This window comes from Halomarina oriensis, assembly GCF_009791395.1.
Taxonomy (GTDB): Archaea; Halobacteriota; Halobacteria; order Halobacteriales; family Haloarculaceae; genus Halomarina; species Halomarina oriensis.
In genome coordinates this window covers 1-50,271 of the sequence record NZ_WSZK01000036.1, presented here as the reverse complement: position 1 = coordinate 50,271, position 50,271 = coordinate 1, and the positions used below count along the sequence as shown (strand labels likewise).

Genomic DNA, 50,271 nt, shown 5'->3' with positions numbered 1-50,271 from the left:
ATGGCTCGATGGCCACGTGGTCGACGAGCCGCGTCTCCTCGGGCGCGTCGGGGTCCGCACCGGCATCCAGCAGGTCCGTGACGCCGACGGGCCGCGAGAAGTGTTCGTGGTCGGTCTCGGGGTCGTACCAGCGGATGCCCGACTCTTGCTTGGCCGCCCGCCGAGTACGAGCGGAGATGGCGAGGTTGCTCATTCGCCATCACCCACGGGGTCGATAGCCAGGAGGCGGCCGAGTCGCGTCGTCCGCGACGTCTTCGAGACGACGTTCCGAAGCGTCGGGCAGGCAAACACGGTGTGTCCCTCGTCGGTTTCGAGGTGCAGCGTGTACTGGTCGTCGTCGGCGGTGTCGCTGTGTACACAGTCGACGACCGTGCCGGTGACGGTCTGGTCGGTGCCGGTCCGACGCGAACGGTAGGTGACGCGGGCGCGAACCTCCTGGGCAGCCGCCTCAACGGCGACCGGCCGCGACGGGATTCGCAGCGGAGCGATACTGTCTTGGGTCGTGGTTGTCTTTGTCGTCATGCGCAGCGTGCGAGCGCAGGTCGTGTGCCATAACACACGGCCACTTTCTGTGACACCCTGCTGCTCAGTTACGTCTATGAGTCGGGGGTACTTGTAACTTTGCTCCGCATAGTGCTAAACAACTTGGCCAAGCTTTATGCTAACCAAACTGCTATCGCTATGTGTATGGCAGTAGTCACCACCGGTGACGTGAATGAGCATCACGAGCCATCCGATTCCGAGGAAAAGGCACTGGAAGTTCTCAAAGAAGGCCGCGGGACTGGAAACCCGTGGGGGCGTGTCTCGCCGCTACTCGTGCGCGAGCGTGCCGATGTGAAAAAGAGCACTGCCGAGTATGCGCTTCGACAGCTTCGGACTGCAGGCTGGGTAACCCAACCCGTCGAAGGAATGTATGAGTTTGTCGGTGACCCCCGAGAGGTCTGTGATGAGTAACGCCACGAGTCACGTCGGTCCGATAATCTTCGGGCACCCGGTCGCGCGTGCGCAACTCGAAACCCACGGCGAGGTCGTCACGTTCCGGACGGCCGACCGGACGACCGGCGCGACGTGGTGGCGCGAGACGCGCACCGGGCCGAAGCGTGGTGACTGCACGGTCGAGTGTCTCGGGGCGCTCGACGAGTCGTTTCCGCTGGACCAACTCCCTAATGAGTATGTCGAACTATCCGGGTTCGACTCCGCGGCGGCATGGGACGACGCCATCACGGACGTGAACGGCAGCCGGACCGACGGTTACCTCTACCGGGTGACCGAGCGATGAGTGAGCACTCGTCGCAGGGCGTGTATCAGACTGGACAGCTGACGCTCGACGTTGCGAGAGTGACCCGGCGACCACTCCCCGGCGGTCTCGAAGATCTGTCCGACCACCGCCGCGAGTGTTACCACTGTCACAACAGCGCCGAGATGCGCCACCACCTGCACTGTACGGAGTGCGGCGCGGAGACGTTTTCCCCGGCCGTTCAGGACGCTCCTCGGTGTGAATGTGGCGGACTGCGTGAGTGCGTGCGGTGGACTCGTCGACCCGCAGGACGAGACGAGAGCGGCAAGTGGCGACAGACGTACCACCACCCCGAGACGGGGGAGACGATGACCCCTGACGAACTCCGCGAGGCGGGCTACACATGAGCGACCGTGCGAGACCCTCCAGATAGCGTAGCGAGTCAAACACTCACACGGACGTGAGAAAACCATAATGTACCGGTAGCCCAACAGGATACTATCGGAGCGAGGGACACGCCCTCGCCGGCGGTCACACGGCCGCCGACAGACCCCTTCAGATATGCCCCACGACACAGCAGCCAGCGGATCAGTCAGTGCATCGCTTTTCGAGTCGGCCGTCCCGACAGCCAGCGTCGAGACGGACGCCGAGGACGCCGAATCACCGACCGAACAGACCACGCTGCGGCCCTACTGTGGGACGTCACTCGTCGCCATCCCGCAGGACTTCGACGTCGAGGCGTGGCAGGCCGGTGACGTGCCCCACCCGTTCGACTGGGCGATTCGTGACCGCATCACGACCGTCCTGACCGCGGGGAAGGTGACGTCGGGCCGCCGACTCCACCTGCTCGCCGAGGAGTGTGACTGCGCCGAGTCGCGTGCGCGACAGCGTGAGACATGGCAGGTGACGCTCACCAACGACGCGACCGACGACCGGCCGACGTGGACCGACGACGAGTCAGCCGACGAGGACGAGGATGGCCCGACCGCAGCCTGCGAAGTATCGCCTACACGCGGGTGGATGGACAAGCCACCGGGTGTGTTCCCGCCAGGCTACGACCCGTGGTGTAGCAAGTGCGTCCGGCGGGTGTTGCCCGCGGAGTACCAGCCCGCACTGGCGGCGCTCCGGACCGCTCGTCGTGGTGACCAGACGGACCTCGAACTCCTGCGCGCCCCGGAGGGCCGGCGATGAGCAAGTACGCCGTCCCAGAGGGCCACTGGGACGAGGACACCGGGGACGACGCAGGCGATGACGAGCCGGTCTACGTCGATACGCATTTCCTGACTATCAACGACGAGCGCGACAGTATCGAGCGCTACAACGGCCTGCAGTACGATTTCGTGCTCGAAGACGGCGTTATCGTCGGGATTCACCAGAGCCACTACTGCCCCGGACCGGGCCACACCGACCCGATGGGCTACGTGGCGTGGGGCGAGTTGCCCCGGACAGTTCGACTCACCGCACTCGACGCGCTCCACGAGCGCTCTCCACGCCACTGCGTCGACGTCGAGGCGTGTGCGGAGGCGGCCGGAGGTGAGTGGTGATGCCCGTCGCCGACCCTGCTGGTGACACGCCGACCGACCCACCGGACGTCGACCACTCGCTGTTCGATATCGACGTCGAGGCGGCCGGCGAGGTCGCACTCACTGACGAGCGTGAGCGCCTCGAACTTCGCTACCAGACCGAGGTACTCTCGACCAGTGAGGACGAGGCGCTCCGGGCGGCCATCGACTATCTCGACGCGTTGCTAGAGGACGTCCCGGACCTCTCACACCGGCTGTGTGATAGTTGCTCGAACGTCAGACACTCGAACCTGCCCGCGAGCGACGGCGCAGCGCTCTGTCGTGTCTGTGCGACCACGAGGGGTGAGGAGGCGTGAGCGTCCGCATCGCCGAGGAGGACCTGCTCGACGACATCCGTCGCGTTGCTGAGGAGGTAGGCGAGACGCCGAGGATACTCGACTACCGCGAACACGGCAATCATTCGACTGCGACCTTCGGGTCCCGTTTCGGGTCGTGGAACGAGGCCGTCGAGGCCGCTGGACTGACGCCGAACCGACTCGACGCCCCTCGGCTCTCGAACGCAGATATCGCCCGCTCGGTGCGGGCGTGTGCGAACGCCATCGGCCACCCACCACGGTGTCGTGACCTCGGCGGAGAGTGGGTCGGTCGTCGAACCGTCCAACGGCGCTTCGGGTCGCTTGACGCTGGATTGCAGGCCGCCGGGCTCGACCCCGAACAGAAGCCGACCGAAGCGGGCGGGCCACGTGCCACCGGCCCGGACCACCACAGGTACATCCCCAACGAGGAACTACTCGCCGATCTCCGCGCTGGCTACGAGTTTCTCGGCTACCCGCCGCGGTCGAACGACGTCGATGCGTTCGGCGAGTATTCGAGTGCCGTCTACACGCGGCGCTTCGGCAGTTGGGGCGAGGCACTCGATGCGGCCGGGATTCCACGCCCACCACACCTGCAAGACGGGGGTGAAGAGGCGTGAGCGCCCCACCAGCGTTTCTCTCGTGGCACGTCGTCGCACCGGCCACAGAGGGCGGTCGCTACGACCAGCGCGCACCACCGGACGCCATCAGCCCCGAGGCTGCGCTAGCAGCCTCCCGACGCGCCCCCGAGCACATCCGCACGCACGAACTGTTCAGACTTGGCGGGAAGCAATCCGACGAGGTTCGGGTGACCGATGTCGGGGGTGGGAGCGTCATCGTCTTTCTCATCATGGATTGGAGCGTCGTGACGTGTCTGGAGGTTGGGATGCTCAACGACGCCGACCTCCGCGAGGACTGCTACGCTATCGCCCGCGGTGAGTCGCGGTGAACGTCCCCAACCGCCGTGACTGGTCGTTCCGCCGCGTCTGCCAACACGGCCATCGGGGCTGTTTCATCACCGACGCCGAGGGCTGGGTCTGCCCAGTTCCCGAGTGTACGCCCTATCGCATCGTCGACTGTATCGACTGTGCGCTCGTCTGGGAGGGCGAGCGCCCCAGCGGGGTGGTCGCGTGAACGCCCCCCGACTGGTCGACGCGCTGGCCCTCGCGGTCGGCACGCTCGCCGTCATCGCTGGCTGGTCGCTCGGCTGGACGGAATACGTCATGGTGGGTAGCCTGCTCGTCGGGGCCGTCCTCGGGAGGCTGAGTGCATGAGCACCGACGCGACCGTGGCCGACCCGCTGATGATGACGCCCCAGCAGATGCTCGCTCACGCGACCGGCGAGGACCGCCACGCGCTTGCCCGCCTCGATGCGACGGCGCGAGTACTCGCGGGCGAACACGAACTACGGGCCGGGCGGGCGGTGATGACTGCCCAGACGATACCCGACCACTCGGTGACGACGTTCCACACTATCGACGGGTGTGGCAATCTGGGTGTCGCCCCGACACGTCGACGACGTCCTGACCTCCCGGCCAAGGCGAACGAGTGTCGGGACTGCCTCGCCACTCGCTATGGGCGGGCCGTGCCCGACGCGCCGTTTCGACAGCGCTTCGAGACGATTGCGGTCGCGTCGGTCAAGTCCACCGCCGGGAATCTCGCGTGTCTCCCCACCGGTGAGGCGACGGCCGGACCGACCGACAGTCGCTGTCACCGCGAGCACGACTACCGCGCGAAGGCAGTCGCCGCGAACCCGCCGTGGGCCATTCGCTGGTGTCCGGACTGCGCACTCGACTGGTGGTGTGAGAGCCTGGGTGATGGCCAGTGACGTCCGTCCCGTGGCTCGTCGCCTGCATCTGTGGGGCCGCGTGGGCAGGCTTCACCGCCGTGTCGACCCACCAGGTTCTGCTCGACGCAGAGATGCCCCTCTCGGTGAAACGTCGGTCCGGGCTGGCGTACATCCTCGCCGCCTATCGCTACCGTCTCTCCGTCGGGCAGGTACTCTACAGCACGCTCCTCGTCATCGGCGGTGGCCTGGTCGTGTTCGCACTCGCGTATCTGGTCACTGTCGGGGCTATCGAGGTGGTCGGATGACAGGCCTCGTCGAGACGTTGTTCCTCGGCCTGTGGCTCGCCGCCGGCCTCATGGCTGCCCTTTCTATCGCTGCACTCTGTTACGGCGAGTACCGAACCGTCAGCGAAGACGGCTGGCGAGCGATTGGCCGCTGGACGTACGGTGTCGGTCGGGAAATCGCGCGTGACATCATCGACGAACTGCTCCCAGCCATCGTGTTGTGGGTCGCCCTCGTCGTGCTGGCGTTGCTACTCGGCATCTTCGCAACGGGTGTCATGGCGGTGGTCGGATGGTAGTCGTCTCCGAGACCCAGTGTCGGCAGATGCGTGAGCGCCACGTCGACGGGCGACCTGTTACGATATCGGTGGCGAGTTCGGCCTGGCCGCCTCGACGGTCCGCTATCACGTCGCCGACGAGTGCAAACACGCGCTGCCTCACCCCGAGGGCGACGCCTCGGTTCCGACACAGAACTGCTCGTTCTGTGGTGAGACAATCAAGCGCTATCGAGAGCACCTGCCCTGCGATGGCGTCGAGGCTCCCGAGGGATTCCAATGAGCATCCGTGACATCTTCCGCGCGTTCGACGCACAGTGGACAGCCGCGAATCGCCACATGATGGCCGAGGGGCACTCGGTCTCGGCGTACACCGTCCTCGACAGCTACGAACGAGCGACCGCAGGGCCGCTCGTCCGACTGGCCCGCTGGCTAGGCGTGGGTGGTCGGTGATGGCCTACGATTTCGAGGTCGAGTGCCCGTGTGGCCGGACGCTTCGACGCCGCGTCGATACCGGCGCGAGTGGCGGGGCGTACATCGGCTGTCCGGCCTGTGGCCACATCACGTGGGCGTGGTCGACCGGGCCACACGAAGGCCACTGGTGGCGCGGGAAGCGCGTCCCGATGGGGGAGTGGTCCGAGTGACCGACCTATCTGATTTCGGTGGGGGTCGGCCCGTCGAGAGTCACACCACCGGTAGCGAAGAGACACGGACCGACCGCGCTCGCGGTCGCCGGCGAACCTACCGGCAGGGCCACGGCCGGTGTCGCGCTATCTCGAAGGCCAAAGGCTGTCGCTGTGGTGGGGCGATCCACGAGGCCGGCGCGTCGCTGTGTCACTACCACGCCGAGAGTTTCCAGCCCGTCACGCTCGACGACCACCCCGGCTTGCTCGCGCGCTGGTGTGGCTTGCGGGCGACGACCTGGGACGAACTCCCTGCTGTCGTCCGGGCTGTGTTGCCCGAAGACGGCGAGGTGGCTCCGTGACATCGTACGCCCGCTGCGAGTGGATGCGTCGGAAGTACCCTGCAGTCACCGACGACTGCACCGCCGAAGAGGCAGCCGACGTCCGCTCGTTTCTCACGTTTCTCGTCTGTGAGGTGGGCGGAACGCCCGACCGGCGCGCTGGCCTCGACCTCGACGATATCTGCTCTGCGCTGGGTGTGACGAAGTCACGCGGGAAGTGGCTCGTCCGGTTCGCGCACGTCGCACCGTGTGACCCCGTCCACGTCGAACCGACCAACCGCGAGGGCTGCATCGCCGAGGTCTACGTCGATGGATGACCGGTCCGTGGGGCCGCCGTGTCACTCAGTGGACGCGTGGTCTCCATGGCCCGTGCGTGAAACGCGGTCCGCGTGACAGCCGTGTTCACTGGGTGTTCCCGAGTCCGCGTGTTCACCGAGACACTCGTGTTCATCGACACCCGTAGCGCCACCGACACACTCACGGTGTCCGCGTCCACCACGGCACACGATGCAGACGATTGCACTCGCCGGTCAGAAAGGTGGCATTGGAAAAACCACCGTCGCTATCAACATCGCCGGAGCGCTCAACGAACGCGGCGTCGACGTCCTGCTCGTCGACCTCGACCCACAGGGTAACGCCACTGAGGGATTAGGACACAACGAAGCGTACACTGCCGACGGGTCGACGCTGTTCGACGTCCTCGTCGACGGCACCCCACTCGACGATGTCCTCGTCGAACACGACGAACTGACGCTCGCCCCAGCGCATATCGATATGCTGGTCGTCGAAAAGGAACTCACGCTGGCAAAGCGGGCGTACGAGCGCGTCGAACGTGCTCTGGAGGACCACGCCGAGACGGCCCGCCACGACGTCGCTATTCTCGACTGCCCACCCTCGCTCGGTATCCTCTCCGACTCGGCACTGTTGGCCGCCGACGACCTCGTGATTCCCGCGCTCGCCGAATCGACGTCGAAACGCGCTATCGAACTGCTGTTCGACTACCAAATCGACGATATCGAAGAACAGTACGGCCGCGTCGCCGAGACGCGGGCGGTCGTGGCCAACCGCATCGACACCGACGGGGAAGCCGAGGCCATGGTCGAGTGGCTCCACGACGCCTTCGAGCCTGCCGTGCCGGTCTTCGAGATACGGAAGCGAGTGGCTATCAAGCGCGCCTGGAGTGCGGGCGGCTCGATATTCGCCAAAGAACCCGAGTGTGACATGACTGGCGTGTTCGACAGACTTGCCACCGAGGTCTGTGAGGTGGCCCGATGAGCGACGACGAGCGCTCCCGAAAGGTTCGGGACCGCTTCAACGCGAGCGACGACGCGGACGGCGACGATGAGGAGGAACACGCAGGCCACGAGGACCCCGATGAACACGAAGAACACGGAGAAGGCGCGGACCGCGAGTCACTCGACGACGAACCCACCAAGCGCGTCCCGATGCACCTGCCGTTGTCGTTGCGCCGCAGGCTCGAACGCGACTTTCGCATCACTGCGATTGGTTTTGACGACGCCAACCCAGAGGAACGCAACTTGGAGAAGAACCGAGATTTCTACCCGCTGGTCGTCGAACTCGGTCTGGATGCCATCGCCGACCTCGACGACCCGGTCGAAGTGTTAGAGCGTCGGCGCGGAGACTGACCGACCGATAGTCAGGCATGTGAGACAGTGGCGGTGGGATTAAGCACCCTCGGCTCAATTCCTCGTTAACAACTGAACTACCCCCTTCATCCTCGATGTTCGCTAGCCACCCCTACACGACGGGTGGCGTGCCGATCACCGGCAAGGTTTCGCCGGTACTGGTACGTCGCGCGTTTCTGACTGTCTGCTCACACGACCAGACGCGTCGCTCGTCGGTGCTGGTATCACGTCGACGACGACCGGCTGGTGACCACAGTTGGTCACCAGCAAAGTCGTCAGAACTGCCCAAGGGGTCACGACCCCCTACGGGTCTTACACTGAATCCTACCCCTTCAGATAGGAACATACATCCACGCCACAAGGGCGCGCCACCCGGTGCCGATCAGAGCCAAGGGTGGAACCCAGCGGGATGTGAGCACAAAGGCTCGTCTCAGGCTGGGGTGTATGCGTGCTGAGTTTCGCCGTCGGTTCTAAACAGTCTTGCGGTGGCGTACGCAGATATGGTGACCCCGACCGACGAGCGAGCCCGGCGGCTGACGGGTGTCTGACGCCTAGGCAGTTTTATGCCACGACGACACAAAGCCGGGGCTACGAACCAGTAACCCGCCCCAGAAAGGGAAGCCGTAGAACACCTTCTCCTACCGGGGCGGGCCACATAAAGCTACGCGTCGCGTTAGCCGCCGCGCTGACGCTCGCGTGTCGCCCGTCAGACACCGCCGCTGACAGTCGAGACTCACCGGCTGTGGGTGTCAGAAGACGGCCGAGTGCTACCACACTCGGGCGTCAGAGTGGACGAGGCGGCCGCGCCCCCGGCCACGATGGTCGGACTGGCGGTTTCCAGAGTGCTTCACGCAATCCAGACCACGGACGACTCGGACGCACAGGCCACGACCACACGGTGGCAGTCATGACGCCGCGCGTGGCGTCCACCTTCTCCGATGAGTTTGAGACACATAGCGATATCGCCCGCCAGCCGGCGTGGGGGCCGCTGCCATGACCCGCGTGACGTTCGTCGGCTGCCGAGAGTGCCGGTGGACGTGGCTCGTCGAGGACCTCCGCGAGAAGCGCTCGCTGACGTGCGGGCGGTGTGGCGAACATCATACACCCCGGACCATCCGAAAGTTCGGCGAGGTCGAGGAGACCGAAGCGGCCGCCCGCGACGCGCTCGTCCAGAAACGCGCGAACAAGCTCATCGGTGACCGTGACGGGCAGTGGAAGGCGTATCGTTCCTACGGGCTCGCGGGCGAGCAGCGCCGGGAGGTCGACGCGAAGCTCCAGACCTCCGACCGAACCTGGTCTGTCTCCCGCGACCCGGACATGGACCGCGCGGCCGAGATTTACCTCGACCGGCGCGCCCGCGAACTCGACGGCCTCGTCCGGGCGTCGATGGAGCGGGCGACCGAGCGCCCCGACACCGAAGCCACTCCCGTCGACCGTGCCCCCGACGCCGGGCTGACGGTCGGTGCTGACCCGACGGTCGCTCCCGACGTCTACCTGCCCGCGCCCCCGCTCGCCCCGACCGACTGCTGGCGAGCGCTCTACGGAGAGGGCACGCTTCGGAGCGCACTCGTCTCGCACGCGGGCGACCTGCTCGTCACCCGTGAGTCGCCAGCACAGGCCGCCACGGACCTGACCGACGCCGGCGTCTCCGCGCTCGACGGGCAGTACGCCGATTTCCTCCTCGACCTCTGTGGGCGGGGAGAGACCCGAGCGCTCGCCGAGACGCTCCACCACGAGTGGGACCAGGGCAACCCCGCCGGTCTGGCGCTCACCCGCCAGGCGCTTCACGACGGCCCGCTCGCCGCGCTCGCGCACCGCGCCCACCTGCGCGGCCCCCCGACGGTCGAACTCGCCATTCCCAACGCGTGGCACGACGCCAGCGCCCAACAGCGCGAGCGCTTCGCCGCGTTCCTCGCCGGGCTCGCACAGGGCTGTGACCTGCGACTGGTCTGCTCGGGGCTGCGTGCCCGCGCGCTGCGTCGAGAGTTCGGTGCCCTGTTCAGAGAGCGACTCGGGGCCGACGGCGTTGGCTACGCCGAAAACCTGGGCCGGGGACTGGACGACGCCGACCACGAGCGCTTCGAGGCCGCACTCGATTCCGTCACCCCCGACTCGGTCGCCCACCGCGTCATCGAGACGCTCGCCGGTTTCGAGTTCGGCGAGGCCGCATACGCCACGCTTCGGGGCTGTGAGGCCCTGTCGAACAACCCCGACACCTTCCGCACGCAGGTCAAGACCGCGAAGGACCTCGGCCTCGTCGAGACCCACCCCGGCCCGGAATATCACGCTTCGCTCACCAACATCGGGTGGGCGCTCGTCGACGAACTGGAAACTGGCTCGGCCGCTTCAGAACAGCAAACGCTCACGACAGCCCTCGAAACGGCCGAATTAAAGGGGGGGGTCGGGCAGCGTTGGGTCCACCCCAAACAACCACACAAAGACCGTGTCCCCCCGGACAGACTCGGGAGAGGCCGCCCCCGCCGATGGGGTGGGGTCGGCTGGGGCTGGGTGGTCGGCGGAGGGGGCGGCCGTCCGCTGTCTGTCGTTGGCCCGCCACCACGCCACCGCAGGAGCGGTCGAGGCGGGCGAACTCGGGCTGTTCGACGAGCCTGCACCGGAGCGTGGCGATAACTGGGAGCGCCACGTCTCCGCACCGGAGGGGATGGACGAGGTCGCGGTGTCGGTGGAGGTCTCACCGCTCATGGTCTACACAGCGGTGCGCCTTTGCGGTGCGTTGGCCGCTGACCAGGTCCTCGACCGGATTCTCACCGACGAGCGACTGCGTGAGAACGACGATTCGCTCGGGGCGTTGCTGGACGGCAACCGGTGGGTGCTTCAACACGGGCCACAGGTCGGGTGGTTACCGACGGACTGTGAGGCGTCGGAGTTCCGCCGTCGGATTCGGCAGGCTCGTGATGGCCTGTTGGTCCGGTCTGGCGATATCAACGATGGCGAAATCGACTGGGAGGTGGCGAGTGAGGTTCTTCGAGAGGCCCACGGCCTGTTGGGGACGCTCACACACGTCTTCGACCTGCTCGACGTCTCGGTGACGCGGGAGTTGACGTGTTCGGCACTGGCGAACAACGGCCAGCGGGAGACGGATATCGTGGCGCGACACCTGGCGGAGTTCATCGCCACGCAGACGGCTATCTCCTCGCGGATTGGTTGTCAGTCGGCGTTTCGGTGTCTCTACGAGCCGCGCTCGGCAAAACAGGCGCGGAGTCTGGGTGCGCCGACGGTCGACCCGGTCGACCCCTCGGGGACGGTCATCGGGTCGTGGATCGTCCGGGGCCAGGGCGTCAAGGCGTTTCGCCCGGCGCTCACTCGTCTTCATACGCACCTTGACGACCGCCTGCAAGAAGACGCCGAGTCGTTCGAGCCGTTCTTGTGTCGGCAGCGTATCGTCACCGACGCGACGCCGGCGCTGCGCCGGACGGCCGAGCGAGTGTTGTCGGCCAAGCGGATGGCGTCGACCCGCCAGACGGTGGCGTTGGCACGTCTGTTCGCCCCGTCGCCGTGGGCGCTGGCTGAGGGGTTGTGGCGACTGCAAGGCCAGGACGCTGGCGAGGAGCGTGCGCCGTATCTCGACGAACTTCGGTGGGCGTTTGGGCAGGCCGACGAGCGAGTCTTCTTGGCCGGTCTCCCGTTCGACGTGACGCCGACGGTCCGGGCTATCGTCGCGGCGTTGCTTCGCGGCGGCCCGGCCTCGACTCAACGGGAACTCGCCGAGCGAGCGGGCGTCACCACCCAGAGCGTCCGGAACAACCGCGAGACGTTGGTGGCGCTTCAGCGGCTTGGACTCCTGACCACTGACGATGGGTGGCGAGTCCGGTTGCCGACGCGTGAGGAGCGCCACGAGTACGCCGTGGGCTGTCGCCCGCAGTATCTCGTCGGTGACTGGACGGCCCACGACCACGTTCCGTCGCTGGCGGCGTGTCTGCACGACGTTCTCGGTGACTGTGGAGTCGACCGCCGTCCGTTAGAGGACTGTTGGGCGGCGCTCTCTGTCGGGTCGCCACCTCCCGAGCGCCTGCTCGACCACTGGCCGTGGCTCGGGCCGTATCTTCGAGTGCTTGGTGTGTTGCTCGACGAGACGGCATCGTGGGTTCCCGAGCCGCGTTGGGAAACGACGGTCACGTACGGTGTGGCTCCGGATGCCCAACAGGCGACGCTGGCGATGGCCGCGGCCGATTGAGCCCCGACCCCTACTCAAGAGTGGGTAGGTGAGAGTGTGGGTATGGCGCAAGGAAGAGACACAACAGACCACGAACTTCTTCAGCACCGGCGCGACCGACACGGGGGCGAGATGGCCCGATGACGAGGACCCGATACCGACTGGTCTGTCGGCAGGGCTGTGAGATAACGGCCGACACGACCGACGACGGCCTGTTCCCGCGCCACGTCGCGGAAAGGCGGGCCGGCTTCCACGAGGGGAGTCGCGGCCACGACGTCGCGGTGGAGATCGCCGACGAAACCAACGAGTACCGCTGTCCCGTCTGCCACACGAAGTGTACTGGCGAGGACGAGCGCGACGCACACGCGAAGACAGAGCCGGGCGTCAGCCCCAGCTCGTTCGTGAGGGTGTGACCATGTCCGATAACTTTGCGCAGAGGCTCAATCGCCGCGAGGAAATCGACGTCCGGGTTGACGGCAAGGAACTACTCGTCTACAACTGGGTCAACGTGATTCAGCCCACCGAGGTCCGCGGACACAACCCGGTCGTGGCGACAGCCGGCGCAGACATCTACGCCGGAGACAGCACGATGAAGCCCGACGCGGTCACCCACTGGGTCGCCAAGGAACTCGACGACGAGTTACGAATCGACCCGGCCGACCACGGCATCGAAGTCATCGACGTCACGGACGACGAGGTGACGGTACTATGACCGGTACTGAATCCTCGCAGGGCGTCTTACAAGAGCTTCGAGAATCACCCGGTGAGAAGTGCATCCACGTTGCGACTGGGTGGGGGCCGGTGTTCCTCCGCCGCGACCAGAACCACGGCCATCACTGGACGAAGACCGTGCGGTTCCTCAACGGCGATTGGTGCGAATCGCGCGTCTACTCGGATGAGCGTCAGGAGTTGCTCAGTCACGAACACTCCGTGCTACCGATGAGCGACTATCCGAGGGGTGACGATGAGTAGCAACGAACGACAGTCCACGAAACGGTATCACGCGGAGATCGAGTGCGAGGTCTGTCACGCGTCGGTCCCGTTCGTCGTCGAGGAGCTGAGTGAGAGCACCGAAGCCGACTGCCCCGAGTGCGGGACGCACTACTACGAACTCTACATATGACCGCGAGAGACACCGAGAGGCTATGGCGATGTCCGAGCTGCCACCACGAGAACAAACGCCACCACGCACAGACGGAGCGGCCGTTCTGCGACAACTGTGACGGCCTCGGCGTTCTCGTTGAGATGAAACCCATCGGCAAAGGTGCCGAGAAGTTCTACGACGAAGACGGATTCTCGGTGAATCCATGACTGGTGATACGTTCGCTCCGAAGGTAGTGCGAGACGAGGGTACGCCGAGTCTCGGCGACGTCTACCAGCAACAGTACCGGCCGGGAGACTGGGGAGCCCCCCGAACTATCCCAGAGCACGACCCGAGTTGCCCGAACTGTGGGGAGCCGTTCGACAGCGACGAGTGGCACGAGCGCCACCTCAGCAGCGGGCCAGCACTCGGTGAGAGCTGGCACTACACGTGCCCGCGTTGCAACAACGAGACGCTGGAGTGTGGAATATGAATGGTGCTGAAGACACCGAAACCACCTCACGGACGCCAGAGGAGTACGTCGCACTCGGCGAGGGCGTCGTGACGACGGAGATCGGTGGGGAGTTCTGTCCGATGGACGTCGAGGGCGACTTTGAGTACAAGCCGGGTGTGCTCTCGCCGGTCATGCGCTATACCTTCGGGGATACGTGGGGTGAGAAAGCCATCGAGTTCGTCTACGACGGTGAGGTACGCGAAACCTACGCGCTCTTGAACAACGCACCTATCGAACTCTGGCCCGACTACGAGGACGTCCCGGTGGGGATGCGGTATAACTACCAGTTCATCGACCACCTGGCTGACTGCGATATCGTGCGCGTTGTCGCGTGGGACGCCGAGCGATACCCGACCGAGGAGAACGTGTTCTTTCCATGACGAGCGAGACGCTCCAGCGGACGGTCATCACGCTCGACTGTCCGAAGTGCGAGGACGTCGACGTTCGGTCCGTCGTCGAACACCCGCCGGGCTCACCACAGTCTGTTGCGGTCCACGCGGCGACGAAGACGCTCGCAACCGAACACACCGACGAGACGGGCCACGTCCCGGCGGTCACCAAGCGTGGCCGCCGCACGAACTGAGACGATGGCCATCGACGCCGCAACCCTTGAGTATCCACCAGTGAGTCACCGCCGTGACCCGCCGTATCGCTCGGCGGTCGCCCCCGAGACGGACGCCAGCGAGTCGGGGCCGGCTCACATCGTCTGTGTCTACCGCTCCACCACGGACGGGCGCGCCCAGCGTCGGGCGATTCTCGACCCTGGCACGGACGACGAAGATGTCCAACAGCCACTCATCGACACCGCCTTCGCGCGGGTGCGGCCGCTGTGAGCCCGCGACGGTGTCGGGCCATCCGAAAGTTCGACGGCCGGCAGTGCCCCCACGACGTCGCGGTGTGGGCTGACGACCTGTGCGCGTTGTGTTTTCATCGAGTGACCGTCCGGACAATTGACGACGTAACGCCGGTCCGCGACCGCTCGTGAACCCCTACTCAAGAGCAGGCCAAGGCGTGGTCTACCTGTGCAATCTCCCCAATCGACTACGGCAACACAACTACTCGACGCCGAAGACGTCGTTCGTCGTCTTCCGAGCATCGAGCGTATCGAGAACGATGCGATTCGCGCCGAGACGATTGCCCTCACTGCGCGCGCTCCGGCGTACTTCTGGCGCGTGCCGGCCTCGACGAGTGGGTATCACCACCCACAGTGTCGCGGAGAACACGGCCTCTGGATTCACACGCTGATGCTCGGGACGGCCCTCGAACGCCTCGCCCCGACGTACGTGGGTCAAGAGCGCCTCACCGGCTACGACATCGACTGTGCACGAGCGGCCGTCATCCTCCACGACCAGCGCAAGAACGGGTCACCCGAGACCCCACAGGCGGGGGCGACGGACGACCACGACCTACGGATGGCGCGGGTCATCCGGCGAGAGTCGACGCTCCCCCGTCGCGTCGCGCGGGCCGTCGAGACGCACATGGGTGCTTGGTACGCGGGGCCACGGCCGCTGTCGGACCTCGAAGACCTCGTGCATACGGCGGACATGATGGCTTCGACCGAGACGATTACCTGTGCCGTCGACGGGCCGTTACCCGAGGAACTCGCCGGTCGTGACCTGCAGGTGGTCGAGTAATGGTGGGATGGACGGTCCTCACCCTTCGCGGCCGCCCGGCGTCGGCGTACGAATTCACCCGCGAGGACTCTCACGACGCGTGGGACGCGACGGCTGACCTCGCCGCGACGGTCGCCGTCGACGAGGGGATTCGGGCGTGGACGACAGACTCGAATCACGTCTACGCTCGGCTCGCCTCGGACACCGGCTGGCAGGCGGCGGAGACGAAACTGAAGACATACGCTCCGATGCTCCGGGACGCGGTCGTCCTGCGGGCGAACAACACGACCGACACGGGGATGGCGCGGTACTACCCAACCCCGGAGTTCTACACCGACGAGTTTCACGAGACTCAGGACGACGGCCACTACGTCGGGCAACTCGCCCTCGCAGTCATCAACGCCCGCCACACCATTCTCGCTCGGGACCCGTTTCACGACCACCTCGGCCGACACGATGACTCCTACCGGGCGGATGGCAACCCGCTGCAGAAGCGCTCGCTCGAAGACAACGCGACGCTCGATAGCCGGTGATTCGGCCCCTACTCAAGAGCGACCCAGCGCGACCACTGGGTGTGAATCGCCTTCGACACACGCTGTTTGCGGGGTCGCAGTGACGTTCGACCCCGTCCGTGACCGTCGCGCCGTTCAGTGTCGCCACTGTGGGGCGACGCTCGTCTCGACGCCGACGCTCTCGACGGTCGTCTTCGAGTTGCCGTATCACGGCCCGGCTCACCGCGCCCCGGTCTGTCCGGTCGGGACGCTCGACACGCCCGTTCCCGTCGCGTGCAGCCCGCGCTGTCTCGTGACGTGGCAACACACGCAGGCTCCCTCAACCCACGCATGACTACTGACCTACTCAGACAACTCGTCTTCGGGGGCGGAATCGTCCTCGTTGCCGTCGTCGGGTACGCACTCGTCTATGGCTTGCTCCTCGCCATCACTATCCTCGTCGTCTGGCTCGTGCTATCGATGGCGGGAGTCGTCCCGTTTCCGGTGGTGCTGTAGTGCCCCGGAACACCAAGGGCACGCGTCGGGAGCGCGAACTCGTCACCCTGCTCGACGCGCTGGGGATGGCGTTGATGCGCGCGCCGGCGAGCGGGTCGAGCACCGACCGGCCCCTTCCGGACGTCCTCGCGGGCAACGGCGGTGTCTTCGTCGCAATCGAGGCGAAGGCCTCCGCCGGCCAGCCCATCTATCTCGACGAGGAAGAGGTCGAGGCGCTCGAATACTTCGCCGAGAACTTCGGCGCGCGGGCGCTGGTGGGCGTGCGCTTCGATGCGAAACACGGCGACCCCAACTATGGGACCGACGATTCGGGCTGGCGCTTTCTCGCGCCCGAGACGCTGTATCGGACCGACGGCGGGAACTACCGCGTGAAGAAAGAGACCGCCTACGCCGAGGGCATGACGCTCGCCGAGATTGCGAGTGGGGTGGTGGCGTGAGCGAGATGCTATTTTTCGGTGAAGTCCGTCGCGCCGACGTGATACCGCTGCTCACTCGGTTCGGTAAGCCCTCGGTGTGTGACTGTGTGGCCCACCGATTGTTGAGGCACAGAGGCGCGGAGTTCCAGCCGACCGACCTGCGATGGTTGCAGTCGCTACTCGACATGGAAGCGCGCGACCACGGTGGGTACGGTCACCTTCGCCGCGAGCAAGGCAGCGAGACTGAAGAGTACGACGCCGGCGACCGCATCACGACGTACGAGCGTAACGTCTACCGGTGTCTGAACTGTGGCGAAGACGTCGACGGCCCGTGGCACGAACGCGAAAGCGAAATTGCGTGGGGTGACGGCAGTGCCTGACCGTCTCATCGACTCGCTTCGTCGGTGGTGGGCCGGCCAGCGGACGCCGTCGGTCACGCTACAGTGTCCGCACAGCCCCGACGACGTGCTGGTGGCGACCGCGCTGACCACGCCCGTCGAGTATTGTGTCCTCGACCGCGAGCGCGTCGTCGCCGCCTATCCCTGCCGCCACTGCTCGCGCGAACACGCCTACCTGTGGACTGGCGCGGAAGCACGACACGTCGGTGATGGCTCGCCGGCCGCGCTGGATGCTGACGCTCTTCGGGTTGAAGCATGAACGTCGGACAATACTGTCGTGTGCTCCGATACGTGATGTCTCTACACGGCCTACGAGTAGCTACCAATGCCTGATGACTCTCCTGAGTACGAACACCCGGAGGTAGAGGCACGCGACCTTGACCTCGACGACATGATACAGCCACCGACGTCGGTCCGGTGGCTTCCGGAATGGGATATGGAGGGTGAACACCCACCCGGTGAGAATACGCACATCGAAGACGACACGCTCTACTGGCATCGTGACGGGTTCAACGTCGCCCTTCGCAACCGCGAACCGACGCTGTGGGAGGCCGACGTGACGCTCCCGGACGAAGCGGGGGAGTACTTTCCCCGCAAAGAAGACATTCAGGCTCGTCCCGACCCGGAGTACGGCTACGTCGAGACGGTCGAGCTGGCCGCAGAGGGCTACGCAACCGAGGCCGTCACACTCGTCTTCAAGGAGAACTACATGCCGGTCTACGAGATTAACAAGTGGGTTCGTGGCGTCCGTGAACAGGCGGCTGAAATGAAAGCCACTGTCGACCAGTTCAACACCCAGTGATGGAGCCTGCCACCCACGCGGAGTGGACCGTCTCGGACCGCGTGTGGGTGACGACCATGTCCGTCCTCGCTGAACGGGAGTATCCGTTTCGTGCCCGTCTCATCCGCGAGCGGGCCGGCCTCGACGCGGCGCAGGACCGCACTATACGCCGTCGGTTGCACGTCATGGCCGACGCAGGGTGGCTTGACCACACCGAGGGATCGAAGTGGTGGTATCCCGGTCCCCACGCGGAGGCCCGCTTCCACACCGACCACTGACCCTCTACTCAAGAGGAGACCACAGCGAGACGTGCGTATGAGACGCCACATCCGTGGGCTGTCTGTCGAGGCGATGTTCAGTGAGTGATTCCATCCAGGCGGTCGACCTCTTCTGTGGGGCGGGTGGCCTCTCGGCGGGCCTCGCACTCGCCGCCGAGTCGCTCGACCGTGATGTCGACCTCGCGGCCGTCAACCACGACGCCATCGCCGTCGAGTCACACAAGGCGAACCACCCGTGGGCGCGCCACTACAACGCGAAAGTCGAAGAACTGCATCCGCCGGAGGTCTTCGACCCCGGCATCGACATCGTCGCCGGTGGGTTCCAGTGTACGCACTTCAGTAACGCCCGCGGGAGCGCCCCGGTCAACGAGCAGATGCGGACCTCGCCGATGCACCTGCTGCACTGGGTCGAGTTGCTGCGCCCCGAACACGTCCTCGTCGAGAACGTCCCCGAGTTCCGCAAGTGGGGGCCGGTCGACGAAGACGGGACGCCCTCGCGTGATGGCTCTATCTTCGAGCGGTGGGTGGACCTCTTTGCGTCGCTGGGCTACTCGGTAGACTGGCGGGTTCTGAACGCTGCGGATTACGGCGATGCCACCTCTCGGCGGCGGTTGTTCGTCGTCGGCCGTCGGAACAACCGGGCGGCGTTTCCCGAGCCGACCCACAGCAAGAGCGGCGACGACTTACAGGAGTGGCGCTCGGCCGCCGAGATTATCGACTGGTCGGACACTGGCGAGTCCATCTGGCAGCGTGACCGCCCGCTCGTCAACAACACGATGCAGCGCATCGCCGAAGGACTGCGCCGCTACGCCAGTGAGGACCTCGAACCGTTCGCGGACGCAGTGGCCGACCTCGAAAAAGCCGACGTCGAGCGACTCCAACAGACAGCGGTCGACGTGACCGACCTGGACGACGCCCACGTCGAGCGTGGCGAGCCGTTTCTCGTCAAATACTACGGCACGTCGACGGCCCTGTCGGTCCACGACCCACTCGACACCGTCACTGCGGGCGGGAACAAGTTCGCGCTCGCCACGCCCTACGTCCTCGGTCAGCAGTCGAACGCGACGCCACGGGCCGTCACCGACCAGCCGCTGCCGACGGTGGCAACTCGCGGTGCTATCTCGGTGTTGAACCCCAATCCGTTCATCTTGCCGCGCAACGGCTACCAGCGTGGTCTGCACTCGAATCCGGCGTACAATCCTGCCGAGCGGCCCGTCCACACGATTACGGCACAGAACCACGACGGGCACGTTGTGCGGCCGTATCTCGTGCCGTACTTCAGTGAGCGCGAGGGACAACGACCACGCACCCACGACATCGACGCACCGCTCCCGACGGTCACCGCCACCGGCTCTGACCCGTACGTCGCTCAGCCGTATCTCGTCCAGTACTACGGCAACTCGGATGCCTGTTCGGTCGACGAACCGCTACCGACCGTGACGACGAAAGATCGCTTCGCACTGGTCGTCCCCGAGTGTTGGCCATGGGGACTCGACATCCACTACCGGATGCTTCAGCCGCCGGAACTGGCGGCAGCGATGGGGTTTCCGGCGGGGTACGAGTTCGCCGGGAACAAGACCGAGACGACGCGCCAGATCGGGAACGCCGTCCCGGTTAACTTAGCGAAAGCGCTCATCACGAAGCTGTTGACGGGCGACGAACCGTCGCTGTCGACGTTCACGCCCAACAGCGGGGTGGAAGCCGATGACTGACACCCCCATCCGCGTGGCCTATCCGGTGGTTGAGAAGCCGTCGTTAGCGCCGTCTTCGGATGGCTCCCCGGCGGATCCCGTCACACATCGAGAATTCACAATCGAGACGACGCCTCAAGAAGCATATCGCATACGGGGGCTGATACTGGCGGCCGTCGACACTCATCTGAAGGACCATGGCTCTCTCGAAGGTGTGGCCATCGATGTCCACCGATATGCGAAACTGGATGCGTTCTTGCAGTGGAAACACGGCGAGTCTGCTGAGGGGTTGTTGGACTCTCCGATACATACGATAGCGACCGACCAGGAGGTGCTGGAAGTGCTGCATGACAACCACGCTGTCATGCAGTCGGTGTTCGCTGAGTAACTGCACCGTCCTACCACAGCGCCTAAGCCCCGTGTGACTTTTCTCCCCTGACTTAAAACGTGCAGATAGAGTCCCACGGCTCACCCCTTCACCAATGTCCACTACTCCGCCGCCAGGTCTGTCGACGGCCGAACGGTTCTGTTGGGCGGTCATCGACTACGACGGTCGTGCCGACCGCCGCACCCTCCGACGGCGGACGGCTATCAGTCCGAACACGCTCGACTCGGCGTTGCAGACGCTCGTCGAGCGCGACCTGGTCACGACCCGCCCAGACCCCGAGGATGCTCGGCGGACGATTTACGAAGTACAGTAACTCCCTGATAGACCCTGCTCAGTGGGGTCTATCTATGAGGTTAAGCGCCCACAGACCCTTGATTCGATAACTCACGGCCACGCGGCGTGGCGGTGAGGTTCCACAACCAGCGTCGCGTCCGGCTCACGACCGGGCGTTTCCTCTCCCCTTCAGATGAGCCACGCCACAGCAGACGACACACAACTCGACGCACCGTACCGCTGGCGACCTGGCGACGACGACTCCCTTCTCGACACCTCTCCACACGCCGAGAAGACGTCTTCGTCGACACAGACGGTCACCGGCGACGAACCTGAACCTCACCGTTCACACCCGCATACCGACACCGACAACGACGTCAACGAGCTGGGTGCGTTTCACCAGGACATCCAGCGCGACCCCGAAATCTGCTCGGGGTGTTTCAGACAGAACTACGACGTCCTCTACCCCTGGTCTGATAGCAAGACCACTCGTGCCCACCTCGTCCGGTATTTCGTTCCGGCCCAAGACACGACCGAATCGCTTCCCAGCGCGGGCGACACCGCTCGCAACCCGCCCCGGGCGTGTGTCTGTGGTCGAATCGGGAAACTTCGCAATCGCCCGCTCTCGAAAGCCGACGCGCTCGCCTGTGCCCGGCGACTCTCGACACAACTCTCTCGGAAGGACATCGAGCACAACCCACTCGTCTTGCAGGCGGAACTTCAGCGGCTGAAGTCCTGTCCGGCGACGACGATGTTCGACGAGCCGAACTTCGATACGGCCGTCCAGCGCTCACTCGCTCGCTCGGACCACTCCATGCGTGATGCCCTCCACCCCACGCACGACGATACGACGCCTGCCCTCCCCGAAGGCACGGGTCGTCGCGTCGCTCACCACCGCACCAGACGCCAGTAGCCCTCGCGTTGCCCTCCTCGTGTTATCCCGATGTCCTCCTCTCAGTCCCCCGTCACAATCGCACCGTTCGGTCGCCCGCTGCGCGGTCGCATCGTCGAGACGACGAACGAAATGGTCGGCAATGCCGATTGCGAACTTCAACACGTCGTCGAAGTCGGTGCTGGCACGCGCTTTCGCGTGTTCGACCATGAACTCGAATCAACGGCCGCTCCCGAGAACGATGAATGACGCGTCCGAAGATAAAACTCGACGCTCGCGGAGTCGTGGGTGTCGTCGCCGGTTTGCTCCCGCCACTGCTGTTGGCGGCGGAGGCCTTCGGAATCGTCACGACACAACTGTCGCTCGCCCAAATCGACCGCCTGTTTCTGTTCTCGGCGGCGATGCTCATCGGCGTGCAGGCCCTGCTCGACCTGGTGTCGTACCTCCAGCAGGGACTGACGATAACCGCCAACGTGGGGGGCGACTCCAATGACGACGACCCGTAAGCTGTTGTCGTTGATGCGGACGCGCCACGCGCTGGCGGCGGTCGCCATCGTCTGTCTCGTCATCGGCGTGTCGCTGGCGGCCGTCGTCGCCGGCGTCATCCGCCCCCGGACGCTTTCGCTGACGGTCATCGTCGTCGGCCTGCTCCAGATTGCGTGGTCGACGCAGGTGAGCGCCCGTCGAGACAGCATCCCTCGGTCACTGACGCTAGCGACGTTGCTCATCATGTTGGCTGCGACGGGGTTCGGGACCGAGCGCTGGATACCCGCCTACGCCGAGCCGGCAGTCACCGTCGGGTTCGGCGCGCTTCTCGTCTTGCAGGTGGGGTTCTGGGGAGCTTCGGAACTCGTCGCTAGCGCGCTCGAAGACCGAGAGAACCCAGAACGATGACTCGCCCCGAGAAACTCACGCTCTACGACGCGGACGTAGAACACGGCCCGTACCGAGACGCCCACCTCGTCTCTCGGACGGGCTATACGCTGGTGAAGCTCCCTCACGAAGCGTCCCCACCGGCCGTCGACGACGTCCTCGGGCTGACCGTTCTCGCCCACGACGTCGAATCGAACGACGGCGTCGCTACCGAGGGGCCACTGCGCCACCAGACGATGGCGGTAGTGTTCGAGGGGCAGGTCGTCGGTTCGTACGACGGCAACTCCTCGACGCATCGCTACTACAAAGCCGAGGCCTACTGAGGCTCGATTTTCCATGCCCGACACTGACACCGAGCACCTCGCCTGTGAGATGTGTACTTTCGAGACCGACGGTGGGCCGAGTTCGATGGGCGGGCACTACAGTGGCTGTCCGATTCGCCCACACTACCTGCAAGCGCTTGCGGAGGCCGAGAATCGGACGCCGGACGAACTGAAGCGCATCTACACGAGTCGCCAGATGTACTCCGAGGCGATTCGGCGTGACCTGACCGTCACGATTCCGGCCGCCCAACGCGACGTCGCTCGCCCCTCGCCTGTCACGACCGTCGCGGGTACGGACCCAGAGACCGACTCCGACCAGTCCGGGCCGTCGCTCACCGACCGCCTGCGCACGCTCACCAGCGCTCGCCCGGCGACGTCGCTCGAATACCCCTCACTGCCGGGTGGCAACCGCGTGGGCCGGTCGGGGTATCAGCGAGCTATCGACGACGCGGTCAAGGCCGCGGAGTCGGTTGACGATCTCCCCGACGAGATTTTCCGGTCGGACTCGACGGTCAAGGCCATCGGGTCGGCCGTCGTCGGGTTCGCCCTCGGTATCTCTATCGGGCAGGACCCACAGAGCGCCATGGGGCTGGCCACGCTGTTGTTCTCCATCGCCGCCGGGGCCAACGGCGGGAAGTACCTCGCGGCCATCCCAGAGCGGCGTCTCGCCATCCTCAGAGACTACATCCTCTACACGTCGGTCGGCGCGTTCGCCGGCTATCGCTACATCGGTTACGTCGAGGGTGGTGGCTCGCCACTGGTCCCCATCGAATGGGCGAGTGACCTACTGGACGCTCTCACCACAGTCCTATGACAGACCACATCGATTCGAGGACGCTCCCGTGGGACGAACTCCGGGCGCTGTTCCGGTACGTTCGCACCCAGAAGTTCTCGAAACCCCGGCCTGACGGCCCGTTCATCACGGCCGAGTGCTCACACGACGACCTGCGAGTCGCACTCGGCACGCGGTATTTCGCGCCGAACTACGAGAGTTCGTATCACTACGAGGGGACGCAACTGAATCTCGCCCGCGTCGTCCTCAACGAACGCCTCGCCGGACAGTACCGAGACGAAGACGGCATTCCGATTCGCTGGTGGCAAACGCACGTTCGGAGTTTCGACGCCCCGACGGCCGACCGGACGCTCCCGCCGCTCAAGCGCCGCCCTATCGAGATTCAACCACACTGGGAGCCCGAACCCACGGAGTACGACGTCGCTCACGTCGACGGCCATGGCTTCTCGCGTGACCGTGCGCTCCGGACGGTCGCTTCGGTCCTCGACGCCGAAGCGATTGCCTACGACTCCCCGTTAGACCAATGACGCTCACGCTTTCTCCGACACACTGCCCCACGTGTAACACTCCCATCGAGCCCGGTGTGAAGACGCCCGCGGGCTACTGTTCGCACGTCTGTACGGTGCTCGCGCGGACTCGACAATGGTAAATCACGACTCTCAGCGTCGGATGGACCGCGACGTCCGCGAGCACCGAGCGCTGTACGAAGCACTCGCCGGCACAGGGGACTCCGAGGACCAATGACGACGCTCTGCACCGCCTGTGACACGCCGGTCAGCACGCAGTTCGCCCGCGTCATGGGCGATAACGACGACCGGGTTCACGCCTGTCCGAACTGCTCGACCGTCCGTGACCGCACCACGACCGCCGAGGACACGCCCGACGCGCCGCCCGTCACCTACCACCCATGTTAGAACACACCGAAACCCGGACGACAGAGACGCTCGCGGCCACCGACAGCACCCAACTCACGGCCGACACCGAGAACGCCGAGACGGTCCACCTCATGGTCGACGACGGCCAAGGTGGGCAACCAGCGACGTACGACCTGCTCCAAGAGGTCTACTCTCCGGGTGAGAGCGACTGGATGCCCTACGCCGAGACGACGGCCACACAGGCACGCAGTTTCACCGACGGGGCCGTCCCTCACGAGTGGCGCATCACCGTGACCAACACCTCTGGCGCACAGGCCACCTACCGCCTGCGACTCATCGCCACCGCTCCACGATAGGATGCCACGCGACGATACCTTCTCGAAATACGTCGAGGGCCTCCCAGCGTGGTATATCGCCCAGCAGAGTGCGACTACGGACGACGAGTCGGCCGACCGCAACGTCACCCAACAGGTCATCGACCACGTCTCGGTCGACTCCGGACAGGGTGCGTACACCGTCACGCTCGGCGTCGACGTCGAGGTCGACGGCAACACGATTACCGTCACCGACGTCGGGAACAACGCCAACACCAACCCCATCACCGTCACGGCCGAATCCGGCGCACTCATCAATCGCCGGTCGACGCTCCAACTCACGCGAAAGCGAGCGAGCGTCACCCTCACCTACTACGAACGAACCGGCGCGTGGCACACCACGGCGTACTTCTCCGGTGGCGGCGTCCTCCGATAACCCGTCGCCGTCGGGCATGAATTCAGATGAATTCATCGTAGCGCAGATATGAATTCATCTGCATTCACCGCCCGGCGTCTCGGTCTCACTCTCTCACATGCCTCACGAACACGAGTCACATCTGGTGGATCGAATCGAGCAACTGCTCGTCGACGCCTTCGGCCACGACCGCGTCTCCCGCCAGTACACCTATCCGACGGGTCGCCGCGTCGACCTCCTCGTCGACACCGGCCTGTTCACGGTCGCCATCGAGTGTGAATCCAGCGCCGAGAACCTCATCGAGGGCAGCGGACAGGTCGAACACTACGCCCGTCACGACAGTCGGGGCCGGACCGTTCCGATGCTCGTCGTCGCCGACGGGCACACACTCGACAGCCCCGAACAGCAGTACGTCGAACAGCGAGTCACCGTCTACACCGAACGGGAACTCGCAGAGCGCCTCACCGGTGCCGGGCTGTTAGGGTGACTCGCACCTACCGAGAGATGGCTCACACGATGAGCTACGTCGACATGCGCGAGTCCATCCCCGAGTGGGCCGCCGACTACGCCGTCGGGGAGACGATCTTGCTTCGCCACCCCGACGACGGCCCGACACCCGCCCGCATCGCCGGTTTCTCCTCACACGAGGACTACCGCGGCCTGCCCGTCATCGACGGGCGACCGTTCACGTTCGGTGGCGGCTCACTCGCGCTGTCCGAGCACAACATCGTCGAATCGACTGACAGCTAAAACGAACACACGCTATGGAGGACGACAGGAATTACGCCGACGAGTGTGGCGACCACGGCGGCACGAATCGCAAGGGCGACCCGTGTGGTCGGGCTGCTGGCTGGGGGACTGACTTCGAGTCGGGGAAGTGCCGCCAGCATCGTGGGACGTCACCTGACGGTAGTTCGCACGAAGGCAACGACAACGCGGTCGGCAACAGCGGTGGAGCGCCGCCGGAGGGTAACACCAACGCGGTCTCACATGGTCTGTACGCCGACGTCAACGCCTTCTACACGGACATTGCGACCGACGAGCAGCGGGAGTTGATCGACGATACGTTCGCGGACTACCGCGAGCGCTACGAGGCTCGGCATGGCGACCTGCCGTACGGTCACCGGGCGAAGCTGTTCCAGGTAGCGGTCAACATCGCCAAGGAGATTCACGGCGAGGCGTGGGCGGCCGAGAAACCGTCGTCGCTGGACTCGGGCCACCCGCTGGTCGACCGCGAGGAGCGCAAAAAGGAGGTGGCGGACATGCCCGTCGAGGAGATTCGGTATAAGGAGACGGTCGTGCTCTCGGCGACCCAGAAATTGAGCCGGGATACGCGCCAGTGGCTGAAGGACTTCGGCCTGCTCGACACGTCGCCCGAGAGTCAACAGGCGTCGGCGCTTGCCGATGGCCTCGACCTGAACCTGACGAGCGACGAGAAGGCGGGTCTCGACGCGGCGTTCGACGTTGATCCGCAGACGTAATCATGAGTTCCACCAGTGTGAGCCCCTCGGCCATCGCCGAGCGCAACCCCCTCGCGCACCCGGCGATTGCATCGGTGCAACTGTTCGACTACAGCTTGCCGCCGGGCGACCACCTCAAGGAACTCTACAACGCGCTCTGGAAGGCCGTCGACGCTGATTTCCCACATGCCTCGAAGAAAGTCGCTCGTCTCCTCCCGCGTGGCCACGGTAAGAGCGAGTCGGTGGGCGTCGTCTTCCCGACGTGGGCGTTGCTCACCCACCCCGATATTCGGGTGGCTATTATCTCGAAGACGGCCAATATCGCCGCCGAGCGGGCGGGGAAGGTAGTCGACGCGGTCGAACATTGGGCTCCGCGCTTCGGTGTCGAACTCGACAACGCCGCGGGACATCAACTGACGACGGAAGCGAACGACCACAAAGAACCCAGCCTGTCGGCGTACGGCCTCGAATCCCAGTTGACGGGTAAACACTTCGACGTCATCGTCTGGGACGACATCGCCGACTGGGAGAACCAACGCACTGCGACCCAGCGTCGGAACGTCCGGGAGTACTTCCGGGACTACACGAAGAACCTCGGCGACCCCGACTCCGCGTTGGACGGTGGGTTCGTCCAGGCGCTCATCGGCACCCGGAAACACCCACAGGACCTGTATGAGACGGACATCCTCAACTCGGCGACGTGGGATGCGAAGGTGTCGACGGCGATCCGCGAGTCAGACTGGCCGCTCGTCGAACAGCGGGCGTGGTCGGTTCGGGGTGACGACGGGCAGGTGTACGACGACGTCGCGGCGCTCCCGGCGGACGTCAACCTGGCGAACAACGGCGTCATCCCCGACCAGCCACTCACCGTCCTCTGGCCCGAACACAAACCTCCCGAATCACTCCTGTACGACATCGTCGACGGTGACGACTCACTCCCCATCTGGCGACGAGAGAACCAACAGGACCCACACGCCCTGAGTGGCGAGGTGTTCAAATCGGAGTGGCTCACGTACGTTTCCGAGCTTCCGAACCCCGCGTCGAGCTATCGGTGGGTTGCGGGGATGGACATCGGCCTCGTCGACGACCTCCAACAGGCCGCCGAGAACGACACTGACTACACTGCACTCGCGGTCGTCGCCTGGGATCGGTCGGTCGGCCGAGGCTACCTCGCTCACCTCGCTCACCGCCGTGGCATGTCGGTCAAGGCCGCCGCCGACTGGGCCGTCGACGAACTCGCCGACTACGCTATCGATGCGATGCTGGTCGAGCAGAACGCCAACCGCGGTGTCGCCCAACGCCTTCGAGACGACTCGCCCATTCCGGCCGACGGGACGACGTCCTCGGGGTCGAAAGAAGAGCGCATCCACAACATGGCCGCGGAGTTCGAGTCCTCCGATATCCGCATCGTCGGCGACCCGACCGACGAGGTGTGGCGTGCCTTCGAGACTGAAGAGTGGCTGCAGTTCCCGAGTGCGAGTCACGACGACCGACTCGACGCTATCGAGATCGCCCTGCGGAATATCGACACCGCGGAGACCACCTCGCCGCGCGTCACGCAGCCCTACTAACCCCTCTTCCCGCCATCAATGAGCTATCGAGATCGTTTTCGCGCTGCCTTAGCCGCTGCGACGGATGCCGTCCCGTCGCCGACGACGCGCTCGCCGGCCGGGCGGCGGTTTTACTCGGCCGGGTCGGGCATCGACCGCGACAAACCCCCCAAAGACGCCTACGACCTGTATCGCCAACAGGCGAAGACGGGTCTACTCGTCCCGCCGGCTATCGACACGTGGGTCTCTGAAGTCTGTCGCCCCGGTGCGCAGGCGACCGCCGAGAACGACGACCTCCGGGATGACCTGAACGAGTGGGCGGCCACCTGTGCCTTCTACGCTGGGGAGGCCGACGAACCGCTGGATGCCCTCCTGCGGTTTTCGGTCTACAACTACTTCGTGGATGGCGAGCCGCTCATCGAGCACGTCTGGAACGACCCGAGCATCGAGGACGACGAGCAACGAAAGCTGTTGTCGCTCAAGCCCTTCGACCCGAAGACAGTCCGCTTTCTGACCTACGAGGGCACCTCGATTCTGGTCCGCCCGGAGAACAAGGGTCGGCCACAGACGGCCGGTGGGCTACAGGTCGACGACGCGGCCCCGACCAACGACCGCGAGGAGTACGCCGCGTTCGTCCAGTATCCCGAGGGCAACTTCGGGTGGGACGAACGCAACCGCGTCCCGCTCTCTCAGAACGACGTCACGCGCATCCCGAGAAAGCCCACGTTCGACGCCCGCACAGCCACCGAGACGCACGCCGGGACGCTCGATTCGGGCTCGATTCGCGGGACGTCACTCGTCGAGTCCATTTCGGAAGAAGAAAAACGCCTGCGAGCCCGCCTGCAAGACTACAACGGCTCCATCGCCGGCATGGCCTACCCCCGCCTGAAAGTCCAGTTCGAGGACTACCAGGTCGGCGAGGGGGCGAACGCGGAGGTCGTCAAGTGGGACGACCCGGACATCAAGGCCTACATGGGCCATTACGACCGTGAGGAGGACGACCAACAGTACAGCCCCGGCGACAACTGGGTCGACCCGGGTGGCAAGTTCGGCTCGCCGCCGGGCGTCGATACGGAGGTGATTCCGGGGCAGGTCCCCGACATCGACGATTCGATTCAGACGAGTATCGACCTCATCGCCTCCGGACTGGGCGTCCCGAAGTACCGCATCGGCTACGCTGACGACCTGAACCGGCGTATCAGCGAGGAACTCGCCGACGACTTCCAGCGTGACGTCCTCTCTGTTCGCCGACTGTTCGAGCGGAAACTCTCGCCGATTTTCGAGTTGAAGGCCGAGGAGTTCGCTCGGGAGGACGACACGGCGTACGGCGAGGAGGACCTCGATGGCGTGGGCCTCTCGATTGCGACCGACGAGACGGACTCGGTGGTGCGTGACGAGGAGTTCGACGCCGAGAAGTTCCGCAATCTGATGCAGGGGCTGTCGGCCTGGGCCGATTCGAGTGCGAAACTCAACTTCCCGACGGCGTGGGTGGCTGACGAACTCAACGTCGCGCTTGAGGAGTACGACGAAGACGAAGAGGCGCTGCAGTCGACGATGGAGCGCATGGCCGACCAGGCCGGCGTGACGGCCCCCGACGCGAGCGAGTTCTTGCCCGAGGGTGAGAGCGGAGGCGACTCCGAGTCAGAGGGCTGACCCGCTACTCAAGGGCGATGAATTCATTTGAATTCACGTGAGTCGCACGACGATATCGGTCCCGCCAGCCCTCCACGACCGGCTGAGTGCCGAAAAGCCCGATGACGAATCGTGGCCGGCGTTCCTCGAATCGCTGCTCGATGGCCGGGATGAATTCACAATGAATTCACTCTCGGAGGACGACGTCGACCGCATCGCCCGACAGACGGCCACCGAGGTCGAAGACCGCATGACGCGGCGCTAACTCGACCCGAATCCACTCCTCGCTCTGTCCATGTCCACCACCGCTAGCCTCGCCGCCGACCCGAGTGGCACGTGGACGTTCAAAGAGCAGACCTACCGACCAGCGCTCACCACACGCTTTCGGGCGCTCAAAGGAGCGATCCGTACCACGGTCGAGACGAACGACGCCCTCCGCCTGTCGGAGGCGCAGGCCAACCTCGCGCCCGAGGATATCACACCGCGTGAGGACTTCGGCACTGGCGACCGGGCCGACCGCGAGGCGGCGTTCCAGCGCTGGGCCGAACTGATGGCCACGACGGGCGTCCTCGAATCGCTGCCCAAGGCGCGCGTGTTGGACGGTCAGCACTTCACCGCCGACTACGTCCGCGAGGCCGCCCGCCGTGGTGAGTTGTTCGCCATCGACGCCCTTCGAGAACAGGGCCGGTCTGTCGAGCAGACCGAGCCGTTCGCCACCGACCAGCGCGAGGAGACGCTTCGCCGCCTCCGCCTGCGGAACTACCGCGCCGTCGAGAAGGCTACCGATGCGACGACGGGCGAACTCGGGCGTGTCCTCTCGGAACTTGGTGCGGGCATCACGCTTCGGGACGCGGCGAATCGACTCACCACCGCGGTCGACGAGACGGGCCTGCAGCGAGCGCGGGCCATCGCCCACACCGAGACCCAACACGCGTTCACGCAGACGACGCTCGACGTCTACGAGGAGAACGGCGTCGAGTCGGTGACGCCGTACGCTCGGTATCAGACGGCGGGTGACAGCCGTGTCTGTCCGCAGTGTGCGCCCCATCACGGCGAGACCTACAGTATCGCCGAGTATCGGGCCGGAACGGCTCCGAGTCCGCCCCTCCACCCGCTGTGCCGGTGTGTCCTTCTCATCGGTTCTGCACAATCATGACCTACGACGCCCACACCACGACCCGTAGCGCCCTCGCCGAGAACGCCGACCGGACCGTCCACGGGGTGGTCCTCCGTGACGACGAGTTCACCCGCGGCCTGAACGGCCCGAAGCTGTGGCCGGCCGCCGAACTCGAAGCTGCCGCCCCCACGCTCGCGGGCAACCAACTGACCGTCGACGCAGAGTACGCCACCGAACTGGGCGTCGAAGTCGAGACGGGCCATGGCGGGGGCGTCGTCATCGGCGACATCACGCGCTCGGCGTATCAGCCGGGCATCGGCGTGCTCTACGAGGCGGTGCTCGAAGACGCGGGTGTCGCCGACCAACTGACGACGGGCGATCTCGAAATCTCCATCGAGGCGGCCCACCCCGACAGCGTCGAGGAGGACCCCGAGACGGGCGCGGCCATCCTGCGTGGCTTTCGGTTCACGGGGATGCAGGTCGTCACCGAGGGGGCGGCGAAGGGCAACTACACCGCCCCCGGAAGTGCGAGTGACAACCCCGCCATCGCCGCGCTCTCGGCAGCCGATATCAAGGCGGGTCTCGACGATGCCGAGGCGGCCCTCGCAGACCCGGTCGTCCTGTCGAATCCTGGTGGCGACCCGAGCACGGACGCCGAGGACTTCCATGCGTTTCTGGATGCGCTTGCCGAGGCGGCCGACGACATCACCCACGAGCGCAACGACGAGACGCACTCGTGGCCCGACGACCGCGAGTCGTTCCCGGTTCACGACCCACACATCGTCGTCACTGGTGTCTCGAAGTCGGCCGTTGACGACCTTCTCGACGACCACCCCGATGTGGATAACCTCTCGGCTATCGAGGCCGAGGCGGCCACCGAGGCGGCGCTCGCCCGGCTGTATAGCATCGACCTCCACGCTCACACCAGCCTGAGTGAGGCCGACCTGCGCTCGGTCGTCGCCAGCCTGAACGCCATCGCTGGCGTGACGGCCGTCCCGACCGACGTGGTCCCGGACGACGATGACGCCCGCGACCCGCTGATTCGGCTCGTCATCGAGCGTGACGCTCTCGACTCTGTCGAAGTGGCTAGCGAGGCCATCCAGGCGGCGACCGAGCAGACGGCGTTCGAGACGTACGGCGAGTTCGACCTGCTGAATCGCCTCGCGGGCGACCGCATCGCCGCCGCATCGGCGGCCCCTGACGGGGAGGATGCGGCTGACGTCTCCGACGGCGTGCGCTCGCTCTTACTCGACGTCGGTGTCGACGAGAGCGACGTCGAGCGCGTCCTCGACACCCTGACCGACGGCAGTGACCCGGCATCGGCCGGCGAGTCGTCGGCCGCTTCGGAGCGCGACTCCGAGCGCCCTGCCGGCGACAACACCCCCTCCACGACTGACACCGACACCGACGACGGTTCAGCGACCGACGCGACCGGCGCAGGCTCGCCGCCGACATCCAGCGGGCCATCCGACGATTCAATGAGCGACTCCGACACTCCTACTGACCCTGAACAGTCCCCCGACGACCCCGCCGACGACGTGGGGCCGAACATCGATCTCGATGGCAAGGTCGTCATCGACGAAGAGCGCCACGACGAACTGAAGGCCAAGGCCGAGACGGCCGAGGACCTCTCCGAAGAGGTGGCGGCGCTGACGCGCAAGAACGACGAGCAGGCCGAGACTATCGACCGCGTCGAGGAGTTCTACGTGGCGGCCCTGACGGCCGTCGGCCCGTACGGTGAGGCGTTCTACGACGGGATGCCTCACGAGAAACTCGAAGCGGCTCTCGCCGAAGCGGTCGGCGAGGACTCCGCCGAGGCGGCGCTGTCGGCTGCCCTCGAATCCATGACGGCCGCCGAGGCCGAGACCGACTCCGACGCCGGGACGGGGACGCCCCAGACTGGCGACGGGCCGGGCGAGGACGCCGAGGAGTCGGCCGCCCTCGCCGACGAGCGCGCGGCGCTCGAAGAGCAAGCGGAGGCTGCCCGCGAGGCCGGCCTTCACGGCGCGGCCGACCACTACGAGCGTGAAGCGGCCGCGCTTGACGGGGGTGAGAACTGATGAGCTTCCCCGAGTTCGCCGAAGGCGACGACATCGGCATGACCGTCGATGGGGGTGGCTCCGAAGGTGACGGCGTCGCCGTCACGGGCGACCGGACGGTCTCGGTCGTCGCCAGTGCGGACGGCGACGTCGACGGCATCCTCGCGTACGATGCTGCCGACCAGGAGAAGGCGGACGTCGTCTTCCAGGGCGCGCGCCCGGCGAAGGTGGCCGCCGGGACGGCCGCCGGCACGTACGTCGACGGCTCGGCGACGGCTGGTGAGCTGTCGGCCGCGACGACGCCGGTCCAGTCGTCGATTCTGACGCTGACCGGCCCCGACGCCGACGGCTTCGCGCTCGTCCTCATCCGATAACCGGCTTCGCGGCCCGTCACCGTCACCGCGACGGTCGGAGCCACCCGCCACTATCGATTCGAGCGGTTCCCCGCTGTGTATCGCCCGCCGAGTAGCCCTCCATCCTCCAGCAGTTTCCTTCAATGCCAACGACCACTCACGACATCCTCACTGACGAGGATGCCGTCTACGCGCAGATCGAAGCGACCGTCGAACAGAACAACGTCTTCCGGAACGCGTTCCGACCGGCCGACCTTTCGGGTGCGAACTCCGAGGTCGTCAACTTCGTCGTGCACGAAGACGACGAGAGCGACATCGAGATCGTCCCCGAGGGCGGGGAGTACCCCCGCGACATGTCCGAGCGGCGTCGCGTGCCGTGTTACCGGGACAAGTACGGCGAGGAGTACGCCATCACGATGGAGGCGCTCAACGACGGCATCTTCGACGACGTCGCCGAGGAGGCCAACGCGAAGATGCGCCGGATGGCCGAGCGGATGGACGCCGCCGCGGCCGAAGTGTTGCAGGCGGCCACGACGGACAACGACCACTCCGCCATCGGTGACGATAACGGGACGCTCACCTACGCCGACATCGTCGACGCGAACACGACGCTGCTCGACGACCCGTTCCAGTTCTCGCCGGACCAACTCTACGTCGGCCCGCAGGGCATGGGCGACCTCCTGAAAGACGAGGTGCTCACGCACGCCTCCGAAGACGGCGACGAGCGTATCTCCTCGGGCATGGTCGGCACCATCGTCGGCATCGGCGACGTCTATATGTCCAACTCCGGCGTTCTCGGGGCGGGCGAGGCCATCCTCGTCGACTCCTCGAAACTCGGCCGTGAGGGTGTCTGGCTCGACATGGATACCCGCGAGTACCAGGAACCCTCGAAGGACGTCGAGCGGGTCATGCAGATGAAGACGCTGCGTGGCTGGGCGGCCCTGCGCTCGAACGCCGCCATCCCGATCAACGGGTAACCACTCGTGGCGCTTCCCATCGACGACTACGACGACCTGACCGTCTCGGAGGTCCGCTCGGCGTTGCGTGAGCGTGACTTTTCGGATGCGGAACTCCAGACGCTGCGTGAGTACGAAGCCGACAACAAGGCTCGCTCGACCGTGTTGGAGGAACTCCCCGACGCGGACGCCGAGGCCGAAGACACACCCGACGATGCGGAGGGTGACGCCGACGCCGACGCGGATGGCGACGATGTCGATGCCGAGGCCGAAGACGCGGGCACGAGCGCCGACACCGACGAGAACGCTCCGGAGACGGTGCGTATCTCGCCCCAGACGTCGGTCATCGCTGGCAACGTCTTCCGGACGCTCTACACGCCGGTCGAGGTCGAACTGACCGACGGCGTCGAAGCCGCGATCCGGGACGGCCGGGCGCGGCGTGTCGACGACGAGGACTGACCAATGGCCGCCCGCACCGACGCCGAGCGCGTGACCAACGCCTACGGTGGTTCACTGGACGTCGCCTCGGAGACGATGGCCGACGCCATCACCGACGCCCACCTGCTCGTCGACCAGCGGGTGAGCGACCACCTGCCCGCCGAGCACCCACGGCGTGCCACCATTCTGGAGCGCCTGGAGACGCTCGTCGCCGCCCACTACGCCTATCCCGACGTGGTCGGCGCGCTCGACGAGGGTGTCCGCGTCGCTGCGGACTCGGACATGGACACGTCCGTCGAGTACGACACGGACGTGACGGCTGTCGGCCCCGATGGGCTGGCGAGTCCGTTCTGGGCGCGGGCGCTTGACGTCGACCCGACCAATCGCCTCGGTCGGCACACGCGCTCGCCGACGAGCGTCTTCGTGAACTGACCATTGGCTACCCCCTACTCAAGAGGGGGTCGGCCCTCGGCTGTGGTGTGGTCGGTCGCCTCGTCCCCTCTGAGACTGGCCGGCCACGCACGCTGCGCGGGTCACTCCCCACGGGTCGCCGCCCGGCGACACGGCGGCCGTGGGTGCATCGTGGTTCGTCTCGGCATGCTAATGCGGCCGGCGTCGTCACTGCAGCGGGGTCACACCCACCGGCCGTTTGGGGTTTGCATAGTGCCCCACCTCCGGGGGAGTCTAGCCACACTCCCCGATTCGGGTCCGTCTGTCCCGGTGGTCCTACCCACCGGTGCGACCGATTGGATGCGCCACGAGGCGCGTGGGCTTCGATGCCCACCGGTCGTCTGGGGTCCGCTTTCACCCCACCAATGCGGGTCGGCGGCAGGGTTTCATCATTTCCCCCACCGTCGCCCGCCCCTTCCCCTACCCATCCATCGTTGCGGCCGTCCGGGGTCACACTCGACGGTCGTTTGCGGGCTGACTCGTCCCGCACTTGCTTCCGTGGAACTCATTTCGCACACGCGCCGCTGTGAACGGCGCGTGTTCACGACACTGTTGGACCGCGTGGGCGTTCGACTCGCCCGGTGTCGCGTGTTATGCCTTCGCTCCCCATCACCGACTACGACGATCTGTCCATCGCCGACGTGACCGACCGACTCGGTGGCCTGCCTGACGCCGAGTTGTCGCTACTCGCCGACTACGAAGCCACGCACAAGGCACGTGTCGGCCTGCTCGACGACGGCCCGCTCGCCGCCTTCGCGCCTATCGGCCTCTACGCCGTCGACACACCGAGTGCCGACGAACAGACGGCCATCGACGCCCGGACGGACGCCCTCGACGACCCCGACGCTCGCCTGTCGACCGACGCGGTGGCCGACACCCTCGGGGTGACGCCAGCGATTCGGCCGGCCGACGACCACTACGCCGACGGGACGCGCCTTCGCGTCCGTTCGACGACACACGCCGTCGCAGGCTATCAGTTCTCCGAGCCCGAGCGGACCGTCACCGTGAACGCCCGTGTCCGCGAGGCCATCGACGACGGGACGCTCACCGTCGTTCGCCACGCCACGCCGTGGGAGTGACTCACCATGCAGGAGTTCAACCTCATCCCGCGCGTCCAGGCGAGTCTCGCCGCCGCCGAGGACGACATCGCCATGGACATCGCCGACGCCATCCACCAGCAGGTCGACGACAACTGGCAGAGCGGCCAAGACGCCCAGGGCGCGCCGTGGGCACCCAACGCCCCGAGTACGATTCGCGCGAAGGGTGGCTCGACGCCGCTGGTCGACTCCGAGGAGACGCGTGAGGACATGGGCACCGCGAGCGTGGGCGGCGGCGTCGCCCGATACGGCCCGACGACCGAGCGCGCCGGGAAGCTGTTGGCCATCCACGAGCATGGCGTGCCCGAGAAGAACATCCCTGCGCGGCCGGTCATCGGCCCTGCAGCAGACTACGGCGAGGACGTCGCCGGCCGTGTTGCCGCCCGGTCGCTGGCGCGCGCACTGAAGCAACTCTAACCTGAACCATGCAAGACCCACTGTATCGCATCGGCGAGCCCCACGAGTATCGCCCACTGCTCGCTACCGACACCGAGGGCGGGTATCCGGACTTCGAGTTCGGGCCGTGGGAGACGGTCACCGCGAATCACTCCTCGAAAGGCCTCGCCGAATACACACGCGACCAACTCGGCGACATGGACGGTGTCGAGTACCTCCTGACGGCCCCGGACGCCGAAGGCCTCGCCGAGGACGGGCAGGTGCGCATCGACGGCGAGGTCTACCGACTCGCCCACGCCGAGCACGCCGCTCGCCACGACCGGACGCGCTGGCTGTGTGTGCGTGATGACCGCCACGTCGACGACGATACCGAGACCGACGCCGACGACGATGGCTTCCGCGTCGTCTCCGGGCCTGAGTAACTCTCTCCCTCACCGATGCTTCCCTACCCTGCCCAACAGCGCCTGCTCGCTCAAGCGCCCGACGAGTACACGCTCCAGTACGCCCTCGACGATGGGTCGTACGAGGGTGCGTTCGACATCGATAGCTGGTGGGCACGCGAGGACCTCGACCCGGACGACGACGCCAGCCCGGTCGACTACCCCGCACTCGTCTTCGACATCCAGCGGGCGGCCGTCCTCTCCTCGGCGCAGTCTATCGGCGACACACTGGGCTACGTCGACGCCGACGACCCCGCCCAGTTAGACGAACTTCGAGGTCGCCGGGTGTACGACGAGGTGTCGGTGACGATGCTCACCGCGGGCCACCACGAACCGACGGCGACGAGTGCGGGCGAGCGCATCAAGCAACTCGTCCCGCCAGTGTATCGCCACTTCGCGTTCACGGTCCCGCGCACGCTCCGAACCGCCGGTGACGCCCCCGGCGAGATACCTCTCACGATCCGGCAGGGTGACGTCGGCGAGCCGGTGAACGTCTCGGAGTTGCGCGCGAACACGGAGGTGGCGGGCTATCAGTTCACGCTCACCTGTCGATACCTGTTGACGGACGTGGCGACGCTCGACGCGGTCGCCGGGTTCGATATCCAACCCAGCGAGGGTGTCCACGGTGGCGAGCGGACGGTCGAAATCCGCTACGAGCCATGACTGAAGGCCCTACTCAAGAGGCGAGGGGCGTGTGTCGGGGTATGGTCGCTCAGACCGCCGCTTCAGACGACTCGGCCGATAACACGTTCGTGTGTGGCTGTTGTGAGGACGCCTTCGCTGGCGACCCTGCTCACACGTTCGTCAAACGCGCCCCGGAGACACCCCAGGCCGCTGACGTCGCCCCAGACGGAGCCCGCGCTGTCGAGACTGCTCGACTCACGCTCTGTGTGGGCTGTGCCGTGGGGGTCGCGGCCTCGTTCCGTGGTGTTCGACGATGAGTGAGGACGTCCCCGAGGGCCTCGACGAGAAGCTTCGGAACGCCGTCAGCGGGTATCTCACGCAGACGGGCGATACGGCGGGAGCAATCGCCGCCCTCGAATCGGTCCGTGACAGCGTCGCTAATCTCGACGATGTGGGGCTATGACCGACTCTGACTCTGGCTACGACTACGACCGCGAGGCCATCCACGGTGCATTGCGCGGTCTCGCCACCGTCCGCCTGTCGGGACCCGTGACCGTCGAGTCGCTCACGTGGGAGACGGGCAATTTCCACGTCGTCGCGTTCCACACTATCGACGCCACCTACCCGTTCGCGGCCGAGGTGCGCGGCGAGGCCGATGGCCAGCCGTTCTACCGCGAGCGGCTTCGCTTCGCCACTGACGGCCCACACGAGGGCTGGATTCGCCATGAGGTGGTTCGTCGTCGTTGTGGCCGGACTGGTGGACGAGTCGTCCACAGCGAGCGTGTAGGTGGCTACACCCCCGACTGGCCCGTGCCACTCGACACCGACGACGAGGGCGACGAACGAGGCTTCGGGTACCCGCATCAGGGGCGGTTCGCGTGACCGATGCCGTCGACTATCCGCGCGTAGGTGTCCGGAAACGGGAGCAAGGCGGCGACCGACCCGCCCTCCTTGACTGCCCGTCGCGGTGTCCGGAGTGTGGTGACGCCGATGGCGTAGATATCGACGTCCCGCTCGCCAAGTGGCGAGTAACCGGGCCGATAGAAGGCGAGTGTCACTCCTGTGGCGCTCGTTTCGAGGCGGCACTCGTCCCCGTGGGTGACGGCGCATGACTGACGAGTTCCCTCAACCGCAAGATAGCTCCCGTCACCGACGACTGCACGGCGCTACGTGCAGCGGGCGTCATCGAGTACGACGGCGATGGAACCCTTGGCAGCCCACGACTCCGCCACGAAACGATTCTGGTCCGACCAGTCGTCTTCGAGGGGACCCTACTCGACGATGCCTGACTATACGTGCCCGCGGTGTGGTGGTGGCTTCCCTGCGGACAGTACGGCCACCGCGTGTGGTCTCCCGGCTTGCCCATGGTGCAAGGCGATGCTCGACGGAACATACGAGGCTGGCCGATGACTGACATTGGCGACCGCGTGAAGAACCTTGGCGTGAATTCGCGGGGAGCTAGAGATTTGGTCTTATTCGGGCTAATCGTGGTTGTGCTCTTTGCGTTAATCGGTCTCGTACTGTTCGTAATTGCGATTCCGCTGTTCAAAGCTGCCCACCTCGCCGGTGTTGGGTGGGTGCTTCCGAATCCACCCATGGCTCTCGTGATTTTCGTTCTCTGGATTCTCGCCGTCGCTAACGGCGGTGGTTCTGATTGAGCTTCCCACCACCGGAATACCACGAGAACGCCGAGACGCACCTCGAAAACGCACTCAAGGCGCTTCGAGACGAGTCACTGGACAGTCATCAGCGTGAGTACGCGGTCAACCGTGCCATCAACCAGACTAACGCCGCGTTGATGTATCTCATGGCGACAAAATCCCATCACGACGAGGGGCCGCCACTGTGAGGTGGCCGTGATGGTGTTCGACAACTGCACCGCGACCACCGAGGACCACGTCAGTTACGACCCGGAGCGCTACGACCCGGACGCCCATCCCGACGAGTGCCTGACCTGTGGGGCGCTACTCGACGGCACCGGCGATGGCGCGACGACGAGTCGCTCTTGCCCGCAGTGTGACGTGACGGTGGTGGTCATCTGATGGGCGACGACCCGCCGACGTTCCTCGTCACGCATGGCTACGATGAACACGAGAAGAAACTCACGCCACAGTTTCGAGTCGCCGACCTCTCGCTGTTCGCTCGGAGTGACTATCTGACCATCATCCGCACGCACCAGATGATAGGCGATTCGTTCGCCATTCACCCGGAGGTGGCCGATACCCTCGCCATCGGTGATACAATCACGTTCGATGACTACCTCGCGGCCCTTCCCGACTCGGCCACTGAAGAAGAACTCGACGCCGTCGCGTACGACTACAGCTCGCTCAGAACCTACTGCCTCGCCGAGAACACTCGTGTGACGATGGGTATCGTCGATGCACAAGAACAGGTCTGCCCGTCTTGCGAAAGCCCGGCACACTGGCTCAACCGACAGGGGCGTGTCGACGGCCCGACCAGCCCGGTCCGCTTCGAGTGCAACAAGTGCGACGCCGCGTTCGAGACGGCGCTCGTGAGGGTGATTTGATGACTGACGACCCCCCGCGCGTTTCGTTCATCCGGGAAGGTGGCGGCAGCGTCCATCCGTCGCTTAACACTGACCACTGTCCTAAATGCGGAGCGGACGGATTCTACGGTCGAGTGCGCCTCCACGCTGGTCACGGCAATTCAGATGGACAAGCAGGTGCAACTTGCGCGGACTGTGGTGCTGAGTACGAAATGGTGCTCGTCCCGGTGAACAATGACTGACACACCAATCAGCGACGTCGTTCCGGACGACTTTTTCGCCGCGCCGGACCCCGACCCCGACCCAGTCCCGCCCTGGCCAGTCGTCATCCTCACGACGCCGACGGCTGACACGGACGAAACGGCAGTCGGAACGCTCCTGCCGGCCAATAGTGACCTCGGCGAGGTACTCGGCGCGACTAACCCGGCGCTCACACACGTCGAGCGCCTTCGGGACGTCGGTGTCAGGCTCATCGAAGTCGCCGTCGTCGAGGAGTGGACGCCCGACGCCCTGCGGGAGTCCGTCCCAGAGTCCGCCGCCGACGCGTCGGTCCTGACGGTCGCCCCGCCGATTATCACACCAGCCGATATCGAACAGGCGTGTGCTATCGACGCGGTGGTCCGTCCGATGTACTCGCCCAGTCCTGTCGCTGTCTTCGCCACACCGCCGCGAAGCGACTACGACTCCAAGCAGGAGTGGTTCGACGTGCTCGGCGAGGTTGGCTGTCTGTCGTCTTCGTCGTGGGTCGTCGCCCACGACGGCCTCACGAACGACGCTGGTGAGGAATCGTTCTACACCCACCTCGCAATGTTCTTCATGGCCAACCAGTCCCGCCACGTCGAGTGGTCGGGCGACGAATACGACGAAGACGCGCTCGTCAAGGCGGGCGTACTCGTCCGAACCGGTGAGGTTGATGACTGACGAGTGCCCTCTCGCGGACTTGCTCGGAAGATACGGCCCTCGTCTCAACGACCACATCGAATACTGCCCGTTCTGTGGGGCCGACGCAACAACACCCAGTGAAGTGAACGGCCTCGCCGTTTGTGGACGCTGTGATAAGCGCTTTTTCGTAGAACTATGACTGACGACCTCCCCGATCTCCTCGTGGGCTGTTCAGCCCCGCGAGACGAGGTCGCCGCCCGCATCGCCGACACCGACGCAACGCTCCGCGAGCGTGTCGGCCGGGCGACGCTTCTCGTCGAGGCCACGCCCGAGCAGGCCGACCACATCGCTGCACTCGACGGCGTCGTCGGGACCGAGCGCAACTACCGCGACGTGAAACTGCTCGTCGATTAACCGCTGCCGTCCGGTTCTCCTCCCGTTCCGTCGCGTCCGGTCACCCACCGCGGTCAGGCCGCGGACTCGGTTCGACTCCGGGTGGTGGGACTTCGCTCTGTGTGTGGCACCGCCACGCCATAGAGCACCTTCTGAGTGCCCGTGAGCCACGGCATCGTGCGCGTGGCGACCCGGAGACGGCCCACTCTGGAGGGCGTGGTCCGCCCGGCCGGCTTCACCGCCGGCGGGCACATGCTGTGATGCCCTCCGGCGACGCATGTCGCCTCCCTCGCTGACGCTCGTCAGTTCCTCCCCACCGCGCCCCTCCACGCGGTGGTTCCTCCACCACCGGGTCGCCCGCCCCGGACATCCGCCGGCCCCTATTCATCAATGCCTTCGAGCAGAGTCCTCGTTCAACTCAGTACGGCGACGGCGTCCGTCCCCCAGGAAACGTTTAACGACGTTATCGTCTTCGCCCGTGCATCGTCCTCGCCTCCCGGCGACATCGACTACAACCAGAAGAAGACCTACCGCCGCCCCTCCGACGTGGCCGCCGACGTCGGCGACGGGTCGGACGCGCACGTCGCCTCCCAGGCGCTCGACGCCATGGGCGTCGCCGAGTGGTCGGTCATCGTCGTCGAAGCCACCGAAACGACGGAGGTCATCGGCGACTCCGACACGTCGTCGGTTTCGTCCGGCTCGGTTCAGAACACGCCCATGGCGGGTCACGTCACCGCGCAGGTGAGCATCGACGGCACCGACCTCGACACGGTCACCGCAGTGACCGACTCCCCGCCCGACGCCGACGCCACGCCCGAGTCCACCGAAGCCTTCGTCAACTACGACACTGGCGAGGTGGTCACCGGCGAAACCTCCAGCGGGACGGGTACGGGCATCGAGGTGACCTACACCCACCTGGACTGGACGAGTGCGTTCGCCCAACTCAACCCGACGGAACTCGACCTCGCAACGCTCGCCGACGTCCGGGCGGACGCGAAGTACGTCGGCGACCTCGACGAGGTGGTCCAGTGGGGGTCGGGCGACTACGTCCACACCACGGCCGCCTCTGTAAACTTCGCCGACTACGCCACCGAGTCCGAGGCGCTCACCGCCGCCCAGGACGTCGCAGCGTACGTCCAGAGCGGCGACTTCTCGGTGACGGCCCACAAGTCCGACGACGACGTCGCCGCGTTCGTCGCCGGGCTCTACGCCACGAAGAAGGTCTGGGCAGACCCGAGCTATCACGCGACGGGCTTCCCCGGCCTGAACACGCAGGGCTGGACCAACCCCGCGAACATCGTCGGCGACCCCGAGACGACGGGCACTATCGAGGGCGGCAAATCGGATGCCGGTCTCGAACACGCCGGTGCGATGAACGCACTGGACTTCGCCGACGGGTCGCTCGTCCTCTCGAACGACCTGACGACGCTCGGCCACGGGTCGAGCTACAAGTACCTCGACATCCGCCGGACGGAGGGGCTCGTCGTCACCGAGGCGCGCCGTGCGCTCATCAGCCTGCTCAAACGCGAGCGCATCCCGTTCAACGCGACCGGGCAGCAGATGATCGACAACGCGCTGGGCAGTGCCCTGCGCGAGTACGAGTACGACCTCGGCCCCTACTCGGACCTGGACGTCCAGGTGCCCGCCGCCGAGACGCTGGACGCGAGCGACCGCGCCAACCGTATCTGGGGGGTCATCCCCGTCAGCTACCGCGTCAACGGCGACGTCCATCGCTTCTCGCTGGACATCCGGACGACGGCCTGAGCGCCGGCGTCCCTCATCCTCGCCGAACCGAGCCGAGCATCGTCTGACGATCACCACCCTTAGCCCTCCACCCTCCCCTATTCATGGTAGCCTACAGAGACGGCGGAGTCCAGGAATCGAAACAGTACGACCCGACCACGAGTGCCATCATCGTCGGTGGCACAGCCATCGCCGACGTCGCGGAGATGTCGGTGTCGGGTGAGAAAGACCGCACCCGTGAGGACACGGTCGACCGCAACGCCATCACCGACCCCGGCGTCCCGCGTGTCGAAGCGAGCGTCACCGTCTACGTGACGTCCGTGTCGACGGAGACGTTCAAGCAACTCTGTGCGGACGACGTCGAGTTCGACGTCAACTTCAAGCCCAGCGACGACGCTGGGATGGAGCCGACGACCCTGCTCTACTGCATGGTCGACGACTGGGAACACACCGGCGTGTCCCCGACGGGCGTCCCGGAGTTCGAGGCCACGATCAACGGCTACGACTACTCCTAACGCCCGCGAACACCGGCTGTTCACCGTTCACGTTCACGTTCCTTTCAATACGCACCTTCTCGGTGCATCGGCCCACGGTTGTGGGCCACGCGTCACATTCCATACACAATGCCCTCCGATAGCCCCTCACCGACCGACGACGGTAGCGAGTCACCAACCGACGACGAGCGGACGGAGCGAGCGTCCGCCGACACGGAGACACTCGAATCAACCGGCCGACCGGCCCACGCCGCCGACGGCGCGACCGCCAGTGGCGACCACGAGTCTGATACCGACCCCAACGCCGACGATGGCGAGCGAATCGTTCGCTCGTCTATCGAGAACGCGCCTGCCCACGTCCGCGAGCAGGCCGAACCCACCAGCCCGTCGAACCCACCGGAGTCGTTTCTCGAAGGACTAGACGATGACCTGCGAGCGCGCATCGAATCGGAGGACAACGAGGTCGACCAGCCCTCCGAGGTGTTGCGCGAAGACACCGAGTACGTCGGGGACGCCGCGGCCCAGCAGGCCGGCGAGGAATCTGTGGCCCACGAGTCACCCGATGCACACACGAACCACGAGACACAGGCACTCCTCGATGAACACGAGTCACCCGAGGCTGCCCTCTCGGCCCTGCGCCAGCAGTACGTCGCCGGGGCGCTGTCTGACGAGGAGTTCGAGGCGCAGTTCGACGCCCTGTTGGGCGAGTTGAAGGCCGCCCACAGCAGTGGCGACCTCTCGGACGCGGAGTTCGAGGACCACTTGGACGGCATGTTCGACGACACGGGCGACGGCGAGGCGGCCGACCCACCGAGCGGTGACGCCAGCCCCGACGCCACCGACATCCCCGCGGACCGCGAAGCACACACGTCACACGAGACAGCCGATGCACACACGGACCGTGCGTCACAGAGCGACCACGGTGTCTCCGAGGCTGGCGACACACCCACGGCCACCGATGACGCGCCGGACCTCTCGGTCCTCGAAGACGCCCCGCCGATTGCCTACTCGGAAGTGCGAGGGATTCGCTTTCGATTTTCGGCGGAGGGCGCAGACGAGGACACAGCCATCGACGAACTTCAGCAGGATAGCCAGGACCTCGGCGAGCGCGTCTTCGACGAGAACGGCCGCATCGACCCCGAGGCGGCCGACGAGGACATCAACGAGGTGATGTTCCGTCTCGTCACGCAGGTCCTCTATCCCGGTCACAACCCCGATGGCCAGGATTACCCGAACATCGCCCGTGAGCAGTGGCTGGGCTTTCACGATACGGTCAAAGGCCAACTGTTCGGCGCTGCCCTGCAGTACCTCAACGACTACGTCTCGGGGTTTACACTCACTGTCGACGATTCGCCACCACCCGGCGGGCGCAGGTAAGCGACGAACTCGCCGAGGCGTACGGTGCGGACCCCGACGAGGTGTATGGCTTCGGCGAGGTCCGCGAGTGGTCCGACTGGAAGAAACGCGAGACGTGGGTGGCCGTCCGCGCCAAGCGAGCGGACGACGCCCGCCAACAGGCCAAATCCGAAGCGAAGGGCCACGGCTCGAAGATGAAAGCCGACCCCGATTCGCTGTCGAGCAATCAGTAACCCAGCACAATGAATTTCGCAGAAACGTATCCTGCAGGCTCATCAAGCATCGTGACCGACCCAGCGGCTATCGCAGAGGTTGGGGAGTGGTCAGCAGCCGACGTCAACCTCGGCCGCTTCATCGAAGAGGCCCGCGAGCACCCGGCCGCACCTGACATCCCAGATAGTCAATCGCTGTCGGCAGAGCTCTCCACCGAGGGCCTCGTCGTCACGCTGACGCCCGCTACAACCGGCGACATCGACGCGTGGCATGGGTTTCTCGACGGCGCAATCGGCGGTGTGACGAGCGTCCGCTGGGAACAGTCCTCGGACGACGACAGGCTCGTCTTCACCGTCTTCCCGACTCGTGTCTGACCCCGAGTTCACCGTCGACCCCGACCAGACCGAGCCGCGCTATGAGAACGCCGTGGGCTACGAGGCGCGTGGCCCCCAGTACGTCGCACCCGACGAGGAGTTCGACCACACCAGTCAGGACCTCTCGACTCTCGGGGCGCACCGCCGTGTCGACTGCATCCTCTTCGGCGTCCGCTTCCGGTTTTCTGACCCCGAGACGTATCAGGACGCCCAGCAACTCATCACTGCGACGGCGGATTTCGAGGTGCTCTGTCGCCGCGCGCTCGCCATCCTCGTCGACGACCCCGCGCCGATCTCCGAGGTCATCGAGCAACTCACGCCGTGGCAGGCCTCGCTGTTGGCTATCGAGGCGCTGACGTGGGCGCGTGTCGAGGAGTACATCGACGAAATCGACGACACCGAGGCCATCCGCAAGGCTGCCGAAGACGCGTGGTCCTGAACCCCTACTCAAGAGGCGATAGTCGGGAGTGGTAGTATGGCTCAGGAGACGGCGTCCCAAGACGTCGACCAGATGAGTGACGAGGCACTCCAGCGTGAGTATGCCGACCTCCGCGAGGAATCGGTCGCCATGTCGATATCCGACGAGGAATCGGTCGCCATGTCGATATCCGACGAGGAATCGGTCGCCATGTCGATATCCGACGAGGAATCGGACCGGCTCGCGGACCTGTGGAACGAACTCACGCGCCGGAGCGACGTTCAGCAACCGAAATGTCCCGAGTGTGGCGCTCGTGACTGGGGCTTCTCGGACCATATCGAGTGCCGTGACTGCGGCTATGGGACTCACTCCGAAGAGGACGAACTACGGCAGGACATCCAGAGCGCGTGGAACCGAATCATGCACGGGGAGTGGCAATGAGCGGGGAATCCTCGCAGGGGGTTTCGCACGAGGTGTCTGTTGACAACCTCATCTGTTCGTGCAAAGTCAGCGGGCAGGTAATGGAACGTGGGTCGCTCGGCGGATGGGTATGCCCGAACTGTGGGCAGGAGGCAGAGGTAACGATTCGGTGGGGTGACGCTCTTGACCGCTGAATCCACTCCAGACCCCTCTCGGAGCGACTTCGACACGAACGCCCCGCTGCGCGTGACAACGCCCGGCGGCACTCGCATCGGCCCGCTAGTCCGGATTGACGGCGACCGATTCGTGACTGGCCACACCGAGTACCGTCTCAAAGGCAGCGATGGCGACCTTCGCCTCGAAGGCGTCAGGAGTCGATACCCTGAGGTTCCAAACTCCTGCGACGTCGCCACGGTCGAGCGTGCAGCGGTCATCGAGGGGCCGTGGCCCGAACAGCACTTGCGCAGTGCCAAGCGCGCGAAACTCCGTGGTGATACGAGCCTGAGCGATTGGTTCGTCGGCTACGGGAAAGACCGCTCGTGCCAGTTCGAGGGTAAGTGGTGGCATCACATCGTGATGGCGCTGCGCATCCTCTCGTCGCACAACACGCGCATCGTCGCCGAGACGCTGGACCGAGACGACTTCTACCACCCCGAGTTCGGCGAGTTGGCGAACGACCTCGAAGCGTACACCGGCGCGCCGTACAGCTTCATCGACGAGCCACTTTCTGAGTACCCCTACGACCCGTCGGTCGACGGCGAGTAACGACTACAAACCACAGTAACTCACGATGACAACAGATTCACCCCTTTCCTCTGCCCGAAGCGTAGACCTTCCGACTGACCACGACCTCGACGCCCACCTCACCGCCATCGAAGCGGCCCTGTCGGCGACCGGTTTCGCCGAGTGTGAGTACACCTACTCGTTCCTCGACACCACAGAGTACCCGTCGGTGACCGTCTACGCCGTCCCGCCAGAGGGTTGCGGCGAACTGGCCGACGCGTTCTGTGACGTCGCCACCGTGTTCGACGTCGAGTATCACTCGGCCCGTCGCTTCGAGGACTCGTGTCTCGAACTCACGTTCTTCGCGTGGACCGACGCCGACACGGATACCGACGACGCAGACACGGACGCTGACGCAGAGGGCGTCGCGTCGACCGTCAGGCTCGACAACGGCAGTGGCGTCCGCGAGCGCCACGGTGACTTTCAGCTGTCAGGACCAGCCCACAACGGCGAGCGCCGTCTCTTCCTCAACAGTGCGTTCAAACCCGGCATCATCGAGGACGCCGCACAGAACGACGCTACTGTCACGTTCCTTCGTGATGGCGAGACGGTCCACGAAGGCAGGCTCGCCGGATACGACCTCGTCGATACCGAGAAACTCCACTACGCTATCGACGTCGCCGAGTAGCGCCTCTCCTCTCTTTCTCACCGTTTCCACCCTACGGCGTAGCGACAGCGCCGCGCATCGCCCATCGAGTCCACGAATCCTCCAATGCCCCTTCAGAACCACGTTCACGGCCCGACAGCCCGCCCCATGCATCGATGACCGCGCCGGACGCCGACGCGTTCACCGAGAAACAACGCCGCGTCATGGCCGTCCTGGGCGACACGACCCAGGCGATGGCCGACACGCTCGGCGACGGCTACGACGCCAACGCCGTCAAGTCCCACATCTTCCGTATCAATCGGAAGTGGCCCGGCCCGAACCCCATCCGCCGCACCGACGACAACCGCCGCGTGTGGGTCGCGGATACAGAACCGCCGACGGGCGACGCCCCCGCGGTCGCCGACGACGAGGACGGGGATACGGCAGACGAGGACGGCCCGCAGTATCCCGACCTCTCGGGAGTCGCCGTCGAGGGCGAGCCCAGCGAGGACGCCCTCACCGAGCGCGAGCGCTACATCGTCCGGCAACTCCAGCAGGGCGTCGGCTTCGAGGCCCTCGCCGAGGACCTGGGTGAACGCCCCGGCGTCACCGAAGCGTACCTCCGCGGCCTGAAAGCCGATGGCTGGGACGTCTACATCGACGAGACTGCCGAACTCGTCGCCATCGAAGGCGACCACACGCTCCGCTCCTCAGAACATATCGGCACGCGGACGCGAAAGGCCAATCGCTGGTGGCAATCGAGACACAACCAACTCGTTCGGGAGTTTAAGTCTCTCGACACGCCAACAGTCACGACCGACACCACGCCTGGTAGCGAAGACTGGGTGTTGCATCTGACCGACATTCACGCCGGCGACCGTGTCCGCCTGCCCGATGGGACCGACGTCTACGACAAACACGTCGTTGCAGACATCGTCAGGTACATCACCGAGAAATCGCTCGAACTCGCTGACTACCACGGCGCGGACTACGATAACGCCTACCTGCTCTGGGGCGGAGACTATCTGACTGGGGAAGGCGTGTACGAGGGGCAGTTCGAGGACCTCGACGCGTGGCTGGATGAGCAACACGACATGCTGTTGGACCCGCTCATCGAACAGGTCAAAGCCTATTCCGAACAGTTCGATAGCGTCACCGTCGTCGGGATGCCCGGCAACCACGCCGAGGACCGGGCGAGCGGGACGAGTCGGCAGGCCAATGGCGACCTGATTCTGTATAAGTCGATTCGCAACACCGTCGCCAAACTCCGCGAACACGGCGATGAACTGCTAGAGAACGTCGGCTTTGAGCTTGCGGAGGGGAGTTCGTACATCAACTTCCCGCTCCGCGACGGTCGGCTCAAGGGCCACCTCCGACATGGGCAGAATCGCCGGCCACAGGCAGAAACCAGCAAGCGGAAACAACAGTGGCTCTCGACGCTCATCACTCACGAATACTCGCTGGCGTGGATGGGACACCACCACGTGTCGGGTGTCATTCCGTGGGACGGCCCGGACATCGTCGTGTCGGGCAGTCCCAAGCCGCCGGGCGGGTTCGTCGAGCGCATCGCCGCCTCGGCCCAGCCCGACCCGCGGCAGGGTCCACGAGAGATTGCCACCTGTTGTTCGGTCGCCGACCACGGGATGACCTCCCGACTCGCCATCAAGACTCACGACTTCGATTACATCGAAGCCGCACAGAAAGCGCGAGACTGACCGCCAAACCTACCTATGATGGCCACATACCTGGTGCTAAGTGCGGATTCGCCGAAAGGCCGGTGCGTGAACACCGACCGTACTTGGATTACCAAGCGTGTTACAATCGACTCTCAACGAGTTTAGTCGTTCCGAGCCCCAACCTCAATGTCCACTGTGCTCGAATCTCCCGGCGGACGAAAAGCTCTACCGTGAACGGAAAACGCTCGTTCACCTCTACAAAGACCACAATCGCACTCAAAAAGAGATAGCCTCTGATTTGGATTGCTCCCGGACAACTGTGAAAACATGGTTTAAAAAGCATGACATCACGACCTCTCGGTTCGAGTATGAGATACCCAAGCCCAAGCTCAATGAGTGGTACCACGACCGAGAGTGGACGATCCAGCAGATTGCCGACCATATCGGCTGTTCGTATCTCGCAGTCCATCATCGGATGGAGCTGCATGGAATCGAGCGCCGGCCTTCTCGCCTTCCAGACGACCCTGACGCCGACCTCCGATATCGTGACGAATCGTTTCTGCGCGAGAAGTATCATGGAGAAGGTCTCTCTAAAGGAGAACTCGCTGAACTATGCTCAGTGACCGAGTCGGCCATTCAGGCATCGTTGCTGCGTCATGACATAGACGCACGCTCGTATTCGGCAGCTCAGAGGCTCCGGCGAGAAAA

Annotated in this window: 88 protein-coding genes (1 of these 88 only partly in view); 84 read left to right on the top strand and 4 right to left on the bottom strand. The window is 65.3% G+C overall.

Translation table 11 applies throughout. The features are described from left to right. Together GQS65_RS18935 and GQS65_RS18930 are read right to left on the bottom strand one after the other, a co-directional pair. Window positions 1-193, bottom strand: the 5' portion of a protein-coding gene (locus tag GQS65_RS18935; protein WP_158206189.1) for a hypothetical protein. 209 nt of this gene lie to the left of the window's left edge; only the first 193 of its 402 coding nucleotides appear in the window; the start codon lies at window positions 191-193; its stop codon lies beyond the left edge, outside the window. Then, window positions 190-522, bottom strand: coding sequence for a hypothetical protein (locus GQS65_RS18930; RefSeq protein ID WP_158206188.1), 333 nt, complete (start codon window positions 520-522; stop codon window positions 190-192). Before GQS65_RS18930 ends, GQS65_RS18935 begins: the two co-directional genes overlap by 4 nt. 165 nt (window positions 523-687) lie before the next feature. Between GQS65_RS18930 and GQS65_RS18925 the strand changes: the two genes are divergently transcribed. The 68 genes from GQS65_RS18925 (at window position 688) to GQS65_RS18595 (ending at window position 38,601) form a co-directional block, all read left to right on the top strand. Continuing rightward, window positions 688-954: a MarR family transcriptional regulator gene (locus GQS65_RS18925; protein WP_158206187.1), complete on the top strand. Its 267-nt coding sequence runs from the start codon at window positions 688-690 to the stop codon at window positions 952-954. Next, entirely contained in the window at window positions 947-1,279 is a 333-nt protein-coding gene (locus GQS65_RS18920; RefSeq protein WP_158206186.1) for a hypothetical protein, read from the top strand. The genes GQS65_RS18925 and GQS65_RS18920 overlap by 8 nt, the downstream gene beginning before the upstream one ends. Then, window positions 1,276-1,644: a hypothetical protein gene (locus tag GQS65_RS18915; RefSeq protein ID WP_158206185.1), complete on the top strand. Its 369-nt coding sequence runs from the start codon at window positions 1,276-1,278 to the stop codon at window positions 1,642-1,644. The genes GQS65_RS18920 and GQS65_RS18915 overlap by 4 nt, the downstream gene beginning before the upstream one ends. Window positions 1,645-1,798: 154 nt before the next feature. After that, the gene (locus GQS65_RS18910) at window positions 1,799-2,428 is read left to right on the top strand and encodes a hypothetical protein (protein WP_158206184.1); all 630 of its coding nucleotides are present in this window, start codon (window positions 1,799-1,801) and stop codon (window positions 2,426-2,428) included. Beyond that, entirely contained in the window at window positions 2,425-2,781 is a 357-nt protein-coding gene (locus GQS65_RS18905; protein WP_158206183.1) for a hypothetical protein, read from the top strand. Before GQS65_RS18910 ends, GQS65_RS18905 begins: the two co-directional genes overlap by 4 nt. Further along, a complete protein-coding gene (locus GQS65_RS18900) occupies window positions 2,781-3,116 on the top strand; it encodes a hypothetical protein (RefSeq protein ID WP_158206182.1) in 336 nt (111 codons plus the stop codon). The genes GQS65_RS18905 and GQS65_RS18900 overlap by 1 nt, the downstream gene beginning before the upstream one ends. Beyond that, entirely contained in the window at window positions 3,113-3,733 is a 621-nt protein-coding gene (locus GQS65_RS18895) for a homing endonuclease associated repeat-containing protein (RefSeq protein ID WP_158206181.1), read from the top strand. Before GQS65_RS18900 ends, GQS65_RS18895 begins: the two co-directional genes overlap by 4 nt. Further along, on the top strand, window positions 3,730-4,062 hold the full coding sequence (locus GQS65_RS18890) for a hypothetical protein (RefSeq protein WP_158206180.1): 333 nt from the start codon (window positions 3,730-3,732) through the stop codon (window positions 4,060-4,062). The genes GQS65_RS18895 and GQS65_RS18890 overlap by 4 nt, the downstream gene beginning before the upstream one ends. Further along, window positions 4,059-4,247, top strand: a complete 189-nt coding sequence (locus GQS65_RS18885) for a hypothetical protein (RefSeq protein WP_158206179.1) — start codon at window positions 4,059-4,061, stop codon at window positions 4,245-4,247. The genes GQS65_RS18890 and GQS65_RS18885 overlap by 4 nt, the downstream gene beginning before the upstream one ends. Further along, window positions 4,244-4,387, top strand: coding sequence for a hypothetical protein (locus GQS65_RS18880; RefSeq protein ID WP_158206178.1), 144 nt, complete (start codon window positions 4,244-4,246; stop codon window positions 4,385-4,387). Before GQS65_RS18885 ends, GQS65_RS18880 begins: the two co-directional genes overlap by 4 nt. Continuing rightward, complete coding sequence (locus GQS65_RS18875; RefSeq protein WP_158206177.1) at window positions 4,384-4,941, top strand: hypothetical protein; 558 nt, start codon at window positions 4,384-4,386, stop codon at window positions 4,939-4,941. Before GQS65_RS18880 ends, GQS65_RS18875 begins: the two co-directional genes overlap by 4 nt. Beyond that, entirely contained in the window at window positions 4,938-5,207 is a 270-nt protein-coding gene (locus GQS65_RS18870) for a hypothetical protein (RefSeq protein WP_158206176.1), read from the top strand. The genes GQS65_RS18875 and GQS65_RS18870 overlap by 4 nt, the downstream gene beginning before the upstream one ends. After that, window positions 5,204-5,482, top strand: coding sequence for a hypothetical protein (locus tag GQS65_RS18865; RefSeq protein ID WP_158206175.1), 279 nt, complete (start codon window positions 5,204-5,206; stop codon window positions 5,480-5,482). The genes GQS65_RS18870 and GQS65_RS18865 overlap by 4 nt, the downstream gene beginning before the upstream one ends. 255 nt (window positions 5,483-5,737) lie before the next feature. Continuing rightward, complete coding sequence (locus GQS65_RS18860; protein WP_158206174.1) at window positions 5,738-5,911, top strand: hypothetical protein; 174 nt, start codon at window positions 5,738-5,740, stop codon at window positions 5,909-5,911. Beyond that, entirely contained in the window at window positions 5,911-6,102 is a 192-nt protein-coding gene (locus tag GQS65_RS18855; protein WP_158206173.1) for a hypothetical protein, read from the top strand. The genes GQS65_RS18860 and GQS65_RS18855 overlap by 1 nt, the downstream gene beginning before the upstream one ends. Further along, entirely contained in the window at window positions 6,099-6,443 is a 345-nt protein-coding gene (locus tag GQS65_RS18850) for a hypothetical protein (RefSeq protein WP_158206172.1), read from the top strand. The genes GQS65_RS18855 and GQS65_RS18850 overlap by 4 nt, the downstream gene beginning before the upstream one ends. Next, window positions 6,440-6,739 (top strand): hypothetical protein, encoded by a 300-nt coding sequence (locus GQS65_RS18845; RefSeq protein WP_158206171.1) that lies wholly within the window; start codon window positions 6,440-6,442, stop codon window positions 6,737-6,739. The genes GQS65_RS18850 and GQS65_RS18845 overlap by 4 nt, the downstream gene beginning before the upstream one ends. A gap of 190 nt (window positions 6,740-6,929) precedes the next feature. Continuing rightward, entirely contained in the window at window positions 6,930-7,697 is a 768-nt protein-coding gene (locus GQS65_RS18840) for a ParA family protein (RefSeq protein WP_158206170.1), read from the top strand. Next, on the top strand, window positions 7,694-8,068 hold the full coding sequence (locus GQS65_RS18835) for a hypothetical protein (protein ID WP_158206169.1): 375 nt from the start codon (window positions 7,694-7,696) through the stop codon (window positions 8,066-8,068). The genes GQS65_RS18840 and GQS65_RS18835 overlap by 4 nt, the downstream gene beginning before the upstream one ends. A 993-nt stretch (window positions 8,069-9,061) precedes the next feature. Further along, window positions 9,062-10,699 carry a DUF5817 domain-containing protein gene (locus tag GQS65_RS22255; RefSeq protein ID WP_394351464.1) on the top strand — a complete coding sequence of 546 codons (1,638 nt, stop codon included), beginning with the start codon at window positions 9,062-9,064 and terminating at the stop codon, window positions 10,697-10,699. A 1,683-nt stretch (window positions 10,700-12,382) separates the two neighbouring features. Continuing rightward, the gene (locus GQS65_RS18825; protein WP_158206167.1) at window positions 12,383-12,655 is read left to right on the top strand and encodes a hypothetical protein; all 273 of its coding nucleotides are present in this window, start codon (window positions 12,383-12,385) and stop codon (window positions 12,653-12,655) included. Window positions 12,656-12,657: 2 nt separating this feature from the next. Beyond that, window positions 12,658-12,954 (top strand): hypothetical protein, encoded by a 297-nt coding sequence (locus GQS65_RS18820; protein ID WP_158206166.1) that lies wholly within the window; start codon window positions 12,658-12,660, stop codon window positions 12,952-12,954. After that, window positions 12,951-13,214 carry a hypothetical protein gene (locus tag GQS65_RS18815; RefSeq protein WP_158206165.1) on the top strand — a complete coding sequence of 88 codons (264 nt, stop codon included), beginning with the start codon at window positions 12,951-12,953 and terminating at the stop codon, window positions 13,212-13,214. Before GQS65_RS18820 ends, GQS65_RS18815 begins: the two co-directional genes overlap by 4 nt. Further along, window positions 13,207-13,365 carry a hypothetical protein gene (locus GQS65_RS18810; protein ID WP_158206164.1) on the top strand — a complete coding sequence of 53 codons (159 nt, stop codon included), beginning with the start codon at window positions 13,207-13,209 and terminating at the stop codon, window positions 13,363-13,365. Before GQS65_RS18815 ends, GQS65_RS18810 begins: the two co-directional genes overlap by 8 nt. Then, window positions 13,362-13,553, top strand: coding sequence for a hypothetical protein (locus GQS65_RS18805; RefSeq protein ID WP_158206163.1), 192 nt, complete (start codon window positions 13,362-13,364; stop codon window positions 13,551-13,553). The genes GQS65_RS18810 and GQS65_RS18805 overlap by 4 nt, the downstream gene beginning before the upstream one ends. Next, the gene (locus GQS65_RS18800; RefSeq protein ID WP_158206162.1) at window positions 13,550-13,816 is read left to right on the top strand and encodes a hypothetical protein; all 267 of its coding nucleotides are present in this window, start codon (window positions 13,550-13,552) and stop codon (window positions 13,814-13,816) included. Before GQS65_RS18805 ends, GQS65_RS18800 begins: the two co-directional genes overlap by 4 nt. Further along, on the top strand, window positions 13,813-14,217 hold the full coding sequence (locus GQS65_RS18795) for a hypothetical protein (RefSeq protein WP_158206161.1): 405 nt from the start codon (window positions 13,813-13,815) through the stop codon (window positions 14,215-14,217). The genes GQS65_RS18800 and GQS65_RS18795 overlap by 4 nt, the downstream gene beginning before the upstream one ends. Then, window positions 14,214-14,420, top strand: a complete 207-nt coding sequence (locus GQS65_RS18790) for a hypothetical protein (protein WP_158206160.1) — start codon at window positions 14,214-14,216, stop codon at window positions 14,418-14,420. Before GQS65_RS18795 ends, GQS65_RS18790 begins: the two co-directional genes overlap by 4 nt. Before the next feature lie 40 nt (window positions 14,421-14,460). Next, entirely contained in the window at window positions 14,461-14,670 is a 210-nt protein-coding gene (locus tag GQS65_RS18785) for a hypothetical protein (protein ID WP_158206159.1), read from the top strand. A 189-nt stretch (window positions 14,671-14,859) separates the two neighbouring features. Further along, window positions 14,860-15,471, top strand: coding sequence for a hypothetical protein (locus GQS65_RS18780; RefSeq protein ID WP_158206158.1), 612 nt, complete (start codon window positions 14,860-14,862; stop codon window positions 15,469-15,471). Further along, on the top strand, window positions 15,471-15,983 hold the full coding sequence (locus GQS65_RS18775; RefSeq protein ID WP_158206157.1) for a hypothetical protein: 513 nt from the start codon (window positions 15,471-15,473) through the stop codon (window positions 15,981-15,983). Before GQS65_RS18780 ends, GQS65_RS18775 begins: the two co-directional genes overlap by 1 nt. A gap of 79 nt (window positions 15,984-16,062) precedes the next feature. Beyond that, window positions 16,063-16,296 carry a hypothetical protein gene (locus GQS65_RS18770; RefSeq protein ID WP_158206156.1) on the top strand — a complete coding sequence of 78 codons (234 nt, stop codon included), beginning with the start codon at window positions 16,063-16,065 and terminating at the stop codon, window positions 16,294-16,296. Beyond that, the gene (locus GQS65_RS18765; RefSeq protein ID WP_158206155.1) at window positions 16,293-16,457 is read left to right on the top strand and encodes a hypothetical protein; all 165 of its coding nucleotides are present in this window, start codon (window positions 16,293-16,295) and stop codon (window positions 16,455-16,457) included. Before GQS65_RS18770 ends, GQS65_RS18765 begins: the two co-directional genes overlap by 4 nt. Further along, window positions 16,457-16,894, top strand: coding sequence for a Holliday junction resolvase Hjc (gene hjc, locus GQS65_RS18760; protein WP_368280334.1), 438 nt, complete (start codon window positions 16,457-16,459; stop codon window positions 16,892-16,894). Before GQS65_RS18765 ends, hjc begins: the two co-directional genes overlap by 1 nt. Window positions 16,895-16,992: 98 nt before the next feature. Continuing rightward, complete coding sequence (locus GQS65_RS18755; RefSeq protein ID WP_158206154.1) at window positions 16,993-17,253, top strand: hypothetical protein; 261 nt, start codon at window positions 16,993-16,995, stop codon at window positions 17,251-17,253. Then, window positions 17,246-17,530 carry a hypothetical protein gene (locus tag GQS65_RS18750; protein WP_158206153.1) on the top strand — a complete coding sequence of 95 codons (285 nt, stop codon included), beginning with the start codon at window positions 17,246-17,248 and terminating at the stop codon, window positions 17,528-17,530. Before GQS65_RS18755 ends, GQS65_RS18750 begins: the two co-directional genes overlap by 8 nt. A 66-nt stretch (window positions 17,531-17,596) precedes the next feature. After that, window positions 17,597-18,073 carry a hypothetical protein gene (locus GQS65_RS18745; RefSeq protein ID WP_158206152.1) on the top strand — a complete coding sequence of 159 codons (477 nt, stop codon included), beginning with the start codon at window positions 17,597-17,599 and terminating at the stop codon, window positions 18,071-18,073. A gap of 56 nt (window positions 18,074-18,129) precedes the next feature. After that, the gene (locus GQS65_RS18740; protein WP_158206151.1) at window positions 18,130-18,330 is read left to right on the top strand and encodes a hypothetical protein; all 201 of its coding nucleotides are present in this window, start codon (window positions 18,130-18,132) and stop codon (window positions 18,328-18,330) included. An 80-nt stretch (window positions 18,331-18,410) separates the two neighbouring features. After that, complete coding sequence (locus GQS65_RS18735; protein WP_368280331.1) at window positions 18,411-20,042, top strand: DNA cytosine methyltransferase; 1,632 nt, start codon at window positions 18,411-18,413, stop codon at window positions 20,040-20,042. Next, window positions 20,035-20,409: a hypothetical protein gene (locus tag GQS65_RS18730; protein WP_158206150.1), complete on the top strand. Its 375-nt coding sequence runs from the start codon at window positions 20,035-20,037 to the stop codon at window positions 20,407-20,409. Before GQS65_RS18735 ends, GQS65_RS18730 begins: the two co-directional genes overlap by 8 nt. 94 nt (window positions 20,410-20,503) lie before the next feature. Continuing rightward, entirely contained in the window at window positions 20,504-20,722 is a 219-nt protein-coding gene (locus GQS65_RS18725; protein ID WP_158206149.1) for a MarR family winged helix-turn-helix transcriptional regulator, read from the top strand. A gap of 153 nt (window positions 20,723-20,875) precedes the next feature. After that, window positions 20,876-21,595: a hypothetical protein gene (locus tag GQS65_RS18720; RefSeq protein WP_158206148.1), complete on the top strand. Its 720-nt coding sequence runs from the start codon at window positions 20,876-20,878 to the stop codon at window positions 21,593-21,595. Between the two features lie 224 nt (window positions 21,596-21,819). Continuing rightward, window positions 21,820-22,080 (top strand): hypothetical protein, encoded by a 261-nt coding sequence (locus tag GQS65_RS18715; RefSeq protein WP_158206147.1) that lies wholly within the window; start codon window positions 21,820-21,822, stop codon window positions 22,078-22,080. Continuing rightward, on the top strand, window positions 22,064-22,468 hold the full coding sequence (locus GQS65_RS18710) for a hypothetical protein (RefSeq protein ID WP_158206146.1): 405 nt from the start codon (window positions 22,064-22,066) through the stop codon (window positions 22,466-22,468). The genes GQS65_RS18715 and GQS65_RS18710 overlap by 17 nt, the downstream gene beginning before the upstream one ends. Next, on the top strand, window positions 22,465-22,770 hold the full coding sequence (locus tag GQS65_RS18705; RefSeq protein ID WP_158206145.1) for a hypothetical protein: 306 nt from the start codon (window positions 22,465-22,467) through the stop codon (window positions 22,768-22,770). The genes GQS65_RS18710 and GQS65_RS18705 overlap by 4 nt, the downstream gene beginning before the upstream one ends. A 13-nt stretch (window positions 22,771-22,783) precedes the next feature. Beyond that, complete coding sequence (locus tag GQS65_RS18700) at window positions 22,784-23,584, top strand: hypothetical protein (RefSeq protein ID WP_158206144.1); 801 nt, start codon at window positions 22,784-22,786, stop codon at window positions 23,582-23,584. After that, window positions 23,581-24,090 (top strand): hypothetical protein, encoded by a 510-nt coding sequence (locus GQS65_RS18695; protein WP_158206143.1) that lies wholly within the window; start codon window positions 23,581-23,583, stop codon window positions 24,088-24,090. The genes GQS65_RS18700 and GQS65_RS18695 overlap by 4 nt, the downstream gene beginning before the upstream one ends. Before the next feature lie 213 nt (window positions 24,091-24,303). Then, complete coding sequence (locus tag GQS65_RS21480; RefSeq protein WP_199268509.1) at window positions 24,304-24,477, top strand: DUF7563 family protein; 174 nt, start codon at window positions 24,304-24,306, stop codon at window positions 24,475-24,477. Then, window positions 24,471-24,794 carry a hypothetical protein gene (locus GQS65_RS18690; RefSeq protein ID WP_158206142.1) on the top strand — a complete coding sequence of 108 codons (324 nt, stop codon included), beginning with the start codon at window positions 24,471-24,473 and terminating at the stop codon, window positions 24,792-24,794. The genes GQS65_RS21480 and GQS65_RS18690 overlap by 7 nt, the downstream gene beginning before the upstream one ends. A 1-nt stretch (window position 24,795) precedes the next feature. Further along, window positions 24,796-25,188 carry a hypothetical protein gene (locus GQS65_RS18685; protein WP_158206141.1) on the top strand — a complete coding sequence of 131 codons (393 nt, stop codon included), beginning with the start codon at window positions 24,796-24,798 and terminating at the stop codon, window positions 25,186-25,188. A 124-nt stretch (window positions 25,189-25,312) separates the two neighbouring features. Further along, window positions 25,313-25,654: a hypothetical protein gene (locus GQS65_RS18680; protein WP_158206140.1), complete on the top strand. Its 342-nt coding sequence runs from the start codon at window positions 25,313-25,315 to the stop codon at window positions 25,652-25,654. A gap of 29 nt (window positions 25,655-25,683) precedes the next feature. Next, entirely contained in the window at window positions 25,684-25,917 is a 234-nt protein-coding gene (locus GQS65_RS18675) for a hypothetical protein (RefSeq protein WP_158206139.1), read from the top strand. Window positions 25,918-25,931: 14 nt separating this feature from the next. Then, window positions 25,932-26,648, top strand: a complete 717-nt coding sequence (locus GQS65_RS21475; RefSeq protein WP_199268508.1) for a hypothetical protein — start codon at window positions 25,932-25,934, stop codon at window positions 26,646-26,648. 2 nt (window positions 26,649-26,650) lie between these two features. Then, window positions 26,651-28,198, top strand: a complete 1,548-nt coding sequence (locus GQS65_RS18665) for a phage terminase large subunit family protein (RefSeq protein WP_158206138.1) — start codon at window positions 26,651-26,653, stop codon at window positions 28,196-28,198. A gap of 18 nt (window positions 28,199-28,216) precedes the next feature. Continuing rightward, entirely contained in the window at window positions 28,217-29,830 is a 1,614-nt protein-coding gene (locus GQS65_RS18660) for a hypothetical protein (RefSeq protein ID WP_158206137.1), read from the top strand. A gap of 37 nt (window positions 29,831-29,867) precedes the next feature. Further along, window positions 29,868-30,074 (top strand): hypothetical protein, encoded by a 207-nt coding sequence (locus tag GQS65_RS18655; protein WP_158206136.1) that lies wholly within the window; start codon window positions 29,868-29,870, stop codon window positions 30,072-30,074. A gap of 30 nt (window positions 30,075-30,104) precedes the next feature. Further along, window positions 30,105-30,965: a phage minor head protein gene (locus GQS65_RS18650; RefSeq protein WP_158206135.1), complete on the top strand. Its 861-nt coding sequence runs from the start codon at window positions 30,105-30,107 to the stop codon at window positions 30,963-30,965. Then, a complete protein-coding gene (locus GQS65_RS18645; RefSeq protein ID WP_158206134.1) occupies window positions 30,962-32,986 on the top strand; it encodes a hypothetical protein in 2,025 nt (674 codons plus the stop codon). The genes GQS65_RS18650 and GQS65_RS18645 overlap by 4 nt, the downstream gene beginning before the upstream one ends. Continuing rightward, window positions 32,986-33,339: a hypothetical protein gene (locus GQS65_RS18640; RefSeq protein WP_158206133.1), complete on the top strand. Its 354-nt coding sequence runs from the start codon at window positions 32,986-32,988 to the stop codon at window positions 33,337-33,339. The genes GQS65_RS18645 and GQS65_RS18640 overlap by 1 nt, the downstream gene beginning before the upstream one ends. 122 nt (window positions 33,340-33,461) lie before the next feature. Then, on the top strand, window positions 33,462-34,295 hold the full coding sequence (locus tag GQS65_RS18635) for a phage major capsid protein (RefSeq protein ID WP_158206132.1): 834 nt from the start codon (window positions 33,462-33,464) through the stop codon (window positions 34,293-34,295). Window positions 34,296-34,301: 6 nt separating this feature from the next. Then, a complete protein-coding gene (locus tag GQS65_RS18630; RefSeq protein WP_158206131.1) occupies window positions 34,302-34,733 on the top strand; it encodes a hypothetical protein in 432 nt (143 codons plus the stop codon). Between the two features lie 3 nt (window positions 34,734-34,736). Next, the gene (locus GQS65_RS18625) at window positions 34,737-35,144 is read left to right on the top strand and encodes a hypothetical protein (protein WP_158206130.1); all 408 of its coding nucleotides are present in this window, start codon (window positions 34,737-34,739) and stop codon (window positions 35,142-35,144) included. A gap of 611 nt (window positions 35,145-35,755) precedes the next feature. Continuing rightward, the gene (locus tag GQS65_RS18620) at window positions 35,756-36,241 is read left to right on the top strand and encodes a hypothetical protein (RefSeq protein WP_158206129.1); all 486 of its coding nucleotides are present in this window, start codon (window positions 35,756-35,758) and stop codon (window positions 36,239-36,241) included. A 6-nt stretch (window positions 36,242-36,247) separates the two neighbouring features. Next, window positions 36,248-36,676 carry a phage virion morphogenesis protein gene (locus tag GQS65_RS18615; protein ID WP_158206128.1) on the top strand — a complete coding sequence of 143 codons (429 nt, stop codon included), beginning with the start codon at window positions 36,248-36,250 and terminating at the stop codon, window positions 36,674-36,676. Between the two features lie 8 nt (window positions 36,677-36,684). Continuing rightward, window positions 36,685-37,077, top strand: coding sequence for a hypothetical protein (locus GQS65_RS18610; protein WP_158206127.1), 393 nt, complete (start codon window positions 36,685-36,687; stop codon window positions 37,075-37,077). A 15-nt stretch (window positions 37,078-37,092) separates the two neighbouring features. Next, window positions 37,093-37,758, top strand: a complete 666-nt coding sequence (locus GQS65_RS18605) for a hypothetical protein (protein WP_158206126.1) — start codon at window positions 37,093-37,095, stop codon at window positions 37,756-37,758. Window positions 37,759-38,032: 274 nt separating this feature from the next. Continuing rightward, window positions 38,033-38,182 carry a hypothetical protein gene (locus tag GQS65_RS18600; RefSeq protein ID WP_158206125.1) on the top strand — a complete coding sequence of 50 codons (150 nt, stop codon included), beginning with the start codon at window positions 38,033-38,035 and terminating at the stop codon, window positions 38,180-38,182. After that, window positions 38,179-38,601: a hypothetical protein gene (locus GQS65_RS18595; protein ID WP_158206124.1), complete on the top strand. Its 423-nt coding sequence runs from the start codon at window positions 38,179-38,181 to the stop codon at window positions 38,599-38,601. Before GQS65_RS18600 ends, GQS65_RS18595 begins: the two co-directional genes overlap by 4 nt. Here GQS65_RS18595 and GQS65_RS18590 read toward each other — a convergent pair. Then, entirely contained in the window at window positions 38,583-38,777 is a 195-nt protein-coding gene (locus GQS65_RS18590) for a hypothetical protein (RefSeq protein ID WP_158206123.1), read from the bottom strand. The genes GQS65_RS18595 and GQS65_RS18590 overlap by 19 nt on opposite strands. A gap of 348 nt (window positions 38,778-39,125) precedes the next feature. On the opposite strand from GQS65_RS18590, the gene GQS65_RS18585 reads away from it, so the two are divergent. The 16 genes from GQS65_RS18585 to GQS65_RS18510 all read left to right on the top strand — a co-directional run bounded on the left by GQS65_RS18585 (window position 39,126) and on the right by GQS65_RS18510 (window position 49,602). Then, window positions 39,126-39,377, top strand: coding sequence for a hypothetical protein (locus GQS65_RS18585; RefSeq protein ID WP_158206122.1), 252 nt, complete (start codon window positions 39,126-39,128; stop codon window positions 39,375-39,377). Then, window positions 39,374-39,568: a hypothetical protein gene (locus GQS65_RS18580; RefSeq protein ID WP_158206121.1), complete on the top strand. Its 195-nt coding sequence runs from the start codon at window positions 39,374-39,376 to the stop codon at window positions 39,566-39,568. The genes GQS65_RS18585 and GQS65_RS18580 overlap by 4 nt, the downstream gene beginning before the upstream one ends. 10 nt (window positions 39,569-39,578) lie before the next feature. Beyond that, window positions 39,579-39,761 (top strand): hypothetical protein, encoded by a 183-nt coding sequence (locus GQS65_RS18575; protein ID WP_158206120.1) that lies wholly within the window; start codon window positions 39,579-39,581, stop codon window positions 39,759-39,761. Continuing rightward, window positions 39,761-40,246, top strand: a complete 486-nt coding sequence (locus GQS65_RS18570; RefSeq protein WP_158206119.1) for a hypothetical protein — start codon at window positions 39,761-39,763, stop codon at window positions 40,244-40,246. Before GQS65_RS18575 ends, GQS65_RS18570 begins: the two co-directional genes overlap by 1 nt. Before the next feature lie 213 nt (window positions 40,247-40,459). Beyond that, window positions 40,460-41,146, top strand: a complete 687-nt coding sequence (locus GQS65_RS18565) for a hypothetical protein (protein ID WP_158206118.1) — start codon at window positions 40,460-40,462, stop codon at window positions 41,144-41,146. A gap of 156 nt (window positions 41,147-41,302) precedes the next feature. Then, on the top strand, window positions 41,303-41,521 hold the full coding sequence (locus tag GQS65_RS18560) for a hypothetical protein (RefSeq protein ID WP_158206117.1): 219 nt from the start codon (window positions 41,303-41,305) through the stop codon (window positions 41,519-41,521). A gap of 369 nt (window positions 41,522-41,890) precedes the next feature. Beyond that, entirely contained in the window at window positions 41,891-43,264 is a 1,374-nt protein-coding gene (locus tag GQS65_RS18555) for a hypothetical protein (RefSeq protein ID WP_158206116.1), read from the top strand. An 83-nt stretch (window positions 43,265-43,347) separates the two neighbouring features. Continuing rightward, complete coding sequence (locus GQS65_RS18550; RefSeq protein ID WP_158206115.1) at window positions 43,348-43,758, top strand: hypothetical protein; 411 nt, start codon at window positions 43,348-43,350, stop codon at window positions 43,756-43,758. A gap of 108 nt (window positions 43,759-43,866) precedes the next feature. Continuing rightward, on the top strand, window positions 43,867-45,114 hold the full coding sequence (locus GQS65_RS18545) for an SHOCT domain-containing protein (RefSeq protein WP_158206114.1): 1,248 nt from the start codon (window positions 43,867-43,869) through the stop codon (window positions 45,112-45,114). A gap of 41 nt (window positions 45,115-45,155) precedes the next feature. Continuing rightward, on the top strand, window positions 45,156-45,326 hold the full coding sequence (locus GQS65_RS18540; RefSeq protein WP_158206113.1) for a hypothetical protein: 171 nt from the start codon (window positions 45,156-45,158) through the stop codon (window positions 45,324-45,326). Window positions 45,327-45,335: 9 nt separating this feature from the next. After that, window positions 45,336-45,680, top strand: coding sequence for a hypothetical protein (locus tag GQS65_RS18535; RefSeq protein ID WP_158206112.1), 345 nt, complete (start codon window positions 45,336-45,338; stop codon window positions 45,678-45,680). Beyond that, window positions 45,673-46,119, top strand: coding sequence for a hypothetical protein (locus GQS65_RS18530; RefSeq protein ID WP_158206111.1), 447 nt, complete (start codon window positions 45,673-45,675; stop codon window positions 46,117-46,119). Before GQS65_RS18535 ends, GQS65_RS18530 begins: the two co-directional genes overlap by 8 nt. A 36-nt stretch (window positions 46,120-46,155) precedes the next feature. Beyond that, window positions 46,156-46,539 carry a hypothetical protein gene (locus tag GQS65_RS18525; RefSeq protein ID WP_158206110.1) on the top strand — a complete coding sequence of 128 codons (384 nt, stop codon included), beginning with the start codon at window positions 46,156-46,158 and terminating at the stop codon, window positions 46,537-46,539. 285 nt (window positions 46,540-46,824) lie between these two features. After that, window positions 46,825-47,283: a hypothetical protein gene (locus tag GQS65_RS18520; RefSeq protein ID WP_158206109.1), complete on the top strand. Its 459-nt coding sequence runs from the start codon at window positions 46,825-46,827 to the stop codon at window positions 47,281-47,283. Between the two features lie 25 nt (window positions 47,284-47,308). Beyond that, the gene (locus GQS65_RS18515) at window positions 47,309-47,929 is read left to right on the top strand and encodes a hypothetical protein (RefSeq protein ID WP_158206108.1); all 621 of its coding nucleotides are present in this window, start codon (window positions 47,309-47,311) and stop codon (window positions 47,927-47,929) included. Window positions 47,930-48,063: 134 nt separating this feature from the next. Further along, a complete protein-coding gene (locus GQS65_RS18510) occupies window positions 48,064-49,602 on the top strand; it encodes a metallophosphoesterase (RefSeq protein WP_158206107.1) in 1,539 nt (512 codons plus the stop codon). 100 nt (window positions 49,603-49,702) lie between these two features. Here GQS65_RS18510 and GQS65_RS21735 read toward each other — a convergent pair whose 3' ends face one another. Beyond that, complete coding sequence (locus tag GQS65_RS21735) at window positions 49,703-50,140, bottom strand: hypothetical protein (RefSeq protein ID WP_233265204.1); 438 nt, start codon at window positions 50,138-50,140, stop codon at window positions 49,703-49,705. Window positions 50,141-50,271: the final 131 nt, after the last annotated feature.

Bases quoted from the DNA above. Each gene is read 5' to 3' on its own strand.
- GQS65_RS18730 (WP_158206150.1), top strand. From the start codon at position 20,035: ATGACTGACACCCCCATCCGCGTGGCCTATCCGGTGGTTGAGAAGCCG.
- GQS65_RS21735 (WP_233265204.1), bottom strand. From the start codon at position 50,140: ATGATACTTCTCGCGCAGAAACGATTCGTCACGATATCGGAGGTCGGC.
- GQS65_RS18595 (WP_158206124.1), top strand. From the start codon at position 38,179: ATGACCGACTCTGACTCTGGCTACGACTACGACCGCGAGGCCATCCAC.
- GQS65_RS18860 (WP_158206174.1), top strand. From the start codon at position 5,738: ATGAGCATCCGTGACATCTTCCGCGCGTTCGACGCACAGTGGACAGCC.
- GQS65_RS18725 (WP_158206149.1), top strand. From the start codon at position 20,504: ATGTCCACTACTCCGCCGCCAGGTCTGTCGACGGCCGAACGGTTCTGT.
- GQS65_RS18930 (WP_158206188.1), bottom strand. From the start codon at position 522: ATGACGACAAAGACAACCACGACCCAAGACAGTATCGCTCCGCTGCGA.
- GQS65_RS18900 (WP_158206182.1), top strand. From the start codon at position 2,781: ATGCCCGTCGCCGACCCTGCTGGTGACACGCCGACCGACCCACCGGAC.
- GQS65_RS18840 (WP_158206170.1), top strand. From the start codon at position 6,930: ATGCAGACGATTGCACTCGCCGGTCAGAAAGGTGGCATTGGAAAAACC.
- GQS65_RS18825 (WP_158206167.1), top strand. From the start codon at position 12,383: ATGACGAGGACCCGATACCGACTGGTCTGTCGGCAGGGCTGTGAGATA.
- GQS65_RS18545 (WP_158206114.1), top strand. From the start codon at position 43,867: ATGCCCTCCGATAGCCCCTCACCGACCGACGACGGTAGCGAGTCACCA.
- GQS65_RS18805 (WP_158206163.1), top strand. From the start codon at position 13,362: ATGACCGCGAGAGACACCGAGAGGCTATGGCGATGTCCGAGCTGCCAC.
- GQS65_RS18560 (WP_158206117.1), top strand. From the start codon at position 41,303: ATGACTGACGACCTCCCCGATCTCCTCGTGGGCTGTTCAGCCCCGCGA.
- GQS65_RS18745 (WP_158206152.1), top strand. From the start codon at position 17,597: ATGCCTGATGACTCTCCTGAGTACGAACACCCGGAGGTAGAGGCACGC.
- GQS65_RS18565 (WP_158206118.1), top strand. From the start codon at position 40,460: ATGACTGACACACCAATCAGCGACGTCGTTCCGGACGACTTTTTCGCC.
- GQS65_RS18775 (WP_158206157.1), top strand. From the start codon at position 15,471: ATGGTGGGATGGACGGTCCTCACCCTTCGCGGCCGCCCGGCGTCGGCG.
- GQS65_RS21475 (WP_199268508.1), top strand. From the start codon at position 25,932: ATGGAGGACGACAGGAATTACGCCGACGAGTGTGGCGACCACGGCGGC.
- GQS65_RS18875 (WP_158206177.1), top strand. From the start codon at position 4,384: ATGAGCACCGACGCGACCGTGGCCGACCCGCTGATGATGACGCCCCAG.
- GQS65_RS18605 (WP_158206126.1), top strand. From the start codon at position 37,093: ATGCTTCCCTACCCTGCCCAACAGCGCCTGCTCGCTCAAGCGCCCGAC.
- GQS65_RS18645 (WP_158206134.1), top strand. From the start codon at position 30,962: ATGACCTACGACGCCCACACCACGACCCGTAGCGCCCTCGCCGAGAAC.
- GQS65_RS18535 (WP_158206112.1), top strand. From the start codon at position 45,336: ATGAATTTCGCAGAAACGTATCCTGCAGGCTCATCAAGCATCGTGACC.
- GQS65_RS18585 (WP_158206122.1), top strand. From the start codon at position 39,126: ATGACTGACATTGGCGACCGCGTGAAGAACCTTGGCGTGAATTCGCGG.
- GQS65_RS18905 (WP_158206183.1), top strand. From the start codon at position 2,425: ATGAGCAAGTACGCCGTCCCAGAGGGCCACTGGGACGAGGACACCGGG.
- GQS65_RS18765 (WP_158206155.1), top strand. From the start codon at position 16,293: ATGACTACTGACCTACTCAGACAACTCGTCTTCGGGGGCGGAATCGTC.
- GQS65_RS18690 (WP_158206142.1), top strand. From the start codon at position 24,471: ATGTTAGAACACACCGAAACCCGGACGACAGAGACGCTCGCGGCCACC.
- GQS65_RS18915 (WP_158206185.1), top strand. From the start codon at position 1,276: ATGAGTGAGCACTCGTCGCAGGGCGTGTATCAGACTGGACAGCTGACG.
- GQS65_RS18625 (WP_158206130.1), top strand. From the start codon at position 34,737: ATGGCCGCCCGCACCGACGCCGAGCGCGTGACCAACGCCTACGGTGGT.
- GQS65_RS18660 (WP_158206137.1), top strand. From the start codon at position 28,217: ATGAGCTATCGAGATCGTTTTCGCGCTGCCTTAGCCGCTGCGACGGAT.
- GQS65_RS18550 (WP_158206115.1), top strand. From the start codon at position 43,348: ATGGTAGCCTACAGAGACGGCGGAGTCCAGGAATCGAAACAGTACGAC.
- GQS65_RS18920 (WP_158206186.1), top strand. From the start codon at position 947: ATGAGTAACGCCACGAGTCACGTCGGTCCGATAATCTTCGGGCACCCG.
- GQS65_RS18925 (WP_158206187.1), top strand. From the start codon at position 688: ATGGCAGTAGTCACCACCGGTGACGTGAATGAGCATCACGAGCCATCC.
- GQS65_RS18715 (WP_158206147.1), top strand. From the start codon at position 21,820: ATGACGCGTCCGAAGATAAAACTCGACGCTCGCGGAGTCGTGGGTGTC.
- GQS65_RS18695 (WP_158206143.1), top strand. From the start codon at position 23,581: ATGACAGACCACATCGATTCGAGGACGCTCCCGTGGGACGAACTCCGG.
- GQS65_RS18705 (WP_158206145.1), top strand. From the start codon at position 22,465: ATGACTCGCCCCGAGAAACTCACGCTCTACGACGCGGACGTAGAACAC.
- GQS65_RS18575 (WP_158206120.1), top strand. From the start codon at position 39,579: ATGGTGTTCGACAACTGCACCGCGACCACCGAGGACCACGTCAGTTAC.
- GQS65_RS18615 (WP_158206128.1), top strand. From the start codon at position 36,248: ATGCAGGAGTTCAACCTCATCCCGCGCGTCCAGGCGAGTCTCGCCGCC.
- GQS65_RS18600 (WP_158206125.1), top strand. From the start codon at position 38,033: ATGAGTGAGGACGTCCCCGAGGGCCTCGACGAGAAGCTTCGGAACGCC.
- GQS65_RS18635 (WP_158206132.1), top strand. From the start codon at position 33,462: ATGCCAACGACCACTCACGACATCCTCACTGACGAGGATGCCGTCTAC.
- GQS65_RS18790 (WP_158206160.1), top strand. From the start codon at position 14,214: ATGACGAGCGAGACGCTCCAGCGGACGGTCATCACGCTCGACTGTCCG.
- GQS65_RS18665 (WP_158206138.1), top strand. From the start codon at position 26,651: ATGAGTTCCACCAGTGTGAGCCCCTCGGCCATCGCCGAGCGCAACCCC.
- GQS65_RS18820 (WP_158206166.1), top strand. From the start codon at position 12,658: ATGTCCGATAACTTTGCGCAGAGGCTCAATCGCCGCGAGGAAATCGAC.
- GQS65_RS18570 (WP_158206119.1), top strand. From the start codon at position 39,761: ATGGGCGACGACCCGCCGACGTTCCTCGTCACGCATGGCTACGATGAA.
- GQS65_RS18640 (WP_158206133.1), top strand. From the start codon at position 32,986: ATGAGCTTCCCCGAGTTCGCCGAAGGCGACGACATCGGCATGACCGTC.
- GQS65_RS21480 (WP_199268509.1), top strand. From the start codon at position 24,304: ATGACGACGCTCTGCACCGCCTGTGACACGCCGGTCAGCACGCAGTTC.
- GQS65_RS18810 (WP_158206164.1), top strand. From the start codon at position 13,207: ATGAGTAGCAACGAACGACAGTCCACGAAACGGTATCACGCGGAGATC.
- GQS65_RS18800 (WP_158206162.1), top strand. From the start codon at position 13,550: ATGACTGGTGATACGTTCGCTCCGAAGGTAGTGCGAGACGAGGGTACG.
- GQS65_RS18710 (WP_158206146.1), top strand. From the start codon at position 22,064: ATGACGACGACCCGTAAGCTGTTGTCGTTGATGCGGACGCGCCACGCG.
- GQS65_RS18675 (WP_158206139.1), top strand. From the start codon at position 25,684: ATGAGCTACGTCGACATGCGCGAGTCCATCCCCGAGTGGGCCGCCGAC.
- GQS65_RS18685 (WP_158206141.1), top strand. From the start codon at position 24,796: ATGCCACGCGACGATACCTTCTCGAAATACGTCGAGGGCCTCCCAGCG.
- GQS65_RS18720 (WP_158206148.1), top strand. From the start codon at position 20,876: ATGAGCCACGCCACAGCAGACGACACACAACTCGACGCACCGTACCGC.
- GQS65_RS18525 (WP_158206110.1), top strand. From the start codon at position 46,156: ATGGCTCAGGAGACGGCGTCCCAAGACGTCGACCAGATGAGTGACGAG.
- GQS65_RS18515 (WP_158206108.1), top strand. From the start codon at position 47,309: ATGACAACAGATTCACCCCTTTCCTCTGCCCGAAGCGTAGACCTTCCG.
- GQS65_RS18855 (WP_158206173.1), top strand. From the start codon at position 5,911: ATGGCCTACGATTTCGAGGTCGAGTGCCCGTGTGGCCGGACGCTTCGA.
- GQS65_RS22255 (WP_394351464.1), top strand. From the start codon at position 9,062: ATGACCCGCGTGACGTTCGTCGGCTGCCGAGAGTGCCGGTGGACGTGG.
- GQS65_RS18835 (WP_158206169.1), top strand. From the start codon at position 7,694: ATGAGCGACGACGAGCGCTCCCGAAAGGTTCGGGACCGCTTCAACGCG.
- GQS65_RS18740 (WP_158206151.1), top strand. From the start codon at position 18,130: ATGTCCGTCCTCGCTGAACGGGAGTATCCGTTTCGTGCCCGTCTCATC.
- GQS65_RS18650 (WP_158206135.1), top strand. From the start codon at position 30,105: ATGTCCACCACCGCTAGCCTCGCCGCCGACCCGAGTGGCACGTGGACG.
- GQS65_RS18610 (WP_158206127.1), top strand. From the start codon at position 36,685: ATGCAAGACCCACTGTATCGCATCGGCGAGCCCCACGAGTATCGCCCA.
- GQS65_RS18700 (WP_158206144.1), top strand. From the start codon at position 22,784: ATGCCCGACACTGACACCGAGCACCTCGCCTGTGAGATGTGTACTTTC.
- GQS65_RS18795 (WP_158206161.1), top strand. From the start codon at position 13,813: ATGAATGGTGCTGAAGACACCGAAACCACCTCACGGACGCCAGAGGAG.
- GQS65_RS18620 (WP_158206129.1), top strand. From the start codon at position 35,756: ATGCCTTCGCTCCCCATCACCGACTACGACGATCTGTCCATCGCCGAC.
- GQS65_RS18865 (WP_158206175.1), top strand. From the start codon at position 5,204: ATGACAGGCCTCGTCGAGACGTTGTTCCTCGGCCTGTGGCTCGCCGCC.
- GQS65_RS18555 (WP_158206116.1), top strand. From the start codon at position 41,891: ATGCCTTCGAGCAGAGTCCTCGTTCAACTCAGTACGGCGACGGCGTCC.
- GQS65_RS18910 (WP_158206184.1), top strand. From the start codon at position 1,799: ATGCCCCACGACACAGCAGCCAGCGGATCAGTCAGTGCATCGCTTTTC.
- GQS65_RS18510 (WP_158206107.1), top strand. From the start codon at position 48,064: ATGACCGCGCCGGACGCCGACGCGTTCACCGAGAAACAACGCCGCGTC.
- GQS65_RS18815 (WP_158206165.1), top strand. From the start codon at position 12,951: ATGACCGGTACTGAATCCTCGCAGGGCGTCTTACAAGAGCTTCGAGAA.